General features: G+C 44.1%; 67 protein-coding genes and 1 pseudogene (1 of these 68 cut by a window edge). 15 read left to right on the top strand and 53 right to left on the bottom strand.

The features are described from left to right. Window positions 1-421: 421 nt before the first annotated feature. The 7 genes from AAFM34_RS05755 to dusA form a co-directional block, all read right to left on the bottom strand. On the bottom strand, window positions 422-1,195 hold the full coding sequence (locus tag AAFM34_RS05755; protein WP_341660908.1) for a phosphoadenylyl-sulfate reductase: 774 nt from the start codon (window positions 1,193-1,195) through the stop codon (window positions 422-424). Next, complete coding sequence (cysI, locus tag AAFM34_RS05760; protein ID WP_341660910.1) at window positions 1,188-2,924, bottom strand: assimilatory sulfite reductase (NADPH) hemoprotein subunit; 1,737 nt, start codon at window positions 2,922-2,924, stop codon at window positions 1,188-1,190. The genes AAFM34_RS05755 and cysI overlap by 8 nt, the downstream gene beginning before the upstream one ends. After that, window positions 2,924-4,777: an assimilatory sulfite reductase (NADPH) flavoprotein subunit gene (locus tag AAFM34_RS05765; protein WP_341660913.1), complete on the bottom strand. Its 1,854-nt coding sequence runs from the start codon at window positions 4,775-4,777 to the stop codon at window positions 2,924-2,926. Before AAFM34_RS05765 ends, cysI begins: the two co-directional genes overlap by 1 nt. 126 nt (window positions 4,778-4,903) lie before the next feature. After that, a complete protein-coding gene (locus AAFM34_RS05770; RefSeq protein ID WP_341660915.1) occupies window positions 4,904-5,134 on the bottom strand; it encodes a hypothetical protein in 231 nt (76 codons plus the stop codon). 147 nt (window positions 5,135-5,281) lie between these two features. Then, on the bottom strand, window positions 5,282-5,962 hold the full coding sequence (locus AAFM34_RS05775; RefSeq protein ID WP_341660917.1) for a TIGR04219 family outer membrane beta-barrel protein: 681 nt from the start codon (window positions 5,960-5,962) through the stop codon (window positions 5,282-5,284). A gap of 89 nt (window positions 5,963-6,051) precedes the next feature. Then, the gene (gene pspG / locus AAFM34_RS05780; RefSeq protein ID WP_341660918.1) at window positions 6,052-6,261 is read right to left on the bottom strand and encodes an envelope stress response protein PspG; all 210 of its coding nucleotides are present in this window, start codon (window positions 6,259-6,261) and stop codon (window positions 6,052-6,054) included. A 166-nt stretch (window positions 6,262-6,427) separates the two neighbouring features. Beyond that, entirely contained in the window at window positions 6,428-7,429 is a 1,002-nt protein-coding gene (gene dusA, locus AAFM34_RS05785) for a tRNA dihydrouridine(20/20a) synthase DusA (RefSeq protein ID WP_341660920.1), read from the bottom strand. Between the two features lie 273 nt (window positions 7,430-7,702). Between dusA and AAFM34_RS05790 the strand changes: the two genes are divergently transcribed. Together AAFM34_RS05790 and AAFM34_RS05795 are read left to right on the top strand one after the other, a co-directional pair. After that, window positions 7,703-8,065 (top strand): hypothetical protein, encoded by a 363-nt coding sequence (locus AAFM34_RS05790; protein ID WP_341660922.1) that lies wholly within the window; start codon window positions 7,703-7,705, stop codon window positions 8,063-8,065. Continuing rightward, complete coding sequence (locus AAFM34_RS05795; protein ID WP_341660924.1) at window positions 8,049-8,363, top strand: hypothetical protein; 315 nt, start codon at window positions 8,049-8,051, stop codon at window positions 8,361-8,363. The genes AAFM34_RS05790 and AAFM34_RS05795 overlap by 17 nt, the downstream gene beginning before the upstream one ends. A gap of 223 nt (window positions 8,364-8,586) precedes the next feature. Here the strand turns inward: AAFM34_RS05795 and AAFM34_RS05800 are convergent, their stop codons facing one another. Beyond that, window positions 8,587-10,362, bottom strand: coding sequence for an AIPR family protein (locus AAFM34_RS05800; RefSeq protein ID WP_341660926.1), 1,776 nt, complete (start codon window positions 10,360-10,362; stop codon window positions 8,587-8,589). A 223-nt stretch (window positions 10,363-10,585) separates the two neighbouring features. After that, window positions 10,586-10,779: pseudogene (locus AAFM34_RS05805) on the bottom strand (hypothetical protein). Here AAFM34_RS05805 and AAFM34_RS05810 point away from each other — a divergent pair. Beyond that, complete coding sequence (locus AAFM34_RS05810; RefSeq protein ID WP_341661002.1) at window positions 10,748-10,882, top strand: hypothetical protein; 135 nt, start codon at window positions 10,748-10,750, stop codon at window positions 10,880-10,882. The pseudogene AAFM34_RS05805 and the gene AAFM34_RS05810 sit on opposite strands and share 32 nt — an antisense overlap. Window positions 10,883-10,907: 25 nt before the next feature. Here the strand turns inward: AAFM34_RS05810 and AAFM34_RS05815 are convergent, their stop codons facing one another. Further along, a complete protein-coding gene (locus tag AAFM34_RS05815; RefSeq protein WP_341660928.1) occupies window positions 10,908-13,691 on the bottom strand; it encodes a hypothetical protein in 2,784 nt (927 codons plus the stop codon). Between the two features lie 1,613 nt (window positions 13,692-15,304). Here AAFM34_RS05815 and zur point away from each other — a divergent pair. Then, window positions 15,305-15,763 carry a zinc uptake transcriptional repressor Zur gene (gene zur, locus AAFM34_RS05820; RefSeq protein WP_152431361.1) on the top strand — a complete coding sequence of 153 codons (459 nt, stop codon included), beginning with the start codon at window positions 15,305-15,307 and terminating at the stop codon, window positions 15,761-15,763. 15 nt (window positions 15,764-15,778) lie between these two features. After that, window positions 15,779-16,240 (top strand): chemotaxis protein CheX, encoded by a 462-nt coding sequence (locus AAFM34_RS05825; RefSeq protein ID WP_114787432.1) that lies wholly within the window; start codon window positions 15,779-15,781, stop codon window positions 16,238-16,240. A gap of 46 nt (window positions 16,241-16,286) precedes the next feature. Here AAFM34_RS05825 and cysC read toward each other — a convergent pair whose 3' ends face one another. The 5 genes from cysC to cobA are packed head-to-tail and all read right to left on the bottom strand — an operon-like array spanning window position 16,287 to window position 21,918. Then, a complete protein-coding gene (gene cysC, locus AAFM34_RS05830) occupies window positions 16,287-16,904 on the bottom strand; it encodes an adenylyl-sulfate kinase (RefSeq protein ID WP_341660932.1) in 618 nt (205 codons plus the stop codon). 11 nt (window positions 16,905-16,915) lie between these two features. Beyond that, entirely contained in the window at window positions 16,916-18,640 is a 1,725-nt protein-coding gene (locus AAFM34_RS05835; protein ID WP_341660934.1) for an SLC13 family permease, read from the bottom strand. Between the two features lie 19 nt (window positions 18,641-18,659). Continuing rightward, the gene (gene cysN, locus AAFM34_RS05840) at window positions 18,660-20,072 is read right to left on the bottom strand and encodes a sulfate adenylyltransferase subunit CysN (RefSeq protein WP_341660936.1); all 1,413 of its coding nucleotides are present in this window, start codon (window positions 20,070-20,072) and stop codon (window positions 18,660-18,662) included. A gap of 18 nt (window positions 20,073-20,090) precedes the next feature. After that, entirely contained in the window at window positions 20,091-20,999 is a 909-nt protein-coding gene (gene cysD, locus AAFM34_RS05845) for a sulfate adenylyltransferase subunit CysD (protein WP_341660938.1), read from the bottom strand. A 52-nt stretch (window positions 21,000-21,051) separates the two neighbouring features. Next, entirely contained in the window at window positions 21,052-21,918 is an 867-nt protein-coding gene (gene cobA / locus AAFM34_RS05850) for a uroporphyrinogen-III C-methyltransferase (protein WP_341661001.1), read from the bottom strand. Between the two features lie 263 nt (window positions 21,919-22,181). On the opposite strand from cobA, the gene cpdB reads away from it, so the two are divergent. From cpdB to AAFM34_RS05870, 4 genes are all read left to right on the top strand, one after another. Then, a complete protein-coding gene (gene cpdB, locus AAFM34_RS05855; protein ID WP_341660940.1) occupies window positions 22,182-24,143 on the top strand; it encodes a 2',3'-cyclic-nucleotide 2'-phosphodiesterase in 1,962 nt (653 codons plus the stop codon). A 115-nt stretch (window positions 24,144-24,258) separates the two neighbouring features. Further along, entirely contained in the window at window positions 24,259-24,837 is a 579-nt protein-coding gene (locus tag AAFM34_RS05860) for a Crp/Fnr family transcriptional regulator (RefSeq protein ID WP_341660942.1), read from the top strand. Window positions 24,838-24,898: 61 nt separating this feature from the next. Then, entirely contained in the window at window positions 24,899-25,351 is a 453-nt protein-coding gene (locus AAFM34_RS05865) for a GNAT family N-acetyltransferase (RefSeq protein WP_341660944.1), read from the top strand. A gap of 2 nt (window positions 25,352-25,353) precedes the next feature. Next, complete coding sequence (locus AAFM34_RS05870) at window positions 25,354-26,217, top strand: DMT family transporter (RefSeq protein ID WP_341660945.1); 864 nt, start codon at window positions 25,354-25,356, stop codon at window positions 26,215-26,217. Between the two features lie 22 nt (window positions 26,218-26,239). Here AAFM34_RS05870 and AAFM34_RS05875 read toward each other — a convergent pair whose 3' ends face one another. Further along, a complete protein-coding gene (locus AAFM34_RS05875) occupies window positions 26,240-26,815 on the bottom strand; it encodes a LysM-like peptidoglycan-binding domain-containing protein (protein WP_341660947.1) in 576 nt (191 codons plus the stop codon). A gap of 235 nt (window positions 26,816-27,050) precedes the next feature. Between AAFM34_RS05875 and AAFM34_RS05880 the strand changes: the two genes are divergently transcribed. Continuing rightward, window positions 27,051-27,671 carry an FKBP-type peptidyl-prolyl cis-trans isomerase gene (locus AAFM34_RS05880; protein ID WP_341660949.1) on the top strand — a complete coding sequence of 207 codons (621 nt, stop codon included), beginning with the start codon at window positions 27,051-27,053 and terminating at the stop codon, window positions 27,669-27,671. A gap of 115 nt (window positions 27,672-27,786) precedes the next feature. Here AAFM34_RS05880 and rplQ read toward each other — a convergent pair whose 3' ends face one another. The 37 genes from rplQ to kefG form a co-directional block, all read right to left on the bottom strand. Beyond that, window positions 27,787-28,167, bottom strand: coding sequence for a 50S ribosomal protein L17 (rplQ, locus tag AAFM34_RS05885; RefSeq protein WP_005383141.1), 381 nt, complete (start codon window positions 28,165-28,167; stop codon window positions 27,787-27,789). A 26-nt stretch (window positions 28,168-28,193) separates the two neighbouring features. Beyond that, the gene (gene rpoA, locus AAFM34_RS05890; protein WP_114787347.1) at window positions 28,194-29,186 is read right to left on the bottom strand and encodes a DNA-directed RNA polymerase subunit alpha; all 993 of its coding nucleotides are present in this window, start codon (window positions 29,184-29,186) and stop codon (window positions 28,194-28,196) included. A gap of 24 nt (window positions 29,187-29,210) precedes the next feature. Next, window positions 29,211-29,831: a 30S ribosomal protein S4 gene (gene rpsD / locus AAFM34_RS05895; protein WP_114787348.1), complete on the bottom strand. Its 621-nt coding sequence runs from the start codon at window positions 29,829-29,831 to the stop codon at window positions 29,211-29,213. Window positions 29,832-29,858: 27 nt separating this feature from the next. After that, on the bottom strand, window positions 29,859-30,248 hold the full coding sequence (rpsK, locus tag AAFM34_RS05900; protein WP_001118870.1) for a 30S ribosomal protein S11: 390 nt from the start codon (window positions 30,246-30,248) through the stop codon (window positions 29,859-29,861). Window positions 30,249-30,266: 18 nt separating this feature from the next. Next, the gene (gene rpsM, locus AAFM34_RS05905) at window positions 30,267-30,623 is read right to left on the bottom strand and encodes a 30S ribosomal protein S13 (RefSeq protein ID WP_341660952.1); all 357 of its coding nucleotides are present in this window, start codon (window positions 30,621-30,623) and stop codon (window positions 30,267-30,269) included. A gap of 149 nt (window positions 30,624-30,772) precedes the next feature. Further along, window positions 30,773-30,886 (bottom strand): 50S ribosomal protein L36, encoded by a 114-nt coding sequence (gene rpmJ, locus AAFM34_RS05910; protein ID WP_000868186.1) that lies wholly within the window; start codon window positions 30,884-30,886, stop codon window positions 30,773-30,775. A gap of 27 nt (window positions 30,887-30,913) precedes the next feature. Continuing rightward, complete coding sequence (secY, locus tag AAFM34_RS05915) at window positions 30,914-32,248, bottom strand: preprotein translocase subunit SecY (RefSeq protein WP_341660954.1); 1,335 nt, start codon at window positions 32,246-32,248, stop codon at window positions 30,914-30,916. A 20-nt stretch (window positions 32,249-32,268) separates the two neighbouring features. Next, the gene (gene rplO / locus AAFM34_RS05920; RefSeq protein WP_006963206.1) at window positions 32,269-32,703 is read right to left on the bottom strand and encodes a 50S ribosomal protein L15; all 435 of its coding nucleotides are present in this window, start codon (window positions 32,701-32,703) and stop codon (window positions 32,269-32,271) included. A 5-nt stretch (window positions 32,704-32,708) separates the two neighbouring features. Beyond that, window positions 32,709-32,885, bottom strand: coding sequence for a 50S ribosomal protein L30 (gene rpmD / locus AAFM34_RS05925; RefSeq protein ID WP_114787350.1), 177 nt, complete (start codon window positions 32,883-32,885; stop codon window positions 32,709-32,711). Window positions 32,886-32,892: 7 nt separating this feature from the next. Further along, complete coding sequence (rpsE, locus tag AAFM34_RS05930) at window positions 32,893-33,396, bottom strand: 30S ribosomal protein S5 (protein WP_114787351.1); 504 nt, start codon at window positions 33,394-33,396, stop codon at window positions 32,893-32,895. Window positions 33,397-33,410: 14 nt separating this feature from the next. Further along, a complete protein-coding gene (gene rplR / locus AAFM34_RS05935; protein WP_114787352.1) occupies window positions 33,411-33,764 on the bottom strand; it encodes a 50S ribosomal protein L18 in 354 nt (117 codons plus the stop codon). Window positions 33,765-33,773: 9 nt separating this feature from the next. Further along, entirely contained in the window at window positions 33,774-34,307 is a 534-nt protein-coding gene (gene rplF, locus AAFM34_RS05940; RefSeq protein WP_160932167.1) for a 50S ribosomal protein L6, read from the bottom strand. A gap of 12 nt (window positions 34,308-34,319) precedes the next feature. Continuing rightward, window positions 34,320-34,712 carry a 30S ribosomal protein S8 gene (rpsH, locus tag AAFM34_RS05945; RefSeq protein WP_152431375.1) on the bottom strand — a complete coding sequence of 131 codons (393 nt, stop codon included), beginning with the start codon at window positions 34,710-34,712 and terminating at the stop codon, window positions 34,320-34,322. Window positions 34,713-34,741: 29 nt separating this feature from the next. After that, window positions 34,742-35,047, bottom strand: coding sequence for a 30S ribosomal protein S14 (gene rpsN / locus AAFM34_RS05950; protein WP_114787355.1), 306 nt, complete (start codon window positions 35,045-35,047; stop codon window positions 34,742-34,744). A gap of 17 nt (window positions 35,048-35,064) precedes the next feature. After that, window positions 35,065-35,604, bottom strand: coding sequence for a 50S ribosomal protein L5 (gene rplE, locus AAFM34_RS05955; RefSeq protein WP_114787356.1), 540 nt, complete (start codon window positions 35,602-35,604; stop codon window positions 35,065-35,067). 22 nt (window positions 35,605-35,626) lie between these two features. After that, window positions 35,627-35,944 carry a 50S ribosomal protein L24 gene (rplX, locus tag AAFM34_RS05960; RefSeq protein WP_114787357.1) on the bottom strand — a complete coding sequence of 106 codons (318 nt, stop codon included), beginning with the start codon at window positions 35,942-35,944 and terminating at the stop codon, window positions 35,627-35,629. A 13-nt stretch (window positions 35,945-35,957) separates the two neighbouring features. Next, the gene (rplN, locus tag AAFM34_RS05965; protein ID WP_004410450.1) at window positions 35,958-36,329 is read right to left on the bottom strand and encodes a 50S ribosomal protein L14; all 372 of its coding nucleotides are present in this window, start codon (window positions 36,327-36,329) and stop codon (window positions 35,958-35,960) included. Between the two features lie 162 nt (window positions 36,330-36,491). Continuing rightward, a complete protein-coding gene (gene rpsQ / locus AAFM34_RS05970; protein WP_152431376.1) occupies window positions 36,492-36,746 on the bottom strand; it encodes a 30S ribosomal protein S17 in 255 nt (84 codons plus the stop codon). Then, window positions 36,746-36,937 (bottom strand): 50S ribosomal protein L29, encoded by a 192-nt coding sequence (gene rpmC / locus AAFM34_RS05975; RefSeq protein WP_114787359.1) that lies wholly within the window; start codon window positions 36,935-36,937, stop codon window positions 36,746-36,748. The genes rpsQ and rpmC overlap by 1 nt, the downstream gene beginning before the upstream one ends. Continuing rightward, a complete protein-coding gene (gene rplP, locus AAFM34_RS05980; RefSeq protein ID WP_008072330.1) occupies window positions 36,937-37,347 on the bottom strand; it encodes a 50S ribosomal protein L16 in 411 nt (136 codons plus the stop codon). The genes rpmC and rplP overlap by 1 nt, the downstream gene beginning before the upstream one ends. Before the next feature lie 11 nt (window positions 37,348-37,358). Further along, on the bottom strand, window positions 37,359-38,057 hold the full coding sequence (gene rpsC / locus AAFM34_RS05985) for a 30S ribosomal protein S3 (protein WP_341660965.1): 699 nt from the start codon (window positions 38,055-38,057) through the stop codon (window positions 37,359-37,361). Window positions 38,058-38,074: 17 nt separating this feature from the next. Further along, entirely contained in the window at window positions 38,075-38,407 is a 333-nt protein-coding gene (gene rplV / locus AAFM34_RS05990; RefSeq protein WP_114787362.1) for a 50S ribosomal protein L22, read from the bottom strand. Window positions 38,408-38,417: 10 nt separating this feature from the next. Further along, window positions 38,418-38,696 carry a 30S ribosomal protein S19 gene (gene rpsS, locus AAFM34_RS05995; protein ID WP_042485188.1) on the bottom strand — a complete coding sequence of 93 codons (279 nt, stop codon included), beginning with the start codon at window positions 38,694-38,696 and terminating at the stop codon, window positions 38,418-38,420. Between the two features lie 21 nt (window positions 38,697-38,717). Next, window positions 38,718-39,542, bottom strand: coding sequence for a 50S ribosomal protein L2 (rplB, locus tag AAFM34_RS06000; protein ID WP_160932163.1), 825 nt, complete (start codon window positions 39,540-39,542; stop codon window positions 38,718-38,720). Window positions 39,543-39,558: 16 nt separating this feature from the next. Continuing rightward, entirely contained in the window at window positions 39,559-39,861 is a 303-nt protein-coding gene (gene rplW, locus AAFM34_RS06005) for a 50S ribosomal protein L23 (protein WP_004398471.1), read from the bottom strand. After that, complete coding sequence (gene rplD / locus AAFM34_RS06010) at window positions 39,858-40,460, bottom strand: 50S ribosomal protein L4 (RefSeq protein WP_152431377.1); 603 nt, start codon at window positions 40,458-40,460, stop codon at window positions 39,858-39,860. Before rplD ends, rplW begins: the two co-directional genes overlap by 4 nt. A 17-nt stretch (window positions 40,461-40,477) precedes the next feature. Beyond that, window positions 40,478-41,107 carry a 50S ribosomal protein L3 gene (rplC, locus tag AAFM34_RS06015; protein WP_152431378.1) on the bottom strand — a complete coding sequence of 210 codons (630 nt, stop codon included), beginning with the start codon at window positions 41,105-41,107 and terminating at the stop codon, window positions 40,478-40,480. Between the two features lie 14 nt (window positions 41,108-41,121). Beyond that, complete coding sequence (gene rpsJ, locus AAFM34_RS06020) at window positions 41,122-41,433, bottom strand: 30S ribosomal protein S10 (RefSeq protein WP_341660971.1); 312 nt, start codon at window positions 41,431-41,433, stop codon at window positions 41,122-41,124. A gap of 450 nt (window positions 41,434-41,883) precedes the next feature. Further along, window positions 41,884-42,624: a 23S rRNA (guanosine(2251)-2'-O)-methyltransferase RlmB gene (rlmB, locus tag AAFM34_RS06025; RefSeq protein WP_341660973.1), complete on the bottom strand. Its 741-nt coding sequence runs from the start codon at window positions 42,622-42,624 to the stop codon at window positions 41,884-41,886. A 12-nt stretch (window positions 42,625-42,636) separates the two neighbouring features. Next, complete coding sequence (gene rnr, locus AAFM34_RS06030; RefSeq protein WP_341660975.1) at window positions 42,637-45,102, bottom strand: ribonuclease R; 2,466 nt, start codon at window positions 45,100-45,102, stop codon at window positions 42,637-42,639. Between the two features lie 246 nt (window positions 45,103-45,348). After that, window positions 45,349-45,987: a tetratricopeptide repeat protein gene (locus tag AAFM34_RS06035; RefSeq protein WP_341660976.1), complete on the bottom strand. Its 639-nt coding sequence runs from the start codon at window positions 45,985-45,987 to the stop codon at window positions 45,349-45,351. 261 nt (window positions 45,988-46,248) lie between these two features. Beyond that, window positions 46,249-47,565: an adenylosuccinate synthase gene (locus AAFM34_RS06040; protein ID WP_341660978.1), complete on the bottom strand. Its 1,317-nt coding sequence runs from the start codon at window positions 47,563-47,565 to the stop codon at window positions 46,249-46,251. A 133-nt stretch (window positions 47,566-47,698) separates the two neighbouring features. Further along, window positions 47,699-48,640, bottom strand: a complete 942-nt coding sequence (locus AAFM34_RS06045) for an isoaspartyl peptidase/L-asparaginase (RefSeq protein ID WP_341660980.1) — start codon at window positions 48,638-48,640, stop codon at window positions 47,699-47,701. A 108-nt stretch (window positions 48,641-48,748) separates the two neighbouring features. Next, window positions 48,749-49,291, bottom strand: a complete 543-nt coding sequence (gene slyD, locus AAFM34_RS06050) for a peptidylprolyl isomerase (protein WP_341660982.1) — start codon at window positions 49,289-49,291, stop codon at window positions 48,749-48,751. A gap of 94 nt (window positions 49,292-49,385) precedes the next feature. After that, window positions 49,386-49,580, bottom strand: a complete 195-nt coding sequence (locus AAFM34_RS06055) for a YheV family putative zinc ribbon protein (protein ID WP_114787377.1) — start codon at window positions 49,578-49,580, stop codon at window positions 49,386-49,388. A gap of 76 nt (window positions 49,581-49,656) precedes the next feature. Then, a complete protein-coding gene (gene kefB, locus AAFM34_RS06060; protein WP_341660985.1) occupies window positions 49,657-51,453 on the bottom strand; it encodes a glutathione-regulated potassium-efflux system protein KefB in 1,797 nt (598 codons plus the stop codon). Continuing rightward, entirely contained in the window at window positions 51,443-52,051 is a 609-nt protein-coding gene (kefG, locus tag AAFM34_RS06065) for a glutathione-regulated potassium-efflux system ancillary protein KefG (protein WP_341660987.1), read from the bottom strand. The genes kefB and kefG overlap by 11 nt, the downstream gene beginning before the upstream one ends. A 169-nt stretch (window positions 52,052-52,220) precedes the next feature. Between kefG and AAFM34_RS06070 the strand changes: the two genes are divergently transcribed. The 5 genes from AAFM34_RS06070 to AAFM34_RS06090 form a co-directional block, all read left to right on the top strand. Beyond that, entirely contained in the window at window positions 52,221-54,143 is a 1,923-nt protein-coding gene (locus tag AAFM34_RS06070) for an ABC transporter ATP-binding protein (RefSeq protein WP_341660989.1), read from the top strand. Then, a complete protein-coding gene (locus tag AAFM34_RS06075) occupies window positions 54,140-54,619 on the top strand; it encodes a TIGR02444 family protein (RefSeq protein ID WP_341660991.1) in 480 nt (159 codons plus the stop codon). The genes AAFM34_RS06070 and AAFM34_RS06075 overlap by 4 nt, the downstream gene beginning before the upstream one ends. Window positions 54,620-54,627: 8 nt before the next feature. Next, window positions 54,628-55,605, top strand: coding sequence for a hydrolase (locus AAFM34_RS06080; protein WP_341660993.1), 978 nt, complete (start codon window positions 54,628-54,630; stop codon window positions 55,603-55,605). A gap of 39 nt (window positions 55,606-55,644) precedes the next feature. Then, window positions 55,645-55,863 (top strand): YheU family protein, encoded by a 219-nt coding sequence (locus tag AAFM34_RS06085; protein ID WP_341660995.1) that lies wholly within the window; start codon window positions 55,645-55,647, stop codon window positions 55,861-55,863. Between the two features lie 82 nt (window positions 55,864-55,945). Continuing rightward, window positions 55,946-55,981, top strand: the beginning of a protein-coding gene (locus AAFM34_RS06090; protein ID WP_114787384.1) for a phosphoribulokinase. Its footprint extends 834 nt past the window's final position; the window shows 36 of its 870 coding nt (coding positions 1-36); the start codon lies at window positions 55,946-55,948; the stop codon falls past the right edge of the window.

Genomic DNA, 55,981 nt, shown 5'->3' on the forward strand with positions numbered 1-55,981 from the left:
GGATTATCATCAACGAGTGCCCACACAGATTGATAGGTTTAGTTTGTTAAAGAGCGTTCTTCTTTAGTGTTATTTACTCTCTGAAGAAGAGTCGGCCATTCTAGCGATATAAAATAAAGAGTCAAACACTTTTTACTAATTATTTTATTTTCTTACTTGGCCTGTCGTCATTGCTGTTTGAGCTTTAAGCCCTTGCCCTGTCGACGAGGAGGCATTATAGAGATCCTTATCACGTTGGCAAGCAGAAATTAAAAAAAAACATAAAAATACAGCTTAAACGCCCAATATTCACTCAAGCCTTTGTTTATTCAAGTTTACCCATAGTATTTAAAGAAAATATTAACAGAGTTATCCACAAACTGTATTTTACGACATAAATCAAAGGCCGCTCTCACGACCTTTCATTGAAGAAAAATACTCACTAGATACCTGAACCGTCTTGCTCTTCATCATCATGAAGACCGCACTCTCGCTTTAAACCGAAGAAACGCGTTTGCTCCTCACTCATACCTGGCTGCCATTTCTGAGTTGTATGTGTGTCTCCAATAGATAAGTATCCTTGATCACGCAGTGGATGATATCTTAAACCATGCCTTTCCAAGTAGTAGTGAACATCTTTGTTAGTCCAATCAATAATAGGAAGGAACTTAAACACGCCGTTTTGGATAGATAATATGGGTAAATTCGCGCGTGAACTAGATTGCTCCCGGCGCAGGCCAGAAAACCAAACTTTGCTATTCAGCTCTTTCAATGCTCGGCGCATAGGTTCAACTTTATTAAGACGGTTATAGGTTTCAATACCATCAAGTCCCTGCTCCCACAATTTACCATAGCGAGATTCTTGCCACGCGCTACTTAGCTCTGAGCGATATACTTTGAGATTGAGATTCAATGTCTCGGTTAATTCATCAATAAATAGATAAGTCTCAGGGAATAAATAACCCGTATCTGTCAGTATGACAGGAATACTTGGTTGTGCTTGAGTAATAAGATGTAGCATCACTGCGGCTTGAACACCAAAGCTTGATGAAACGACATGCTCCCTTTCAAGATTTTCTACCGCCCAAACCACTCGCTCTTGAGCCGTTTTTTTCTCTAACTCAGCATTGATTTGCGCAAGTCTCAAGGTTTGCTCGGTTTTTGTCGCATTGAGAAGATCCGCTAGATTCGGTTTTTCAATCACAATATCATGCATAAAAGTCCCTCTTTGACACCACCACTTCATCAATAATACCGGTACGAATAGTAAAGTCGCCGAAGTACTCCCCCTCAAGACGCTCTTTAGACCAGCGCTCAACAAGATGATCTATCTCTTGTAAAATCTGTTTGTCGGTAATGTTCTCTTTATACATCTTAGGGACACGAGTACCGCCACGATTCCCACCCAAATGCAGGTTGTAGCGACCTGGCGCTTTACCCACTAGACCAATCTCTGCCAACATAGCGCGACCACACCCGTTTGGACAGCCCGTCACACGTAATATGATGTTGTCTTGCTCAGGCAAGTCATGCTTGCGCAGTATCTTTTCTACATCAGTGACAAATTGAGGTAAAAAGCGTTCAGCTTCTGCCATTGCTAATGGACAGGTTGGAAAAGCCACACAAGCCATCGAATTCTTTCGTTGCTCACTGACAGTTTCGTCCATCAAACCATGCTCAACAGCAATACGTTCAATTTGCGCTTTTTCTTCGCTCGGCACACCAGCCACAATAAGGTTTTGGTTAGCTGTCATGCGAAAATCACCTTGGTGGATCCTAGCTATCTTAGCGACACCTGATTTAAGCGGTTTATCAGGATAATCAAGTAAACGTCCATTTTCGATAAAGAGCGTCAAATGATGTTTGCCATCAATACCCTCTGCCCAGCCAATTCGGTCTCCGCGCTCGGTAAACTCATAAGGACGACTCTTTTCAAACACCACACCAGCCCGCTTTTCTACTTCCGCCTTAAATACATCACTGCCGACACGATCTAATGTGTACTTAGTTTTGGCATTTTTACGATTTGAGCGATTCCCCCAATCACGCTGAGTGGTGACAACAGCAGCTGCAACATCAAGTGTTTTATCTAATGGTATGTAGCCAAAGTCATCCGCACGTCTTGGATAGGTAGAGGTGTCTCCATGTGTCATCGCCAAACCACCACCAACGAGGACGTTAAAGCCCACCAGCTTGCCTTGCTCTGCAATGGCAACAAAATTAAGGTCATTGGCATGAACATCAACGTCGTTTTGCGGCGGTATGACTACCGTCGTCTTAAACTTACGCGGTAAATAATGATTGCCTAAAATTGGCTCATCTTCTTCGGTGGTCTCTACCTTTTCCCCATCAAGCCAAATTTCAGCATAAGCTTTGGTTTTAGGTAGCAGATGTTCACTGATCTTTTTCGCCCATTGATAGGCTTGTTGATGAAGTTCAGACTCAACCGGATTGGTGGTACAAAGTACATTACGATTGACATCACCCGCCGTCGCTATCGAATCTATACCAATACTATTGAGGGTCTGGTGCATCAGCTTAATATTCGGTTTTAACACACCATGAAATTGAAAAGTCTGACGCGTGGTTAATCGAATACTGCCATACAAAGAATGCTCAGTAGCAAACTTATCAATCGCTAGCCACTGCTGTGGTGAAATAATACCGCCTGGCATGCGCGCTCTGAGCATCACATTATGTAAAGGTTCGAGCTTTTGTTTCACCCTTTCATTACGTATATCACGATCGTCTTGCTGATACATTCCATGAAAGCGAATCAGTTGGAAGTTATCAGCGGTAAATCCCCCCGTGATAGGATCTTGCAGATCTTGCTCGATCGTGCCGCGCAGAAAGTTGCTCTCTCTTTTTAGACGTTCATTATCTGCCAATGGGCCAAGCTCTTCGCCCAATACGGACTGAGTATGAGTGGTCGTTGAAGTGCTCATTAATATACATCCCTTTGATAACGTTTCTCTTTACGCAAGTGATTGATAAACTCTTCTGCATCATCACGTGATTGCTTGCCATGTTGCTCGACCACATGGATCAGAGCTTGGTGAACATCTTTTGCCATTCGCGTCGCATCTCCGCAGACATAGATATAAGCGCCTTGCTCAAGCCAGCGCCACACTTCATCACCTTTTTCCAAAATTCGATGTTGGACGTAGACTTTTTCCCCTTGATCGCGACTAAAGGCCACATCGAGGCGATTGAGCTTGCCGGATTTTAAGTATTTCTGCCATTCGGCTTGATAGAGGAAGTCTTGAGTAAAGGTGCGATCACCAAAAAACAACCAGTTCTTGCCCGATGCTTCACGAGCATCACGCTCTTGAATAAAACTACGAAACGGCGCAATTCCTGTACCTGGGCCAATCATAATGATCGGTGTATTATCATCGGCTGGAAGTTTGAAGCTGTTGTTGTGCTCAACAAACACCTTGACCTGCGAGCCTTCATCAAGGCGGCGGTTAAGAAAACTTGAGGCGCCGCCAAAGCGCTGCTCATCGCCTTGCTGATACTCAAGAAGACCAACCGTTAGGTGGACTTCTTGTTCCACTTCACTTTGACTTGATGCAATCGAGTACAAACGCGGTGTAAGTCGGCGCAGTAAACTGGCTAACTCTGACGCGGACATTTGGGTTTTCTTCTCGTTAAGTACATCGAGAATTTGAGTTTGATTAGCGTATTCACGCAGCTTGTCTTTGTCTTCTATTAGCTTGAGTAGTTTTTGACTTGCCGAAGCTTGAGCAAATTTGGTGACAAACTGGGGGTTAGCAGCGGTAATTTCGAAATGGCTGACTAGCGCGCTATGAATAGAGAGGCTTTCTCCGTCAAGTTCTATGCTTTCAACGCCAGAAAGTCCAACCTTGGTCAAGATGGCACTCGCAAGTTCCGAACTGTTTTCATACCAGACACCAAGTGCATCACCTGGCTGATAACTTAGCCCTGATCCTTCCAAATCAATCTCAATATGACGCACATCTTTACCAGAATCGCGACCTGTAATTTTTTGATTGGTCAGCAAGGTGGCTGCGAAGGGGTGACTCTTATTATAAGGCGATGGCGATGCAGTTTGACCCAATGGTAATTGCACCACTTCGGCTTCACTATTGGTCGTTGCTAAGTCTTGTTTTACTTTATCAAGCGCTTGTTTGCGCCAGCTCGCCGCGTCCGCTTCATAGTCCACATCACAATCAACGCGCTCTATAAATGCTGTAGCGCCTAGCTTAGAGAGATAAGTGTCAAAATCTTTACCTGTCTGACAGAAAAACTCGTAGCTCGAGTCACCCAAAGCTATCACACCATATTGTAAGTTCGGTAACTTGGGCGCTTTCTTAGATTGAAGAAATTCATGCAGCTCAATAGCGTTATCTGGCGCCTCACCTTCACCATTGGTCGAAGCAACAATAATGACATGGGTTTCTTTTGCTAGCTGTTTCCCCTTGTAATCACTGGCATCGAAAAGATCGACAGCAATACCTTGAGCCTTTGCTTCTTGCTCTAGAGTTTCTGCTACTCCCTTAGCATTGCCGGTTTGAGAGGCAAAAATAATACTTAGTTTACCCGCAGGTTTTGCAGCCAATGCCATTTGCGTACTCGGCGCCCCTTGAGTTAAAGCTGGCGATTGAGCTTGAGATAATCCCCAAAAATAACCACTGACCCAGGCCAATTGCTGCGGTGACAGCTCTGAGGTCGTTTGCTGAAGGCTGTTCAACTGCTGATCATTTAAGGGGGACGCGATTGATGGTAGTGCTGCTGGTATCTGTCCCGAAGGTGATACCTTGTTATTTGAAGACATGGTCTCGACATCCCTATTCATTGCATGATGTTAGATTAACTACTCACCGTAATAACAAGAAAGAATAGAAATGAATGTTTTATAACTTTTTGAATTAAAGAAAGGCTATTTTTTAATCAAAAACGATTAGTCGACCTCGACACGGACCTGAGAAAACCCCACTGCCATCGCCGATTTGGACGCCATATCCAAGTCAGGATAGTGACATTCTTCGCCATGAACATCGGTGAGCAAAACAAATCCACCACGAGTATGACGAAATTCAACTATCCAAGTACCTTCCTCAGCAGAGGGTTCAATAATCGCCTCAATCAGCTGATTTTCTCGGTAAAGACTTCTGAGCTCATTTATCGTCATAACAATCCTTTACACCAATAATGACAATTATCATTGTTAAGCATGGCCCACAGGACAGAAAACTGCTAAAAAAACCGCCTTTGTATAACTTATAAGCATAAAAAAACGCCGCGATATTACGCAGCGCTTTATAAACCTTGGGCAATACTAGAAACTGTATTCAGCCCCTACAAAGAAACCATCAGCCATAATAAAAGGTTTACCCAATATGGTACTCGTGGTGGTTGCTTTAAAATCGTCAGATTCAAGGTCTATCGCACGATAGCCGCCACGGAAGGTAATGGTCGACTCTTTAAACGGCATACGATACTGCACACCTGCAGTAAGATCCGTACTTTTAATACCACTGCTATCGCCAAAGTTCATTTCACCAATAATATCAAAGTTAGTGTCTGGAACCGTGATTTCTGCATAGCCATAAAACGCCCAAATAAACCCATCAAAGTCTTTAATTTGGCCGTTATCGGCATTTTTATATTTGGTATTGCTAAGATCGCTCAAAGTCACACCAGCATCAAAATGCAATAAATCATGATCCATCAGCGAGTAATACAGGGTCAAATCCAGCTTATCAAAGGCCATGTAATCATTTTCAACACCCGTGGTCTTTAGCCTAGCGTTTGGAACATATTTGAGATCGTGCTCGATGGACAAATAAACCGATGGCGTGACTTCTTTATCACGATCAATTTCATTCACTTCCGTTTCTATCCACCAGGCATCAGCCCCCACTTTTACGACAACCGAATCTGAATCCTCTGCCATCGCTGCAGAACTTGCCATTGACATTGCAACTGCAGTCATCGCTGCCAGTGCGGAATTGTTCATCGCTTGAACTCCTGAGCCTATCTACCATGAAACCTTGCAGCGATAGTAACACAATCTAAAGCAGGGGAATTGTCAATTTCCTGCTCGGATTAACGATGGTTGTACACGTAATTTTTGAAAAACCAAATACCGACTGCAATTACAATAAGATAAGGAATCAGCTTAAAGGCTGCGCCAATCATTCCAAATAACGCCATCACCAATAAAGCGAAACCGGTCGCGGCAAAGACCGTCATCATAGTCAAGCCAGTGACGAACAAGGTCGCGATAAAAACCAGTATAAAGATGAGTTCTAGCATAGTTTCTCCTTTGTTAATTCTTACATAGCAGAAACCACGCCAAGTTTTAAATAACCATAAGCCTCTGATTTTTAGTTAATAAAAAAGCCCACCTTATAGGGTGAGCTAATTACATGTAGTAACAACTGGCGAAATTTACCAAGTAATGAACGGAACTTGGTAATATTTACACATTGAGCTCTTGAGGAATTTTGCTTAGCGCAGTTTCAACCACTTCTACCCCAGAGCCTGGTTTGTGTGCATTTTCACTAATATAACGACGCCACTGGCGTGCACCAGGCATATTTTGAAATAGACCTAACATATGACGAGTGATGTGACCAAGGTAAGCACCATTTGTAAGCTGTTGCTCAATGTAAGGATACATCTCTTCTACCACTTGGGTACGCTTTTTGACAGGCTTATCCAAGCCAAATATATCTTGGTCAACTTTAGCAAGCAGATATGGATTTTGATAGGCTTCACGCCCAACCATAACACCATCTAAATGTACTAGGTGCTCTTTACTCTCTTCGAGACTCTTTACACCACCATTAATGGCAATATTGAGATGAGCAAAATCTTGCTTAAGTTGATAAGCACGCGGATAGTCGAGCGGCGGGATCTCTCGGTTTTGTTTTGGACTCAGTCCAGATAGCCAAGCTTTGCGCGCATGAATGGTAAACTGCTCACAGCCACCTTTTTCTGACACAGTGGAGACAAAATCTGTCAAAAACTCATACGAGTCTTGCTCATCAATACCAATACGCGTTTTCACTGTGACAGGAATATCCACCACTTCACGCATTGCCGCAATACAATCGGCCACCAGCTGAGGCTCAGCCATTAAGCATGCGCCAAAGCGGCCATTTTGCACTCTATCTGACGGGCAACCAACATTAAGGTTTACCTCATCATAGCTTCTTTGCTGCGCGAGCTTGGCACATGTCGCCAAATCCTTCGGGTTTGAACCACCAAGTTGCAGCGCCACCGGATGCTCTTCTTGGTTATAAGCCAAAAAGTCACCTTTACCGTGAATAATCGCCCCAGTCGTGACCATCTCGGTATAGAGCAAAGACTCACTGGTCAGCAAACGATGGAAGTAGCGACAATGGCGATCCGTCCAATCGAGCATGGGCGCAATGGAAAATCGGTTAGCGGCGTATTTACTGATATTGTCAGGCTTCATAAGGCATTACTCAAAAATCTCGCTATTGTATAGCAGTGCAGAAATTGGCTACAAAAACATATAAACCGGCTACGCAAAGTTTATTTTAAATATCGTAGTTAAAAATAATCGGCAGATTATACACACATAATCGGATACATTCAGGAAAAAGAATCTACAAGAGATGGATTGACTATGTGTGATTAGCATTCACAAAACACAGATTCAATATGCAATAAACCACGCATTTCAAGTTAAACTAAACTTTCTTTAAAAACCAAGGAGATATGTCTTTTGACATCAAAAATAAAATATCTCATTCCACTATTACTACTTATGCTTGGATCTGCATATATGAATGCCTATAACACGGTTGGTGATAGTGTTGAACTCTTTATAGCATTTATAAATCCACTTTTAGCATATATAGCTATCGCTGCTTTAATTGCGAAGTTTCAAGGATTAAATTTATTTAGCTCAAAATTTATCAAATACTTTTCTATTGCACTGATAGTCACAACTATTGCAGACACTGCTTACCCTGCTTTTATTTACCGTGATCAAACATATCCGACAGACCTATGGACAGTGTTTTCTATTCAACTTCTTCTTAATATATACATCGTGAGTATTATCCGTAATGACAAATCTGATTAAAGAATTAAGCCCAGCAGGTCCCCTTGTGACACTGCTACTAAAGATGAAGGAACAAATTGACTCTAAATATAGTGCTAATCAAGCCTATAAGGACGTGTACCCTGCATTAGAGGAACTTCTCGCAAAAGGCTATAGTTTTGAATCGCAAGAGATACAAGGAATAGTTTCATTATTAGAAAAAATGCCTGCTTGGGGAACAAGAAGAGAAAAATTTAAGAAATTCTATTTAAAGGATGAGTATGGACTAAGGAAGCTTCCTCGTGACCCTAGCTTTATCCCAAGTGGAATGTGGCACTAGAAATACGCCTAGATGATTACTAACCCTAGCTCTCCACGCAAAAGATAAGTATAGGAAAGGAGTTCCCCCTTTCCTACTTCTAAAGACTATGTTGACTGGTGATTAAGTTTCTTATCAACAATTTCTGCAATCCGATATTCGTAATCATGATATACCCAACTATTTGCCCACTTGCTACACAGTAAAGAGGAGGAGCCAACTTATCTCCTCGTCATCACAGTCATCAAACCACTTCTGCAGCTTGTTTATTTTTCTTTGCTTCAAAATGCTTTTTGGCTTGCTCACGCAGGTCTGCAGTGAACTTAGAACGCTTGATTTGATCTGATGTAGGTGCTGGTGTTACAGAGTCAATAATTTCAAAACACTCGACAAATGCATCTGTGTATTTTTTATCAGAAGAGTTAAGCGCTTTGACTACTTTATCCGCATACTTTTGAGCCTTGGATGAGTTAGCTTGTATATCAGCAATTTTTCCATGAACAACCCACATAAAAAGTTGAATAATATGCCATTTGTATTTCGTGTATAAATTGGCATTTTCTTTGCTGCCATTTGAAAGCATATTGAATTTATAAAGTGTTAATGCGCACATATAATACAATGCTTCAGAATCCGTATCTTTGAAAAACTGCTCTCCAACTGTTTTAAACAAATTCTTAGGATAACGAGAGGCGTTGTGCGCATCATTTAATATCCCAGCAGCAAATGCTCGACCTAATTCTCTAACATCAAAAATCTGAGTAGCGTAATATGAGTGTTCTCGATATTCATTCTCTCTGCGTTCAAAATATATTTGATTATGTCGGACTCCAGTATGCTTGGAGTTTTCCATATCAAAATAGTGCTGAACCAGCTTCGCCTTTTCTTTTAAGCCTTGAAAACGCTCCTGACCAATTCCTGTTTGACTATTCGTTGCTGAAATAATGTCGGCTGAAATCTCATAATTAGGTGATTCTATAAACCTAACAACAATGTTAACAGAATCATCTAGGTGTGCCAGCTGTTGAAACAAGGTGTTGCTCGTCTGGCAGCCATTAATAACTTGATAGTTCACCAAGTCCATTTCTTTTGAATTTGCAGTCAAGGTAAGTTGTGGAGCTACAACAGTAATACCATTATTCAATACAGAAAAAAGATGGCGTTTATCATCAGACTGAAGTGTATTAGCTATGTTGGAATTGACAGTGTTATCATCTCCTAGAAAGGAACGTACATTTTCTTCAAAAACACTATGCTTTAGGTTTTTTTCACTATCCAGCAGCAGAGACTCAACAAAAACCCTACCATTCACAATGCCAATATAAGATTGAGGGATATCTTTGTTTTTTGGAATGCCACAGTATTCCTCAAGTTTAACCTTAGCTTCATTTTTTTCATTGATACTCTTCCATGTGGAAATTAGCTCTTTCCTTCCAAATGGGTGAACCACTACTTCATGGAATAAATCACTATCTTCGACTGTACTTTTTAGTATTCTGAGTGTTGCGTCAACCTCCCTCTCGGCAGCATAATTACCGCTAGTACAATAATAAACAGCACAATTAGGTCTATTATTGCTAACCTTTTTCAAATTTCCGATAACAACTTTGAAAATATTTAAGACTTCTTGGTTGTACTCACCATTTGGTAGCTTTGGAGTCAATGAAAGGAAGTCTTGTAAACCTAATGCAAAGCTGGATATTTCCGACTTATCGAATTTATCGCCAGATTTTACTTGAGTCACAATCAAATCAACTTCCAAGTTTCTCTTATGTGTATCAAACGCAGCCTCTGCGTCACCCTCTGTAAGAATCAACTCCCCATCAATACAAACGGCCAAACCATCTATCGAAGCATCGTCTTCCTCGGTTGTTACATCAAGAGGGTTAAAGCGACCGAGATACGTTTTGGATAAAACGCAATAGTTACAAAATGCTTCGAAAAGCTTGGGGCCATCTAATCCCGAAAACTGAAACTCTTCCGTGAGATTATTTACGTAAGTATTTAAAATAGGGTGCATATTTATTACCAGTTAACTGTCCTAATCGAAATATGCACACACTCACAATGCAAATCAATGCAATCAAGTCAATTTTATATTCAACTACACATAAACAAAGATCAAAATACTTTTGTTTCAAGTCGTATTAGGCGGTTGTTATGCTTCCAGAAGATAGCGATAATAACCATCATAAATGATGGAAAACCCATCGAGTTGAGGTATTGTAGTAGTTCGACCATAGTTACTTAAACTCATTCCTCAATGTTTCCCATACCCCCATCTCAACAGTAATAGCTGTACCGATAAGGCCACCGTATTGCACGCCTTCGGCCGTGATACTCGCGGTGATCAGTTCTGGGTGACCAACCGCCAGAGCCGCACCCAGTAAGGCGATCTTTTTTTCGTGGAAGGTTGGTCTAAGTTGATGTTTAACATGTTTTTAATCCATGCCCCCTTCTCGCGCCATATTGATGCCGCAGTCGTTACCGACTTCTTTGCGTTAGATAAAAATAACCCACCTAACCTCTCTCAAGGCTAGGTGGGTTTTACTTTATGCGCCTAGATTACTGAAGGCTTTCGATTTGATCGGCGAGTTTGATTTGCTCAGATGCGCCGTGAACGATTGGGCGCAGCACATTATCACGCAGAGTTTGCTTGCCTATCTTACGCATCGACTCCTCAAACACATGACGGTTATCCTTACCGACCCAGTTTTTGACTTCGCTGGTCATTTGTGGGGTAAAGATGGCGCGGCATATCTCATCAAGATGAGCACTGTTATCACTTGGATTGGCTAAGTCTGCTAAAAACTTATCGCGATTAAACACGTAAACCGAGGTGTCTTTATGGCCCCAGTTACCCGGAATCGTCAGCGCTGAAGACATATACTCTCGACCAACCATTGGCTTAATCAGCTGTTTGGCCAAGCGATATAAATTTACCGCAGGAGCAACAGGGTTAGGGATCTGCCAAGGTTTTTTCGACTTGTTGGCTTCAATCACACTGATGTAATCGCTTGAGTCGAGCTTGTTTTCTCTATTGCCAAGGTAACCATTTCGACTGGTCAATCGTTTGACAATACGGCGCTCAAAGTCGTTGGCAAAGCCCTGCTCTTCGGCAAACTTAAACAAAGAATCAATTTGATCAAACCGCTCGTTTTTATTTTGCGGCTCGAGATCAATGTTTTGCTGCTTGGCAATATGCTGCGCTACAAAGGCAGAAAAACCCGTGTAGTTATCTTGCTTATTAAGCGCTTTTTGTGCTTTGCCTATCACATCTAGCGTGGAACTATCGGCCTTAATCTTATCAAAGGCTTCACGATACAGCTTTCGGTAATGCCCGGAGTGCTCTTGACCATATTTAAGTAGCGGTTTGCCTGCTGCTTGTAAAATCTCACTGGCGCTTTTGTCTGGATTCTTAACTGCTGTTTGGAAGATGTTTAACCACACTTTTGGCATTGCTTGATCTTGGCTCAGTTCATAGAGCTTTTTGATCCTGCGTTGAATGACCTCAAATGGCGTTTTTCCAGGCTCTGACCAGCGACTAATTTCCTTCTCTTTGTCTGACATCTCATCCGACACCTCAAATACTTTGTTGGAGTACTGAGCCGCAATTTGACTTAATCCAACACCACCAATTGTTGCGCCAACACCAGCATAAAGCACAGGAGCAATGCCTGTTCCAAGTGGTCCACCGAGTATCATGCCAAGCTGTCCAGCCGTAAGTACGCTATTGCCAATGGTTTCAGCAATCACAACATTGCGCTGGTGACGGTTAAATTGGCTAAGAATACCTTTAACTTCGGTAAGATCTTTATCTGAACTGTCTAACACTTTTGAGTCGCGGATCTGTTGTAGCCACTCATTCAACGAGCGTGCTTCTTGAATGCCAAGACCCGTTTTGGTTAGACCTGCGACCACCATTTGCGCCTGTCCAACCACATTGAACGCATCCCCCACTTGAGATAGTACACTCGTCAGGCTTTGTGCGGATGTTCCTGCCAAGGCTTCTGCTGTTGCTCTGGCTTCAAAGGAAATCATGCCCCAATACATGCCACTTAAACCAGATTCCGTAAATGCTGCTGCCACATAGGCATCGGCAAACTTGGCTACCTTGTCATCTTGGTTGGCTTGGAATTTCGCAATTTGTTGGAGAAGGTCATGGCACTTGGCAGAGGATGGATCAAATACCTCACTTTGGTTATCGGCAGTTAACAGTTTTTGCACATGCTCGGGAAGAACACTGACATCAAGGTCGGCTTTGGTACTCATCAGCTGATTATGGTCAGAGACCTCTTCTTTAAGCTGCTTGAGCTTAGCGATATTATCAGTAAGTGTTTTAAGCTCACCGTCAGCTTGCTTACCTGATTGTAAGATGGGTTTGACCGACTCCAGAACATTGGCCTTAAATTTGAGCTGCTCAAGCAGTGCACTTTGAAGATTTTGAATTTGCGCATCATCGGTTGCATTAATCAATTGCTCTTTTAGTACCAATTCATCACTGAGCGCTTTCATGACTACGCCGCCAATATCTTCTCTTAGCGATTTTTGCTCAGCTTTTAGCTCAGAAAAGGCTTCACGTGTCTCGTCAGATTCCTCTTTGGCGCCTTTCCAACCTGTAAATACCACACCAGCAAATGCAGGGTAAAGTAAGGTACTTTGCGCAGCTAAAACTAAAGAGCGCGGAAGACCTGAGTTCTCCAAACTTACCGCAAGATCATCACCGCCATCTATGACAAGCACGGGCCCCGACTGGTTTGGTGTAAAAGAAGTGACATTATTGACATCACGGCCTCTTATCATCCTTTCCATCGCCACCATGTGTTTAGCTCTGTGTTTTAAAAAACCACCTTGCAAAGCTTGCTTCATTTTTTCTAGTGATGGGAAACGAAAACTCTGCTCTAATGCGCCGCCACTCACCTTCCATGGGTGCTTTTTATTAGATGAAGGGGCAATGTCTACTTCCCATGTTTTCTCTATATCTGCTGCCAAGGCTTTATCACTAGAATAATTATCCTGTAAGTAACTTTTCAGTGATTTGAGAGAATCAAATATCCTTGGCTTGCTATATAACTCACTCGATAGCTCCCAAGAAGAAAACCCGCGCCGCGAGATTTGCACATCAAACTCTTCACGTAAGGATGCTAACTCATCGTTCAGGGAAGCTTGACCATCTAAACGTATGATCTGGCCATTATCATTGGGCTTACCTCGATTAAAAGAGCTACTGTGAAGACGCTCTTGGCTGGTATTTTTCACCTTGGCAATAGAAATGATATTACTGGCATATTTTTTAGGTGCTGACGTTTCAAGTGGTGTTTCTTGGGAGGGTTTTACAGCTGATAACATTGTTTAACCTTTATATTGATTGTTTTTATTTTATAAGCACTAAGCTTACACCTCCCCAATGAATGGGGATGCACAATATAAATGATAATAAATCCTATTACTATTTGAGTTTAACTATTAATTACAATAGGTTGCATAACATATCGTGATAAATACCCTGATTATCTATAGGTTTAAATTTCCTATGTCTGGCGTATTTCTAATCTAGGTAGAGCTGTTAGTAGGGGATAATTAATTTGGGTGGCATAAGCTAGTTTAGTTTGAGTGAAATGATAAATTTCAGGTAAAAAAAAGCTGGCACGGAGAAGCCAGCTAAAGTCTCATTAACAACCCATTACATACTAATTACCTTGAGGCCTTATGAGCATAGCCAATATTGGTAAGTGCATAACAATGTGTCGCTTATTTCTGACTTTGCATTAGACTTTTGCGGATCACTTCCCGCCTTAGAGTAAATGCTTAAAGCGAAGCGACAGCTTTATGTGATTGGTATCGATTATTAGGCTTTAGGTAAAATATCAGGTAGTAAGAATAGAAATAAAAAAGCTGGTAGCTATCAAAACTACCAGCAAAGTTGTACATAGTTAAAAAGACAAACATGAATGCATATAGTGCATATATCCCGATTAAGGATTGGCAAAACATACGACAAAACCAATGTGCATTCAAGTTCATATTGATTGGATTTGTCTATGATCTTTGCTATTTGCTAGTTTCTTAATCCGCCGCACAAAGAGCGTCAATATAAATTATTGATTTATAATATTTATTATTACTTCACCATCAGGTTACAAATAAAATATTGTGGTTTCTAAGACGGTAGCGATTGGGAGTGACATTTAGATCACAATGATGATTATTCAGTCATCCAATGTCGCTGGGCAAGAGTGGCTGAAACTAATGGGCGATATTTTAGTGTCTTTCGAGTTAATCAAGCAGACTTGCAAGCTTTGGCATTCGTTGTCCTTTCGAGTATCAACCTCATTCTGGCAGATACTGACGCATCTCACTGAGAACGCCTTGAAGTATCACGAGTAGACGGCTCACACTAGATTATCAATCTCTCACCCTACATACTTGGGATGTTCAACGATAGAAGCTAATTTTCAATTATGTGTATAGATTTAAGCCAATCACTACCTGAAGGTAAACCTGTATAAAATGGAAAACAGCAGACAAAAAAAATGCTGACCCAAAAGTGTGAGTTGGGAGTCAGCATAGTTCCATGAAGCAAATAAGAGTGTTCAAAAATTACCCATAGGAGCCATTATCCTAAATGACAAAATACAAAACTCAATGCATATTTTACCAACTAAAAGTGTGAATAACGTCATGAGTTGCGACTGGTAACTAGGAGGCATTAGTAAGTAAAGAACATCTAAACAGACACTTTAATCCCATAACATGACATCTAACTCAATTGAATCCACAAAGTTAGGCCCCCCTTCCGCTTCTAGCAGTATCGTTTTACTTGCGAATAAGGTAACGTATAGCCTTAGAGGCAGTTATAGGGATCAAAAACTTGAACAATTCACTGACTGCTCTATCAGAAATACTGTTTGATAAACGATATTCATCTAGAAATGGTATATTATTACTATGTCCAATGGTGATTGGTGAAAAATTTGGACCACAAGTTAATAGAACAAATTGAAGAAATGTGTGCAGTGCGAGGAGTGAGACTGACTCCTCAGCGAAAAAGGGTTTTCGAGTTAATCTGTGCTAGCCCCAAAGCATCAAGTGCATATGAGTTACTGGAACAGCTAAAGACGAGTGAGCCACAAGCGAAACCACCCACTGTATATCGCGCACTCGACTTTCTTCTAGAACAAGGATTCATCCATCGTGTTGAATCGACAAATAGCTTTATCCAGTGCAATTCATGTAACGCACACAAACACTACTCACATTTGTTAATATGCGATAAATGCAGCAATGTTATTGAACTTCAAGAGGACAGTTTGATAACTTTACTGACAAATAATGCTAAAAAACATGGATTTAAGATCACAAATCACGTGATAGAGTCCCATGGAATTTGTCAGTCATGTACAACCGGACAGACGGAATAATATTACACCATGATAATGCGCGCCGAATTTATAAACCCGTTTTTAGCCTCCTTGATGAATGTGCTTAAAACGATGGCTTCTCTAGAATTGAAGCCGCAGAAGCCTCGAGTCAAGAAAGATGAGATTGCTCGCGGTGATGTGTCCGGCTTAATTGGTATGGTTGGGCAACCGACTCGTGGTTCAATGTCGATTACCTTTGATGAAACACTTGCACTGGAAATCATGCAAAACATGCTGGGCGAACGACCAAATGGATTGAATGACGAAGTCACCGACATGGTTGGTGAAATCACCAATATGGTGGCAGGTGGCGCTAAACGAATACTCTCTGAAAGCGGCTTTGATTTCGATATGGCAACTCCGATAGTCGTTTCTGGCAAGGGACACACTATCCGCCATAAATGCGAGGGCGCCATCATCATCATGCCCTTCACCTCAGAATGGGGTAACGCCTTTATCGAAATTTGTTTCGAATAACTTGGCTCCGACAAAAAAGCTTCCACAAGATGGAAGCTTTTTTGTTTTAAGCAATAATATGGTGACTTCTCAGTGTTTGTAAGCACTCTTCCACCAATCTACTAATCGGCTTTTCTCCTGCCTGTAAATCTAAATCGGGCGCAAGAGGTGGCTGATAATCAGAGTCAATACCGGTAAAGTTGGCAATCTGGCCTGCACGCGCTTTTTTATACAGCCCCTTGGGATCTCGCTGCTCACACACTTGTAAGGAAGTATTAACATACACTTCTATAAACTCCCCTTCAGGGAGCAAGTCTTTAACCAGTTGGCGCTCTTCCCGATACGGCGAGATAAAAGCTGAGAGAACGATTAAGCCAGCATCAGCCATCAGTTTGGCTAATTCTCCAATACGGCGAATGTTTTCACGTCTATCTTGCTCCGAAAAACCAAGATCGCTACACAAACCGTGTCGAACGTTATCACCGTCTAAAAGGTAAGTATGGTAGCCAAGTTCAGCCAAGGCATTTTCTAGAGCACCAGCAATGGTTGACTTTCCTGCCCCAGATAAGCCTGTAAACCACAGTACAACTGGCTTTTGCCGTTTTACCTGAGCTCGAAAAGCTTTATCAATATTGTGCTGATGCCAAGTAATGTGACTGTCTTGGACTTGTACCTGAGATGTCATAGGCGCATCCTTTAAAATGGAAAAAATCTTGGAATAAGAGCCAGCACCAGTAACGAATATACCAAAGAGACAGGAAGCCCAACTCTCACGTAATCCGTTAATTTATACTGGCCTAAGCTGTATACGAGTAGATTAGTCTGATAACCATAGGGAGAAACAAAGCTTGCACTGGCGCCAAACAACACCGCCATAATAAATGGCATGGGGTCGACGCCGTAACCTAAAGCCATGCTATAACCCAATGGAAAGGCAAGTGCTGCCGCCGCATTGTTGGTAACAAGCTCTGTTAATATCAGAGTAAAAAAATAGGTGGCGACCAGAGCTCCAAAAGCCCCCCAGCCATTAAATGTTTCAATAAACACATTGCCTAATGAGGCTGAAAGACCAGAAGAGAGCATCAACTGTGCAATGGAAAGGGCCGATCCCACAATAACCACAATATCGACAGGAAACCGTCGTCTAAGCTCTCCTAGCTGAACCACGCCACTAAACAGTGAGGCGAGTAAAAATAAAGACAAGCCTTTAATAAGCGAAAGCTCACCAAGCAAAGCAGCCACAATGACACTAATAAACCCTATCAAGACTATGCGAGACTTCCGGCTATCAAGACGAGCGCTAGAGTCGAGAGCGTTAACCAATACAAACTCTTTACTCTGGGTTTGCCTTTCCTGTTCGAACCGTTTACCCGGCACAAGAACTAGAGTGTCACCCGCATTAAGTTCGATATTACCCAGACCACCACGAAGCCGTTCATGACCACGGCGAATCGCCACTACAACCGCGTCAAATCGCTCTCTAAACTCGCTTGATTTCAATGTTTTGCTGCATAAACTGGCCGAAGAGCTGACTACCACTTCTACTAAGCTTTGACCATTTAGATGGTGCTGACCGAACAATCTTAACCCTTGGATCTCCTGTAAGGTGGTAACACTTTCGATATCACCGCAAAACAATAACCTGTCGTTTGCCTGCAACACAAAGTCCGGCTCAACAGATGGCATAACTTCACCATCTCTTATCACTTCTGCAAGAAACAATTTACGCAAATCACGCAGCTTGTTGTCGCTAATGCTATTCCCCACCAAATGCGAATTAGGCTCCACAATGGCCTCAAGGAAATAAGGCAATGCTTCTTCTTGCTGCTGGTCATTGGATGGCAAAAAATAGCTAAGTGGGATAAGAATCAAAAGCCCTGCAACCAATACCACCAGCCCAATGACGGTCGGGGTAAAAAAGCCAAGACTAGGAAGTCCTGCATCTTCAACAAAGCTGTTAATAATAAGATTGGTTGAGGTACCGATCAAAGTCAGTGTACCACCAAGAATCGCTGCATAAGATAAAGGGATCAGTAACTTGGAAGGCGCATGGGTTTGGTTACGTTTTATCGCGCCAATTAAGGCCACCACCACAGCGGTATTATTGGTAAAGGAAGAGAGTAACGCGGTTGATAGTCCTAACTTGGCAATCACGGTCGCCAACCTCCCAGAGGACAAAGAGCGACTAACCCAACTCACCAGACGCGTCTTTTCCAATGCACTTGATGCAAGGATCAGCAAGACTAAAGTCAGTAAAGAAGAGTTAGTAAAATTTGTTGCTACATCACCTAGCTCTATCCTGCCAGCGAGAAAGGCAACAAATGCAGCCCCAGCAAAAATAAAGCTTGGCTTAACGCGTGTGGCAATAAGGCTAATAACAATACCTAATAATACCGCTAGCACAAATCCTTGTTGCCACATCGTGCACACCCTCAATTAGTTAGATTTTGGCGTCCCACTCGGGAAAATGTTTGAGGATCAGGGCTTTCAGCTCATTTTCAAATGCCCCCATTCGCTCGCTTGGTGACGGTGTCCGCTCACTTAGTGCTTGACGAACTAGTCCAGCCCCCACTGTCACGTTAGTTAAACGATCGATAATAATAAAACCGCCGCTATCTTGAACCTGATCATAACTGTCGAGGGCTATAGATTCATTCAAAGTCCAGTCACAAAGACCAATACCGTTTAAAGGCAGCTCCTTAGCATCATGCTTGGATAAATTGTTAATGTCGTATTGATGCTGAATAGATGCCACACGTCCTATGGTCTTCTTGCCAGCGATTTTGATGTCATACTCTCGTCCAGCGACCAAAGGCTGCTCAGTCATCCACACAACATCCGCTGATAAATGCGAGCTACGAGCAACATCATCTCCCTGATGAACAATCAAATCACCACGACTAATGTCTATCTCATTTTCCAATGTCAGGGTGACGGCTAACCCAGCCTGAGCCTGTGACAAGTTCCCATCGAAAGTAACGATACTGGCTACGCGAGATGTTTTTCCTGATGGTAACGCCTTAATGACATCACCAACCTTAATCGAGCCAGAGGCGATGGTGCCAGAGAAGCCTCGAAAATCGAGATTAGGCCGATTCACATATTGAACAGGGAAACGAAACTCACCATTTTCTTTGGCTTTAGTGACATCAACGCTCTGTAAAAGGTCTAATAAAGCTGGGCCATCAAACCATTTAAGGTTATCACTGGCCTCAACCACATTGTCTCCTTCAAGCGCGGAAAGTGGAACGATATGGATATCGGTTTGACCTTGCAGCTTATTAGCAAAAGCCAAGTAATCGTCACGGATCTCTTCAAAACGCTGCTGTGAGTAATCAACCAAGTCCATTTTATTGACTGCGACAATAAAGTGTTTCAAGCCAAGTAGATTCGCGATAAAGGAGTGACGACGAGTTTGATCCAATACACCTTTGCGCGCATCAATTAATATAACCGCCAGATCGCAAGTAGAGGCGCCAGTGGCCATATTTCGCGTGTACTGCTCGTGTCCAGGTGTATCGGCGATGATAAATTTACGCTTTTGGGTAGAGAAATAGCGATAAGCGACATCAATGGTGATACCTTGCTCGCGTTCAGCCTGCAATCCATCAACCAACAAAGCTAAGTCAGGACGCTCACCCGTAGTACCAACCCTTTGGCTATCGGCGTGAACAGCAGCTAACTGATCTTCATAGATTTGCTTGGAATCATGAAGCAATCGTCCAATCAGAGTACTTTTACCATCATCGACCGAGCCACAAGTTAGAAATCGAAGTAATGATTTGTGTTGATGCTGAGTTAGGTAGCCTTCTATACCCAACTCTGCTAATTGAGTTTCCACTGCCGTGTTCATAATGCTTCCTCGATCCTGTTAGAAATAGCCTTGGCGCTTTTTAAGTTCCATCGATCCTGATTGATCGTGGTCGATCGCACGACCTTGCCTCTCACTAGAGGTGGCAACTAGCATCTCTTCTATGATGCCAGTCAATGTGTTTGCTTGAGATTCAATCGCCCCAGTAAGCGGATAGCAGCCTAGGGTGCGAAAGCGAACCTTTTTCTCTTCAACGACTTCACCAGAGCCAAGCTTCATTCGTTCATCATCGACCATGATCAACATGCCATCACGCTCAACAACAGGCCGTTTTTCCGCAAAGTACAAAGGGACAATGTCGATGTTTTCTAAATAGATGTATTGCCAGATATCTAATTCAGTCCAATTTGAAAGTGGAAAAACGCGTATACTTTCCCCTTTATTTATTTGGCCATTATAGGTATGCCACAGCTCTGGGCGCTGATTTTTAGGGTCCCAAGTATGGTTCTTATCACGGAAGGAATAGACTCGTTCTTTTGCTCGTGACTTCTCCTCATCCCGCCTTGCCCCACCAAAGGCTGCATCAAAACCATATTGATTTAGTGCCTGCTTGAGACCTTGAGTTTTCATAATATCTGTGTGCTTAGAGGAGCCATGCTCAAAAGGGTTGACCCCCATAGCCAGACCTTCTGGATTCTTATGAACCAAAAGCTCAAAGCCATATTTCTCTGCTGTTTTATCCCGAAATTCAATCATTTCCTTAAACTTCCAGTCAGTGTCGACATGCAGCAGTGGAAAAGGAATTTTGCCCGGATAAAACGCCTTGCGAGCAAGATGTAGCATCACGGATGAGTCTTTACCTATCGAGTACATCATCACCGGATTATCAAACTCAGCCGCCACTTCTCTTATTATGTGGATACTCTCAGCTTCGAGCTGCTGTAGATGGGTTAAACCTTGTTGATCCATGTTAATGCTTCCTATGCGCTCACAATGAGCAGCTTATTGAGGTTAATAGACGTTAGGCGAATTGCTGCTGGGGTAAGGCGCTCTGGGGTTCTCCAAACCAAGCAAGTTTGCTTGATAACGCGACCACTTCTCCAACCACGATCAAAGATGGTGACTTAGCATCCTGAGCCAGTGTCGCTAACTCAGACAATTGACCAGTAAATACTTTCTGACAAGCTTGGGTACCACGTTCAATAATGGCTATCGGTGTGTCAGATGCGCGTCCATGTAGTATCAGCTGTTCTTGGATATAATCTGACTTGAGCAACCCCATATAGATAACCAAGGTTTGATTACCTCTTGCCAAGGTAGACCAATCCATACCATCCCTATCAGCTTTAAGATGACCGGTAATAAACATCGCGCTTTGTGCATAATCACGGTGGGTAAGAGGGATTCCCGCATACGCTGTGGCACCAGAGGCGGCGGTAATTCCGGGCACGACTTGAAACTTAATCCCTGCGTCAGCCAATACTTCTAACTCTTCCCCTCCACGACCAAAAACAAAAGGATCGCCCCCTTTTATGCGCGCAACGCGGTGGCCTTGTAGAGCAAAATCAACCAATAACTGATTAGTTTTTTCCTGAGGAACACTGTGATGGCCTGCGCGCTTTCCGACACACACCAAGATGGTATCGCTTGGGATCAAAGCTAGGATGTCATCGGAAACCAAATAGTCATACAAAACCACATCAGCCTGCTGGATAAAACGTAGCGCTTTAAGTGTCAGAAGTTCAGAGTCTCCGGGGCCTGCACCGATCAGGGCAACTTCTCCAGCATGCAAAACACTTTGCCCAGCGCTATTTAGAGCCGAAACGGATGGATTCAACGTTCTTATGTTGTTTTTGGGAAATTGAGAAATCGTATCCTTGTTCGTCATCATGCTGTTCCTTGCCTGTCTTTGAACGCATTATGGCGCCACATACATATTACTTGAAATTCTAAAATTTTATTTTTTATACCTTTTAGTGATATACAATGACTAGCTTTATCCTAGCCACATAATCTAGATGCGATCTCGCAGACAGAACCGAGTAAAAACCCTGACTCCAAATCACATTTCATTAGTGAGTGAAATATTCATTGCACAAGCTTTTGCTAAATTATGCTTGGTTTAAAATCAACGCTACTGGAGCTAATACCATGAAAGTCGCAGTCACCCCTCTTGCGGTAGCCGTCTTAAGCGGCATGCTGACGATTGCAGGACCGGCCATGGCCGAAACTATCAAGTTACGTATTGTCGAGACCACCGACATTCACACCAACTTGATGGACTACGATTACTACAAAGACAAACCGAGCCAAAAAATTGGTCTGACTCGCGCTGCGACTATAGTGAAACAAGCTCAGGCTGAAGTTGAAAACAGTGTTCTGGTTGATAATGGCGACCTAATTCAAGGCAGTCCTATGGGTGACTATATGGCTGCGAAAGGAATAAAACCGGGTGAAGTTCATCCTGTTTATAAAGCAATGAATCTGCTTAGCTATGATGTGGGTAATATAGGTAACCATGAGTTTAACTATGGCCTAGCGTTTCTAAAAGAAACCATCAATGACGCCAACTTTCCCTATATCAATGCGAATGTATTTGATAAAGAAACAGGCCAACATTACTTCAAGCCCTACATCATAAAGCCACATACGTTTAAAGACGTGAATGGTCAAGAACATCAAATCAAGGTTGGTTATATTGGTTTTGTTCCACCACAAATCATGGTTTGGGATAAGAAAAATTTAGAAGGGAAAGTGTTCGCTAAAGACATTAAACAAACTGCCCAAACTCTCATCCCAGAAATGAAGAAGCAAGGTGCTGATGTCATTGTCGCTATCCCTCACTCTGGTGTTTCCTCAGATCCATACAAAATAGGCTCAGAGAACTCAACCTACTACCTAGCAGAAGTTGAAGGGATTGATGCTATCGCTTTTGGTCATTCTCACGCTGTTTTCCCGGGCAAAGGCTTTGATAACATTCCTGGCGTAGACAATAAAAAAGGCACAATTAATGGTGTGGCCTCTGTGATGCCTGGCCGTTGGGGTAGCCATGTAGGAGTCATCGACCTTGAGCTCAAACAAGACAAGGGCGAGTGGAAAGTTGTCAAAGGAGAGGCTCAAGCTCGACCGATTTTTGATCAAAACAATAAAAAATCTCTTGCTCAAGCAGACCCTGATATGGTCAAAGCACTGACATTCGATCACAAAGGCACGCGCGATTTTGTCAATCAGCCAATTGGTAAAGCCAGCGGTGTGATGTACAGCTATTTAGCCTTAGTCCAAGACGATCCCACCATACAAATTGTCAACTTGGCTCAAAAAGATTATGTCGAGCGCTTCATTCAAGGAGACCCTGACTTAGCCGATATTCCAGTCCTTTCTGCCGCTGCTCCATTTAAAGCGGGCGGGCGTAAAAATGATCCGGCTAACTTCACCGAAGTTGAAGCTGGACAACTGACTTTCCGCAACGCAGCCGACCTTTACCTCTATCCAAACACCTTAGTAGCAATGAAAGTTAAGGGTCAGCAAGTAAAAGACTGGCTTGAATGTAGCGCGGGGCAGTTTAATCAAATTGATCCAAGCAGTACCAAGCCTCAGCAGTTGATTAACTGGGATGAGTTCCGTACCTATAACTTTGATGTGATTGATGGTGTTGAGTACCAAATTGACGTTACTCAACCTGCCAAATACGACGGAGAGTGTAAACTCATCAACCCTGATTCTCAGCGTATTACAAGTCTAACCTTCCAAGGTAAGCCTCTGGACATGAAACAAGACTTCCTAATCGCAACCAATAACTACCGCGCATACAGCAATAAATTCCCAGGTACAGGCAGCGAGTTTATCGCCTTTGACTCGCCAGATGAAAACCGTTCCATTATTGCCAACTACATTACCCGCGTGAGTAAAGAGCAAGGTGAATTTAAACCAAATGCGGACAATAACTGGCGATTTGCGGCGATTAACTCCGATAAAGCGCTCGATATCCGCTTTGAAACTTCACCCAGTGACAAAGCGGCAAACTTTATCAAAAGTAATGGCCAATACCCGATGAAAAAAGTAGCAACCGATGATGTTGGTTTTGCCGTTTACCAAATAGATATGCCAAACTAAATGCCATCTTTCCAACGCCGCGACTTTAATCGCGGCGTTTTTAATCCCCAAGATCCACAATAAATCTTTCTTATTGGAGTAAAATTCTAGAAAACACATCTAGTCAGTCAGCAATATGGATCCAATCACACATTTTAAACAACAACTTGCCAATGCTGGTTTTGACCAGCAAGACATAAACCAGCTTGTCGATTGCGCTAGGTTGGTGGAGCTACCCACACGGCATATATTACTCAATCAAGGACAAGTCGCTGAAGAGATCTTTTTCCTGATTGAAGGCGTTTGCCACTCCGCATACTTAACCGATAAAGGAAAAGAGTTCAGCAAAGAGTTTTACTGGGAAGACGATTGGATTATTGGCTTTGAAAGCTTAATCAAGCAACAAGCCTCACCTTACCTACTCGAGTCCCTGACCGCCTGCGTTCTGTTTTCTCTACCAATTACCACCCTTCGCAACTGGCGGGATAAGAAACATCCGATTTATATAAAGCTGTTGGAAACTCAACTTATGTACAAGGAGAACAAAGAACGCTTTATGTTGCTCTATACACCTGAAGAGCGCTATGAGTTGTTTTGCCAACATTATCCTCACCTATGCCAAAGGCTGACTGACTACCATATAGCGGCCTATCTGGGTATTACCCCAATTAGCTTAAGTCGTATCAAGAAACGTCAGAAAATTAACAATGGTTAATGCGGTAGGTAATCGATTCCTTTAAGCTCCGTATCTAAACACATATTCAATAAGGCAGATTATGATCACATGGCAACTCCTCACTTTCAAACAATTAACCACTAACCAGTTGTATCAAATGCTGAAATTAAGAGTAGATGTGTTCGTTGTTGAGCAAGCTTGCCCTTATCCTGAGCTAGATGGAAAAGACAGTATTTATGGTGTTTATCACCTACTGGGTTATAAAAATGATGAGCTGATCGCCTATTCACGATTACTGCCTAAGAATATTAGCTACCCTAGTGTGAGCATTGGCAGAGTAGCGACTGCACACTCTCACCGAGGAGGGGGATTGGGTCATAAACTAATAGAACGAGCACTGATAGAATGTGAAAAACTTTGGCCGACAGAAGATATTGAAATAGGCGCTCAGGCACATTTAGAAAGCTTTTACCGTCAGCATGGATTTATACCTACCTCATCACCCTACCTTGAGGATGATATTGCTCATATTGACATGAAATTCAGCCGTTAACCGTGAGCAAACTTTCTTTACAGACCCTAGCCTTATGGCTGTTAATCGCAGGTAACTTAAGTGCATCGCTGTCAGATGTAATGGTGAAATTACTTGATGGCAGCATCCATCCAAACCAATATATTTTCATCCGGCAGCTAATATCTGTGATTGTAATATATCCATTTTGGAGAAAGGAGTGCGTGGAGTCCCGACAACTTCACGCGCCATGGTTAAACTTGTTTCGTGCCCATTTAGTCATTATTGGCAGTGGATGTATGGTGGTTGCCATCACACACCTGACATTAGCCAGTGCTAATGCAGTATTTTACGCCGCCCCATTACTTATGTTGCCAATATCAGTCTTGATGTTGAAAGAAACGCCCCCTCGAAGCAAAATATTAGCAACGATACTCGGCTTTATCGGCGTTCTGATCGTGCTTAGACCTTCTCAGTTTCACTGGGCAGCTCTATTTGCCCTTTCCACGGCTACAACACTTGCATTATTTAATGTTTCTGCCCGTAAACTACCACACAAACAAACCATGATAAGCACGCTATTCTGGACCTCGGTACTCTCAGTGCCTGTCTCCGCCGCGCTAGCTGTGATTTACTGGCAACCAATAAGCTATAGTCAGCTCAGCCTTATTGCTGCTAGTGCTGTTTTTGTCTTGCTATACAACGGCCTCGCTGTTTTAGCCTATCGAAAAGCACCTGCAGGCGAAATTGGCGTCGCAGAATATTCTGGTTTAGTGTTTGTCACTTTATTCGGGGTATGGTGGTTTGACGAAATCCCTGATTGGCTGACTGCGATAGGGATCCTCTGCATCATAGTCCCTTTACTACCAATAAAGCACGGCTCTAGGCGTAGCTCCAGGCAGCAATGATCGATACACAAGCAAAACTATCTTATTTGCTGCGACCAAAGGCACCATCAGATAAGCGGAAGAACATGACAGATTTTGAGCTTTTCTCTAGTTGAAGAATATCAAGTTTACCATCTTCAGCGAGTTTAAAGCGCACTAACTGCCCTGCTTTTATCCGGCTTAAAGGCCTATCACTTCCTTCAACTCTAACGAGAGCATTGAGATCAGACATGGCCAAATCATTATTGCGAAAAACTTGAGCAAGGGTGTCGCCCTTTTCTACGGTATATTCCTGCCATACCTCAGACTTTAAGCTTTGCTGCTCGTCAGAACGCTGCTGGCTCAACCCTGTAGTATTAATGTTAACCGAAACACGCTGCTTTGATTCAGAGGGAGCACTATTTTGCTCTGAATCTGGGGTGGCTTGTGGCGCAGGGAGCACAAGTAACAGGAGAAAAAGCGGGACGAGTATGATTAACACTCGTCGATGAAGTTTTGGCAGTATCCACCACAGATCTTTGATATAGCGAACCATAGCTTTCCAATCAATTTGCGCGATCTTTTGTTGAATTAGCTCTATATAATCGACCTGTTTAGGCTTTTTCTTTCTACGGTTCATTAAGCGTGCTCTCCCTAAGGTCCACGTCTATAAGTATAAAAACGAAGCGCACTCTAGTATAGGGATTTTGAATCTGTTAGGTAATGTAGAGGTCAAAATTGCTATTTGAGGCAAAAAAATCAGACTTAACTCCCACATTAAGTGCATTATTGTCCTCAAACTCTAGCACCATTTCATCCGACTCTCATTACTGGTATCCTGTGCGCCTTAAATACACTAAACATAGAGAGACATCATGTCTGAAGTTAAATTTGAAACAGTAGAGCAAAAAGCCAGTTACGGTATTGGTCTGCAAATGGGCCAGCAACTCGCAGGCTCTGGTCTGGAAGGTCTTAGCGTTGACGCTATCGCAGCGGGTATCGCTACTGCACTGGTTGGTGATATGCCAACGATTGAAATTGACGACATTAACTCTGCACTTCAAGACATGCATCAGCGCGCTGAGTCTGCTCGCCAAGAAGCTGCTAAAGCTGCCGCTGCTGATGGTGAAGCTTTCCTAAAAGACAATGCTCTTCGTCCAGAAATCACAGTTCTTGAGTCAGGTCTACAATACGAAATCCTAACTGAAGGTACAGGTGAAATCCCAACTTCAGACAAGCAAGTTCGTGTTCACTACCATGGGGAGTTAACTGACGGTACTGTATTTGACAGCTCTGTTTCTCGCGGTCAACCAGCCGAGTTCCCAGTAACTGGTGTAATCAAAGGCTGGGTTGAAGCTCTTCAACTAATGCCTGTTGGCTCAAAGTGGAAACTCTACATCCCTCAAGATCTTGCTTATGGTGAGCGTGGTGCTGGCGCATCTATCCCTCCGTTTGCAGCACTAGTCTTTGAAGTTGAGCTACTGGATATTTTGTAATAGCCAATATGACTCAATAAAGAAGGCGGCTTTATAGCCGCCTTCTTTATGCCTAAATTATTCCAGATACAAAAAAGCCGAGCATTTGCTCGGCTTTTTCGTTACTACGAACTGATTACTCAGCAGCTTCTTCAGCAGCTGGGCGATCTACAAGCTCAATGTAAGCCATTGGAGCTTTATCACCAGCACGGAAACCAGCTTTTAGGATACGAGTGTAACCGCCCTGACGAGCAGCAAAACGTGGACCTAGTTCGTTAAATAGTTTTGCAACTACTTCGTTGTCACGAGTACGTGCAAATGCTAGACGACGGTTAGCAACGCTGTCAGTCTTAGCTAGTGTAATCAAAGGCTCAACGACGCGACGTAGCTCTTTTGCTTTTGGCAAAGTAGTCTTGATAACTTCATGACGTACTAGAGAGCTAGCCATGTTGCTGAACATCGCTTTGCGATGTGAGCTGTTGCGGTTGAGTTGACGACCACTCTTACGATGGCGCATGACCTAATCCTTCTAACTAGTATCGATTAATCTTCAGCGATAGACGCTGGTGGCCAGTTTTCTAGGCGCATACCTAGAGACAGACCACGTGATGCAAGTACGTCTTTGATCTCTGTAAGAGATTTTTTACCAAGGTTAGGCGTTTTAAGTAGCTCAACCTCAGTGCGCTGTACAAGATCACCGATGTAGTGAATCGCTTCTGCTTTCAGACAGTTAGCAGAGCGAACTGTTAGTTCAAGATCGTCTACAGGACGCAGTAGGATCGGATCGAATTCTGGCTTCTCTTCTTTCTCCTCAGGAACTCGTACATCACGTAGATCTACGAAGGCATCCAATTGCTCAGCTAGAATAGTAGCTGCACGACGGATTGCTTCCTCTGGGTCTAGAGTACCGTTCGTTTCCATATCGATGACAAGCTTGTCTAAGTCTGTACGCTGCTCTACACGAGCTGCTTCTACAGAATAAGCAATTTTGTCTACTGGGCTGTACGTAGCGTCAACCAGTAGGCGACCAATTGGACGCTCATCTTCTTCAGTATGGATACGAGCTGAAGCTGGAACGTAACCACGACCACGTTCTACCTTGATACGCATTGCGATCTCGGCATTAGCATCTGTCAAATGACAGATAACGTGTTCTGGGTTAGTGATCTCTACATCACCATCATGGGTGATGTCACCTGCAACCACAGGGCCCGAGCCTGATTTGTTCAGCGTAATAAACACTTCATCTTTGCCTTCGGCAACGCGCACAGCCAAACCTTTTAGGTTTAGAAGAATTTCAAGAATATCTTCCTGAACACCTTCTTTAGTGCTGTATTCGTGTAGAACGCCTTCAATCTCTACTTCTGTCACAGCACAACCTGGCATAGAAGATAGAAGAATACGGCGAAGTGCATTACCTAGAGTGTGACCAAAGCCACGCTCCAATGGCTCAAGAGTTACTTTTGCGTGTGTCGTGCTAACTTGTTCGATGTCAACAAGACGTGGCTTAAGAAATTCTGTTACAGAACCCTGCATTGTGTCCTCTCTTTAGTTTAAACCTTACTTAGAGTAAAGCTCGACGATCAGTTGTTCGTTGATGTCAGCAGATAGATCTGAACGTTCAGGCAGACGCTTAAACGTACCTTCCATCTTACCACCATCTACTTCAATCCAAGTTGGTTTTTCGCGTTGTTCAGCAACTTCTAGAGCTGCTTTGATGCGAGACTGCTGTTTTGCTTTCTCACGGATAGTAACAACGTCATTAGCCGCAACTTTGAAAGAAGGAACGTTTACAACTTTACCGTTAACTAGGATAGCTTTATGGCTAACTAGCTGACGTGCTTCTGCGCGAGTTGCGCCAAAGCCCATGCGGTAAACTACGTTATCAAGACGACCTTCAAGAAGCTGAAGTAGGTTTTCACCAGTGTTGCCTTTAAGGCGCGCTGCTTCTTTGTAGTAGTTACGGAATTGTTTTTCTAGAACGCCGTACATACGACGTACTTTTTGCTTCTCACGAAGCTGAACGCCATACTCAGATAGACGACCGCGACGAGCGCCGTGTACACCTGGTGCGTTATCAATTTTACACTTGGTATCGATCGCGCGAACACCAGACTTAAGGAATAAGTCAGTGCCTTCACGACGGCTAAGCTTCAGCTTAGGACCCAAATATCTTGCCATGATCTTTCTCCAGTAATCTAAAAAACGTTATACACGACGTTTCTTAGGTGGACGACAACCGTTATGAGGGATTGGTGTAGCATCAACGATGTTTGTGATGCGGAAACCAGCAGCGTTCAGTGCGCGAACAGTAGATTCACGACCTGGACCTGGACCCTTAACCATAACTTCCAAGTTCTTTAGTCCGTATTCTTTCGCCATTTCAGCACAACGCTCAGCAGCTACCTGTGCCGCGAACGGAGTAGATTTACGAGAACCACGGAAACCTGAACCACCTGCAGTAGCCCATGCTAGAGCATTACCTTGACGGTCAGTAATAGTTACGATTGTGTTGTTGAAAGACGCATGGATGTGCGCAACGCCATCTGCAACTTGCTTGCGTACGCGCTTACGAGCGCGAGTTGGTTGTTTAGCCATTGTACTCTACCTTCCCGATTATTTCTTGATCGGCTTACGCGGACCCTTACGGGTGCGAGCGTTGGTTTTAGTACGCTGTCCACGTAGTGGTAGACTGCGACGATGACGAAGACCACGGTAACAGCCAAGGTCCATTAGACGCTTGATGTTCATGGATACTTCACGACGTAGATCACCTTCTACAGTGTACTTAGCTACACCATCACGCAGTTGATCGATCTGCTCTTCAGTTAGTTCACTGATCTTAACATGCTCAGAAATACCCACCTCAGCTAGAATAGCTTGAGAACGAGTTTTACCGATACCGTAGATCGCTGTTAGTGCGATTACAGCATGCTTTTGATCAGGAATGTTAATGCCTGCTATACGGGCCATTATTCACTCCTAAGTGTTTCTATAAAAGAATTAGCCGCAGCAAAGCCCGTTATGGATACGCTGCGGGATACTACTTCTTTTGCACGCAAAAGGTAGGCCGAGCAATATACTCAACGCTACCTTATATTTCAAGTAAAAATTTCTGCTTATTAGCCTTGGCGCTGTTTGTGCTTTGGCTCACTGCAAATCACGCGAACGACACCGTTACGCTTGATAACTTTACAGTTACGGCAGATTTTTTTAACGGAAGCACGAACTTTCATTGCTAAACTCCGCAATTAAAACCCGATTTATCGGCCGTAGCCTTTCAGGTTTGCCTTTTTCAACACAGAATCATACTGTTGAGACATCAGATGAGTCTGTACCTGTGCCATAAAGTCCATAATAACCACTACTACAATCAGTAGTGATGTTCCGCCGAAGTAGAAACGTACGTTCCACGCGACCATCATGAACTCTGGAATCAGACAGATAAAGGTAATGTATAACGCACCCGCTAGGGTTAAACGCGTCATCACTTTATCTATATATTTAGCTGTCTGCTCACCTGGGCGGATGCCGGGTACGAATGCACCAGACTTCTTCAGGTTATCTGCTGTTTCTCTAGGGTTGAATACCAACGCCGTGTAGAAGAAACAGAAGAAAATAATCGCCGCTGCATATAGCATTACATATAAAGGCTGACCTGGGCTAAGAGCCAAAGACACGTCAGTTAACCAACCAAGCGTGCTGCTCTCACCATTTTGACCAAACCACTGCGCCAGTGTTCCTGGAAACAGTATAATACTAGATGCAAAGATTGCTGGAATAACACCTGCCATATTAATTTTAAGTGGCAAGTGTGTGCTTTGTGCAGCAAAGACCTTACGACCTTGTTGACGTTTCGCATAGTTAACGACGATTCGACGTTGACCACGCTCCATGAAAACAACGAAGTAGATCACTGCAAAAGCAAGTACAACAATCAACAGCAGAAGAAGTACATGCAATTCACCTTGACGCGCTTGCTCGATTGTTTGACCGATTGCAGAAGGCAATCCAGCAACAATACCTGCAAATATAAGTAACGATATACCGTTACCGATTCCACGCTCTGTAATTTGTTCACCTAACCACATCAAGAACATGGTACCAGTTACTAAACTTACGGTAGCAATTAGCGTAAACATGGTTTGGTTGATAACAACCAGATTATCGACCATGTTTGGTAAGCCTGTTGCAATACCAATAGCTTGGAATGTTGCAAGTACAAGCGTGCCGTAGCGCGTATATTGCCTTATCTTACGACGGCCTGCTTCACCCTCTTTCTTGAGTTCAGCTAACGCAGGGTGAACTACGGTTAGCAGTTGGACAACAATCGATGCCGAAATATACGGCATGATGCCCAACGCTAATATAGATGCACGCTCAAGAGCACCACCGGAGAACATGTTAAACATTTCAACGATGGTACCTTTTTGCTGTTCGAACAAATCGGCAAGTACAGCAGCGTCAATACCAGGAATCGGCACAAAAGAGCCGGCTCGGAATACTAAAAGTGCACCAATTACGAATAACAAGCGCGACTTTAGTTCACTTAAGCCGCTCTGAGCACTACGAAAATCTTGTCCTGGTTTCTTAGCCATCTGTACCTCGTTCCTCGAGATTATTCCTCGATTTTACCGCCAGCAGCTTCGATAGCAGCTTTAGCGCCTTTAGTCACACGTAGACCTTTAACAGTCACTGCTTTGTTAATTTCACCAGAAAGAACAACTTTAACAAATTCGATGTTCTTAGTGATGACGTTAGCAGCTTTAAGGCTGTTTAGGTCAACGACGTCACCTGTTACTTTCGCTAGCTCAGCTAGACGAACTTCAGCAGACACTAAGCTCTTACGAGAAGTGAAGCCGAACTTAGGTAGACGTTGTTTCAAAGGCATTTGACCGCCTTCGAAGCCTGGACGAACACTGCCGCCAGAACGTGACTTTTGACCTTTGTGGCCACGACCACCGGTTTTACCAAGGCCAGAACCGATACCACGACCTACGCGCTTCGCAGAAGGCTTAGAACCCGCAGCCGGTGATAGAGTATTCAAACGCATTCTGATTACTCCTCAACTTTAACCATGTAGAAAACCTTGTTGATCATTCCGCGTACACACGGAGTATCTTCAAGTTCTACAGTATGGTTGATTTTACGAAGGCCTAGACCCTTTAAACACAATTTGTGCTTAGGTAGACGACCGATTGAGCTTTTAGTTTGAGTAACTTTAATAGTTGCCATGGTGTTCTTACTCCGAAATAGATTCAACAGTTAGACCACGTTTAGCAGCAACCATTTCTGGCGACTTCATGCTATCTAGTGCATCGATCGTAGCACGAACGATGTTGATAGGGTTCGTAGAACCGTATGCTTTAGATAGTACGTTATGTACACCTGCTACTTCTAGTACTGCACGCATCGCACCACCTGCGATTACACCCGTACCTTCTGCAGCTGGCTGCATGTAAACTTTAGAGCCCGAGTGGCGACCTTTTACCGGGTGGAAAAGTGTGCCTTCGTTAAGCGCGATAGTAGTCATATTACGACGCGCTTTTTCCATTGCTTTTTGAATCGCTGCAGGTACTTCACGAGCTTTGCCGTAACCGAAACCTACGCGACCGTTACCGTCACCAACTACAGTTAGTGCAGTAAAGCTCATGATTCGACCACCTTTAACCGTTTTTGATACACGGTTAACTGCGATTAGCTTTTCTTGCAAATCATTCGCTTGAACTTGTTGTTCTTTAGCCATCTTCCAACCCTACCTTAGAATTTCAGACCAGCTTCGCGAGCAGATTCTGCTAGCGCCGCTACTCGACCGTGGTATTGGAAACCAGAACGATCAAATGCAACTGACGCTACGCCTTTTTCTAGCGCGCGCTCAGCAACAGCTTTACCTACTGCTTTAGCTGCATCGATGTTACCAGTGTTCTTCACTTGCTCACGGATCGCTTTTTCTACAGTAGAAGCTGCTGCGATAACCTCAGAGCCGTTTGATGCGATAACCTGAGCGTACACGTGACGAGGAGTACGGTGTACTACTAGGCGAGTTGCACCCAGTTCTGCAATCTTACGACGTGCGCGTGTAGCACGACGGATGCGAGATGCTTTCTTATCCATAGTGTTACCTTACTTCTTCTTAGCTTCTTTAGTACGCACATTTTCATCTGCGTAACGAACACCTTTACCTTTATAAGGCTCAGGCTCACGGTAAGAACGAATGTCAGCCGCAACTTGACCTACTAGCTGCTTATCGCAACCAGAGATAACAATTTCAGTTTGGCTAGGACATTCAGCTTTAATACCCTCTGGCAACTCGTGCTCAACAGGGTGTGAGAAGCCTAGTGTTAGAGATACAGCTTTGCCTTTAATAGCAGCACGGTAACCAACACCTTTAAGAGTTAGCTTCTTAGTAAAGCCTTCAGTAACACCAACAACCATGTTGTTTACTAGAGCGCGAGCAGTACCTGCTTGAGCCCATGCATTAACAACACCTTCTTTAGGACCGAAAGTTAGGTTGTTTTCTTCCTGAGCAACTACAACTGCATCGTTAAGAACGCGTGATAGTTCGCCCTTTGCACTTTTTACAGTGATTTCTTGGCCGTTTAGTTTCACCTCTACGCCAGCTGGAATAGCGACAGGTGCCTTAGCAACACGAGACATATTCTACTCCTATTACGCTACGTAGCAGATGATTTCACCGCCAAGACCTGCTTTACGTGCAGCACGGTCTGACATCAGACCCTTGGAAGTTGAAACGATAGCAACACCAAGACCGCCCATTACAGAAGGAAGATCATCTTTCTTCTTGTAAACACGTAGACCTGGACGAGAAACACGCTTAAGTTGCTCGATTACTGGTTTAGCTTGGAAGTACTTAAGAGTAACTTCTAGCTCAGGTTTTACTTCGCCTTCAACAGCGAAATCAGTGATGTAACCTTCAGCTTTTAGTAGTGCAGCAATTGCAACTTTAAGCTTTGAAGAAGGCATTTTAACAGCAACTTTGTTTGCTGCCTGACCGTTACGAACGCGGGTCAGCATATCCGAAATCGGATCTTGCATGCTCATATGATTTACTCCAAATGATTAAGTGGCAATTACCAGCTAGCCTTACGAAGTCCAGGAATCTCGCCTTTCATGCAAGCTTCACGAACTTTGATACGGCTTAGACCGAACTTACGTAGGTAACCGTGTGGACGACCAGTTTGGTTACAACGGTTGCGCTGACGTGATGCACTTGAATCACGTGGAAGAGTTTGCAATTTAAGAACTGCGTTCCAACGATCTTCTTCAGATGCGTTTACATCGCTAATGATAGCTTTAAGCGCTGCACGCTTCTCAGCGTACTTAGCTACTAGCTTCGCACGTTTTACTTCACGTGCTTTCATTGAATTTTTAGCCATAACAGTAACCCTTCACCTTACTTACGGAATGGGAAGTTAAAGGCAGCCAGCAGAGCACGGCCTTCCTCATCAGTACCAGCAGACGTCGTAATAGTGATGTCTAGACCGCGTACTCGATCAACTTTATCAAAGTCGATTTCCGGGAAGATGATTTGCTCGCGAACGCCCATGCTGTAGTTACCGCGTCCGTCAAAAGACTTAGCGCTAACGCCACGGAAGTCACGTACACGTGGAAGAGCGATCGAAATAAGACGCTCAAGAAAATCCCACATACGTTCGCCACGCAAGGTTACTTTACAACCGATAGGGTAGCCTTCGCGGATTTTGAAACCTGCAACAGATTTGCGCGCTTTTGTGATAAGTGGCTTCTGACCAGAGATCGTTGCCATATCAGACGCTGCATTTTCTAGCAGTTTCTTATCGTTGATTGCTTCACCAACACCCATGTTTAGGGTGATTTTCTCGATTCTAGGGACTTGCATGACGCTTGTGTAGCTAAACTGTTTGGTCAGTTCAGCGACTACAGACGACTTGTAGTAATCATGCAGTTTCGCCATAGTAGAACTCCAAATTACTCTATTAGTTAGAAACGGTTTCGCCGTTAGACTTGAAGAAACGAACTTTCTTGCCGTCTTCAAAACGGAAACCGATACGGTCAGCTTTACCAGTAGCTGCGTTGAAAATAGCCACGTTAGATACATCGATAGCTGCTTCCTGCTCAACAATACCACCTTGGATATTCATTGCAGGTACAGGTTTCTGATGCTTCTTAACAAGGTTAATGCCTTCAACGAAAACTTTACCAGTTGCTAGAACCTTAGTTACTTTACCTTTCTTGCCTTTATCTTTTCCAGCAAGAACGATTACTTCGTCATTACGACGGATTTTAGCTGCCATTTCTACGTGCTCCTTACAGAACTTCTGGAGCCAGTGAAACGATCTTCATGAACTTATCGCCACGAAGTTCGCGTGTCACAGGACCAAAGATACGTGTACCGATTGGTTGCTCAGTGTTATCGTTTAACAATACGCAAGCATTTCGGTCGAAGCGAATGACAGAACCGTCAGGACGACGTACGCCTTTACGGGTGCGAACTACCACCGCCTTCAGAACGTCACCTTTTTTAACTTTACCGCGAGGAATTGCTTCCTTAACAGTAACTTTGATAACGTCACCGATGTGTGCATAACGGCGATGAGAGCCACCCAGAACCTTAATACACATTACGCTGCGTGCGCCTGAGTTATCAGCTGCGTCCAGCATACTTTGCATTTGGATCATGTTAGTGCTCCGCTAAATATAAAAAAAACTAGACCCTCACGGGTCGGGCTGCCTCTTTAAAAGGGACGCGAATTGTACCACCCTTTTATGTAATTGGGTAGTCAAAAAATAAACGGCCCCAAAATATTTTTTGGAGCCGCTTTTTTCATAGAATCAACGAAATTAAATCTTCGCTTTTTCTACGACTTTTACCAATGCCCAAGACTTAGTCTTAGACAGAGGACGACACTCTGCGATTTCAACTGTGTCGCCTAGGCCACACTCGTTGTTTTCGTCATGTGCGTGTACTTTAGTCGTGCGCTTTACGAACTTGCCGTAAATTGGGTGTTTAACCATGCGCTCGATAGCAACAGTGATAGACTTGTCCATCTTGTCGCTAACAACACGACCTTGTTGAGTACGTTTTACTTCGCTCATTATGCGCCTGCCTTCTCAGTCAAAACAGTTTTCACACGTGCGATATCACGGCGTACAGCTTTCAGAGTGTGAGTTTGCTGTAGCTGACCAGTTGCCGCCTGCATGCGCAGGTTGAACTGTTCGCGTAGCAACTCTAGTAACTCAGAGTTAAGCTCTTCAACGCTCTTTTCGCGTAGATCTTGTGCTTTCATCACATCACCTGCTTAGTTACAAATGTAGTCTTGAAAGGCAGTTTACGAGCCGCTAGGCGGAACGCTTCACGTGCCAATTCTTCAGGTACACCACCCATTTCGTACATTACCTTTCCAGGTTGGATTTGGGCTACCCAGTACTCAACGTTACCTTTACCCTTACCCTGACGAACTTCTAGTGGTTTTTCTGTGATAGGCTTGTCTGGGAACACACGGATCCAGATTTTACCTTGACGCTTAACGTGACGTGTCATTGCACGACGTGCCGCTTCGATCTGACGAGCAGTTAGACGACCACGGCCAGTTGCTTTAAGACCGAATTCGCCGAAGCTTACTTCAGTACCTTTAGCTAGACCACGGTTACGACCTGTCTGAACCTTACGGAACTTAGTACGTTTAGGTTGTAGCATCTGTCGACTCCTTACTTACGGCCTTTGCGCTGCTTCTTAGGCTTGCCGCCTTTAGGCTCTACAGCGTTAGCTGCTGGCATTCCGCCTAGGATCTCACCTTTGAAGATCCAAACTTTAATGCCGATCACACCGTATTGAGTGTGAGCCGAAGAAGTTGCGTAATCAATGTCAGCACGTAGAGTGTGTAGAGGTACACGACCTTCACGGTACCACTCTGAACGTGCAATTTCAGCGCCGCCTAGACGACCACTTACTTCTACTTTGATACCTTTAGCACCTAGACGCATAGCGTTTTGTACCGCACGCTTCATAGCGCGACGGAACATAACACGACGCTCTAGCTGAGACGCGATGCTGTCACCAACAAGTTGTGCATCTAGTTCAGGCTTACGTACTTCAGCGATGTTAATTTGCGCTGGTACACCTGCAATTTTAGCTACAGCTGCGCGTAGCTTCTCAACGTCTTCACCTTTCTTACCGATTACAACGCCTGGACGAGCAGTGTGAATAGTCACACGGATGCTCTTAGCAGGACGCTCGATAACGATGCGTGATAGAGACGCTTTTTTCAGTTCGTTTGAAAGGAACTGACGTACCTTGAAGTCGCCGTCTAGGTTGTCAGCGAATTCTTTGGTGTTAGCAAACCATGTAGCATTCCAAGGCTTAACGATGCCAAGACGAATACCATTTGGATGTACTTTCTGACCCATTGCTTACTCTCCTAGTCTCAAGCGTCTGCAACAACAACAGTGATGTGGCTTGAACGCTTCAAGATACGATCCGCACGACCTTTAGCACGAGGCATAATACGCTTCATGATAGGGCCTTCATCTACGAAGATCTTTGCGACACTTAGGTCGTCAATATCTGCACCTTCGTTGTGCTCCGCGTTCGCGATAGCTGACTCAAGAACTTTCTTTACTAAGTCAGCAGCTTTTTTGTTGCTGAAAGTTAAGATTTCTAGAGCTTGGTCAACTGATTTACCACGGATTTGATCCGCAACTAAGCGAGCTTTCTGAGGCGAAATGCGAGCAAAGTTATGTTTAGCTAGTGCTTCCATCATCTACTCCTTAACGCTTCTTAGCTTTCTTATCCACGACGTGGCCGCGGTAAGTACGAGTTGGTGCAAATTCGCCCAGCTTGTGACCGATCATTTCGTCGGTTACGAATACTGGTACGTGCTGACGACCATTATGGACAGCGATGGTCAAACCGATCATCGTAGGGATGATCATTGAACGACGGGACCAAGTCTTAATAGGCTTTTTGTCTCCGCTTTCCACCGCTTTCTCTACCTTCTTCAGCAAGTGTAGGTCGATAAATGGACCTTTCTTGAGAGAACGTGGCATGGCGATTCCTCTTTATATAGATTACTTGTTACGACGACGTACGATGTACTTGTCAGTGCGTTTGTTCTTACGAGTCTTGAAGCCTTTAGTTGGCTGACCCCATGGTGATACTGGATGACGACCACCAGAAGTACGGCCTTCACCACCACCGTGTGGGTGGTCTACTGGGTTCATCACAACACCACGAACGGTTGGACGAACACCGCGCCAGCGGTTAGCACCAGCTTTACCAAGTTCACGTAGCATGTGCTCAGAGTTACCAACTTCACCGATTGTTGCACGGCCTTCAGAAAGTACTTTGCGCATTTCGCCAGAACGTAGACGAAGAGTTACGTATGCACCGTCGCGAGCAACGATTTGAGCATATGCACCCGCCGAACGAGCTAGCTGACCACCTTTACCAGGCTTAAGTTCAACGTTATGAACCGTTGAACCTACTGGGATGTTACGCATTGGAAGTGCGTTACCAGCTTTGATTGGCGCGTCTGCACCAGACTGGATAGCATCACCAGCTTGAACACCTTTAGGTGCTAGGATGTAACGACGCTCACCGTCTGCGTACAGAACTAGAGCGATGTTAGCGCTACGGTTTGGATCGTATTCTAGACGCTCAACTTTCGCTGGGATACCGTCTTTAGTACGTTTAAAGTCAATTACACGGTAATGGTGTTTGTGACCACCGCCGATGTGACGTACTGTAATACGACCGTTGTTGTTACGACCACCATTCTTAGAGTTTTTCTCTAGAAGAGGTGCGTATGGCTTACCCTTGTGTAGGTCAGCGTTAACAACTTTAACAACGTGACGACGACCAGGGGAAGTCGGCTTACATTTAACAATAGCCATTTCTCAACTACTCCTGTTATTCCGCGCCGCCAACAAAGTCAAGATCTTGACCTTCTTTCAAAGTAACGTACGCTTTTTTAACGTCGCTGCGGCGACCTTGGCGTAGACCTTGACGTTTGGTCTTACCCTTAGTGATAAGAGTATTTACAGACTTAACTTCAACTTCAAATAGCTTTTCTACAGCTGCTTTGATCTCTTTTTTAGTTGCATCTTTAGCAACTTTGAAAACGATAGTGTTCGCTTTCTCAGCAGCCATAGTTGCTTTTTCAGAGATGTGTGGAGCACGTAGAACTTTTAGGATACGCTCTTCAGTGATCATGCTAGCATCTCCTCAACTTGCTTAACTGCTTCTGCAGTCATTACAACTTTGTCGAACGCGATTAGTGAAACTGGATCAATACCAGCTGCATCACGTGCATCAACTTTGTATAGGTTACGAGCAGCTAGGAATAGATTCTCATCTACTTCGCTAGTCACGATAAGCGCATCAGTTAGCTCAAGCTCTTTCAGCTTAGCGACAAGCTCTTTTGTCTTTGGCGCTTCTACTGAGAAGTTATCAACAACGATTAGACGCTCTTGACGAACAAGCTCAGAAAGAATGCTCTTCATAGCACCACGGTACATTTTCTTGTTAACTTTTTGGCTGTGATCTTGTGGTTTCGCAGCAAAAGTAACACCACCTGTACGCCAGATTGGGCTACGGATTGTACCAGCACGTGCACGGCCAGTACCTTTTTGACGCCATGGCTTAGCGCCACCGCCAGCAACTTCTGAACGTGTTTTTTGAGCACGAGTACCTTGACGAGCACCTGCTGCGTACGCAACAACTACTTGGTGTACAAGAGCTTCGTTAAACTCACGTCCGAAAGTAGTTTCGGAAACAGTTAGTGCATCAGCACCTTTAACCATTAGTTCCATTACTTACTCCTGAGACGTTATGCTTTAACAGCTGGTTTAACGATCACGTTACCGCCAGTTGCGCCAGGGACTGCACCTTTAATAAGAAGCAGGTTGCGCTCAGCGTCAACACGTACGATCTCTAGGTTTTGAGTCGTTACACGCTCAGCACCCATGTGACCTGCCATTTTCTTGCCTTTAAATACGCGACCTGGAGTCTGACATTGACCGATAGAACCAGGAGCACGGTGAGACAATGAGTTACCGTGAGTCATATCTTGAGTAGAGAAGTTCCAACGCTTAACAGCGCCTTGGAAGCCTTTACCTTTAGAAGTACCAGTAACGTCTACTTTCTTAGTTTCGTTGAATAGCTCAACCGTTAGTTCTGCACCAACTTCGAACTCTTCACCGTTTTCCAAACGGAATTCCCAAAGACCGCGACCAGCTTCAACACCTGCTTTAGCAAAGTGACCTGCTTCTGGCTTAGTAACACGGTTAGCTTTCTTAGCACCAGTCGTTACCTGAATTGCTGCGTAGCCGTCTGTTTCAAGTGTACGAACTTGAGAAACACGGTTAGCTTCAACTTCAACAACAGTTACTGGGATAGAAACGCCTTCTTCAGTAAATACGCGGGTCATGCCCACTTTACGACCGATTAGACCAATCATTCTTCTAATCTCCCTTAACCTAGGCTAATTTGTACGTCAACGCCCGCAGCAAGGTCTAGACGCATTAGAGCATCAACAGTTTTGTCTGTTGGCTCAACAATGTCGATTAGACGTTTGTGAGTACGGATTTCGTAGTGATCACGAGCATCTTTGTTAACGTGTGGAGAGATAAGAACTGTGAAACGCTCTTTACGAGTAGGTAGTGGGATTGGACCACGAACCTGTGCGCCAGTGCGCTTAGCTGTTTCAACGATTTCCGCTGTAGAAGCGTCGATTAGTTTGTAATCGAAAGCTTTTAGGCGGATACGGATACGTTGGTTCTGCATGAGACAGAGCTCCAAAATTAAAAATTACACAAACAATATCGCCACTCATACTCGAATAGCCGAGAGAATGCCGATTGATTTATGTGAAACCGTAGCATCCAAGATTAGGACGCATTGTCAGTTAATTTTCGATTAACTATCCCTACATGCCAGAGTCACCTCTGGGGATAGTTTTTCCGAAGAAAAGATAGCTAATTGTATTAACTGCGAACATAAGCTGAGTTTACATTACCTGAAAAATCTTATAGATAATTCAGCTCCTCGTTACTCATTGGTTCACAACTGGCTTAACCAGTGCGCTGCATTATACAGATCACGCTTTGACATGCAAGCACTGTTTGAAAAATAAACGCATTACCCAGCCATAAGTCATTCGCTTTAATCTACTAATAAAAACAAAGCGCAGACTGGCTAACCCGTCTGCGCTTAAGTCGTGTGACAAAGACTAGGTTATTGGGCTAGTCGTTGACGCACCGCTTCAAATAGACAAACCCCTGAAGCGACGGAAACATTCAAACTAGACACGCTACCTGCCATAGGAATTTTGATTAAATCATCGCAAGTTTCACGAGTTAAGCGGCGCATACCATCACCTTCAGCGCCCATTACAATGGCCAGTGGACCTGTCAACTTAGCTTGATAGATATCATGCTTGGCTTCGCCAGCAGTGCCCACAAACCAAATCCCCTGTTCTTGTAAGGTGCGCATAGTGCGCGCTAGATTGGTGACGCGAACAAGCGGCACAGTTTCCGCTGCGCCGCAGGCAACTTTACTCACGGTAGCGTTAATATTGGCCGACTTATCTTTTGGTACAATCACAGCAGCAACCCCTGCTGCATCAGCGTTACGTAGGCACGCACCAAGATTGTGTGGGTCCGTCACACCGTCCAAAACCAATAATAATGGCGCATCTTGTTTGGCAATAATGTCGTCCAAGTCATGCTCATTGAGCTGCTTGGCCGGCTTTACCTTAGCCATAATACCCTGATGATTCGCGCCACGCGCTTTGTCATCAAGTGTTTTACGCGCCATTTGCTGAATTGACACTCCGCACGTTTGCAATTGATTGATAATCGGCATCAGGCGGTCATCTTGACGGCCTTTTAGCACAAAGGCTTCAACAAAACGCTCTGGTTCTTTTTCCAATACTGCTTTTACCGCATGAATGCCGTAAATAAATTCATTACTCATTAACTTATCCGATTAGTGTTTCTTCGCCCGTGCCTTCTTGGCTTTTTTACGTGGCTTTTTCTTACCTGCCTGATTAGCAGGCTTCTTCGACGCTTTTTTGCCTTTACCTTGATGCTCACCGTCATCTGGTCGCTTAGTTGCTTCAACCAAAGGTTTGGCTTTTCCTACACTGCGTCTGCCGTTTGCCGCGGCATTTTTTTTCGCTTTGGCCTTTTGCTGCGCTTCTGCTGCACGCTTCTTCGCCGTTTTTCCTTTGCCGCGTAGCTTACGACTTGTTTCGACTAATTCAAAGTCTATTTGTCTATCATCTAGATTGACTGACAGTACTTTCACTTTAACCGCATCGCCAAGACGATAAATCGCACCAAAGCTCTCACCAATAAGCCTTTGACCTATTGGATCAAATTGGTAGTAATCATTGGCAAGCGTTGAAATATGCACCAAACCATCAATATGCAGCTCGGTCAAACGAACAAAGAAGCCAAATCCGGTGACATTAGCAATAACACCGTCTAACTCTTCACCCACATGATCTTGCATGTACTCACATTTGAGCCAATCCGCTACCTCTCGGGTTGCATCATCCGCGCGGCGCTCTGTCATTGAGCACTGCTCACCGTAAAAATCCATATCATCGAACGAATAATGATAACCACCAGTTGGCGTCCAGCGATCTTTCAGAGTGCCATTTTCTTTGGCTATAAGGTATTTGATCGCGCGATGCAACAAGAGATCGGGATAACGACGAATCGGCGAGGTAAAGTGCGCATAACGCTTAAGCGCTAAACCAAAGTGACCACAATTATCGGCATTGTAGACGGCTTGCTTCATCGAACGCAGCAACATGGTTTGAATAAGCTCTTTATCTTGACGCTCACCAATTTGGCGCACCAAATCTGCATAATCAGTTGGTGAAGGCTCAAGACCGCCTTTCAGATCCAGACCAAGTTCACTTAAAAAGTCACGAAATCCCATTAAACGCTCTTCTCCGGGCGATTCGTGGATCCGGTATAAGGCAGGCTCCTTGGCTTTTTCAACTAAAGATGCCGAGGCAATGTTGGCCAAAATCATACATTCTTCAATGATTTTATGCGCATCATTTCGCACTACAGGCTCGATACTGTCTATCTTGCGCTCAGCATTAAAGATAAATTTGGTTTCAACCGTTTCAAATTCGATTGCACCACGATGATCGCGCGCACGTTTAAGCACCTTATACATCTTGTGCAGCTCTTCAAGGTGAGGCACCAAAGGCTCATAGCGCTGGCGCAACTCTTCATCACCTTCAAGAATATGATGTACCTTATTATACGTCAGGCGCGCATGTGAATTCATCACAGCTTCATAATGCGTATAACCTGATAACTTACCCGATTCAGAGACTGTCATCTCACACACCATACACAGGCGATCCACCTGAGGGTTGAGCGAGCAAAGACCATTAGACAGCACTTCTGGCAACATGGGCACAACTTGAGAAGGGAAATACACTGAGTTACCACGATTAATGGCTTCTTTGTCTAGCGCAGAATCTGGACGCACGTAATAGCTGACATCAGCGATCGCGACCCAAAGACGCCAACCGCCACTTTTTTTCGCCTCACAGTAAACGGCATCATCAAAATCTCGTGCATCTTCACCATCGATTGTTACTAAAGGCAATTCGCGCAAATCAACCCGCCCTTGTTTGGCTTCTTCGGGCACCTCTTCACCTAAGCCCTCGATTTGAGCATCGACTTCTTCAGGCCATTCATGAGGGATTTGGTGAGTACGAATGGCAATTTGCGTTTCCATACCTGGCGCCATGTTCTCGCCCAACACTTCCACCACTTTGCCCATCATACCGCGCGTACGAGAATCGCGGTCGGTAATTTCAATCACCACCACATTACCCATTCTCGCTCCAGCGCGCAGATCATTAGGAATAAGAATATCTTGGCTTAGCCTTGAATCATCTGGCACAACATAAGAATATCCATACTCCATAAAGAAGCGACCAACGATTTGTCCTTGCCTTTCTTCCAGCATCCGCACCAAACGGCCTTCTTTTTTACCTTTTTTCGAGTTTTGTGTTGGTTGCACCAAAACAAAATCACCATGAAGCAGGTTTTTCATTTGATGATGAGGCAGTAACACATCCCCTTCTTTGCCTATACTGCCTTCGGGACGCACCCAGCCATGACCATCTTTGTGGCCAATGACATAACCTTTAATCATCTCCAGCTTTTCAGGTACGGCATAACACTGACGACGGGTAAACACTAGCTGACCATCTCTTTCCATCGCTCTTAATCTGCGACGTAAGCCTTCATACTGCTCCTCACCCTTTAAATGCAGGGCTTCAAACAAGTCATTGCGATTGAGCGGCACACCCGCTTGCTCAAGAAACTCAAGAATAAACTCACGACTGGGGACAGGATTGTCGTATTTCTCGGATTCGCGTTCAGCAAAAGGGTCGTTTGGGGTGTGTTCTGACATAGGCAGGCCTAATTCTACAAGGAAGGTATTTAAAGCTAGTATATCCGACTCAATTACTAAGCTACAGAAGTGTTAGGTCAAAATGCCAAATTGTTAGGCTATTTTCATTGTTTAAGGTGGGTAGGCCGAGCTTTTGGGCAAATTTACTATGGTAGATAGCAAAACCATTAATGAAAAAATCACCCGAACGGGTGATTTTTATCTGAGCCAAACCTGAGTGCAGTCAGGATGAGATATAACTGGACTTTACCAAGAGGTCTCGCGTTTCTTCGCTCTGGCAATAATATTTTGCGGCATGCGGCGTTCTAGCCCTTGGCGCAAAATCGAGATCCGTTTGTGGGTACGCTGATCAGCGGTGACAGATGCGTAGAGCCATCGATAAGCATCTTCGTAGTCTAGCGGACTGCCATAGTCTCGCAGCAACAATTCAGCTAGGTGAATTCTGGCTTTTAAGTTACCCATGGCAGCGGCTTCCCGCAGGTAAGGTATGGCGCGTTCTTTATCTTGTTGCACCAAGGTGCCCCGCGAGTAATAACGCCCAAGCTGTTCTAGCGCAGCAGGTAGACCTTGATGAGCGGCGTTTTCGATATAATAAAGACCAAGCTCAACGTCTTGCTCAACACAAACACCCCATGCCAGCATGTCACCATATAAGAACTCGTACGAGGGCAAACTGATCCGAGTCGCCCGAGCAACGATATCTTCAACAATCTGACAATTATCGGCCTTAACTTGCTCTAGATGCTTATTTTCATTAATTAGTTTTATTAGTTCAGCTTCGGTATAAATGGGTATTGGTTCACCAATATCGGTAAACTCATTGGCAACAGCCGCAGAAGCCCCAAACAGTAATACCATCGAAGCAGCTAACTTTCTTAGCTTCATCGTCTGCACTCTTTGACTTCGATAATGTGTTTATCTGCCTAATCAAGGCAGTGGCGTAATATCACGCCTTATGAACTCAAGATTGGCCTGCATTTCGCCATCTTGAATTCTTTATCGACCTCGGTAGCTAAGTCTTTAATCAAAATTGCCGATGACTGGCAAAAAGTTGCCACCTTTAATTTAAAGTATAGGCCTAACCAACAGACATAAAAAAACCAGCACTCTAGTGCTGGTTTTTCTCACTCTTCATACAAAGCAAACTTACGCTTGGTAAGGATGAACCTTGATGATGGTTTCGTTACGATCTGGACCAGTAGAAATGATATCTACGGGTACACCCGTTAGCTCTTCGATGCGTTTGATGTAATCCAAAGCGGCTTGTGGTAGCGCTTCTAGAGACTTAGCGCCAAAGGTAGTTTCAGACCAACCAGGCATGGTTTCGTAGATTGGCGTCGCTTCATCAAAAGATTCCGCCGCCATTGGTGATACTTCTAGAACAGTACCATCTTTCATCTTGTAACCAGTACAGATCTTGATCTCTTTTAGACCATCAAGAACATCTAACTTGGTTAAGCACATACCGGTTAACGAGTTGATTTGGATAGCGCGGCGCATAGCGACAGCATCAAACCAGCCAGTACGACGCAAACGACCTGTCGTAGCACCAAACTCATGACCAACATCGCCTAAGTGTTTACCTACAGGATCTTGTTTGTCTTGACCATCGTATAGCTCAGTTGGGAATGGACCTGAACCAACACGAGTACAGTAAGCTTTAGTGATACCTAGAATGTAACCAATATGGCGAGGGCCAAAACCAGAACCTGCAGCTACACCACCAGCAGTAGTGTTAGATGAGGTTACATATGGGTATGTACCGTGGTCGATATCTAAAAGCGTACCTTGAGCACCCTCGAACATGATCTTATCACCGCGCTTACGAGCTGCATCTAGCTCATCAGTCACGTCCATAACCATGGAAGTGAGAAGCTCAGCATAGCCCATGCACTGCTCAAGAACCGCTTCATAGCTAACCGTTTCTGCTTTGTAGAAATGCTCAAGCTGGAAGTTATGAAATTCCATGACTTCTTTAAGTTTCTCAGCAAAGACTTCTTTATCGAAAAGATCGCCAACACGTAAACCACGACGAGCGACTTTGTCTTCGTAAGCAGGACCGATACCACGACCCGTTGTACCAATTGCTTTTTTACCACGCGCAATTTCACGCGCGTTATCGATAGCAATATGGTAAGGAAGAATTAGAGGACAAGCTTCAGAAACGAAAAGACGTTCACGAACTGGAATGCCGCGCTCTTCAAGAGGTTTCATTTCTTTCAACAGTGCTTCTGGTGATAGTACAACACCATTACCGATAACACATTTGACGTTATCGCGAAGAATACCTGATGGAATTAAGTGAAGAACGGTTTTTTCACCGTCAATGACAAGAGTGTGGCCTGCGTTGTGACCGCCTTGGTAGCGAACCACGTATTTTGCATCTTCAGTTAAAAGGTCTACGATTTTACCTTTACCTTCGTCACCCCATTGGGTGCCCAGAACGACTACGTTATTTCCCATCTTTCCAAGTCTGATTGCTAGTTAAAAATGGATTCTAGCACCGAATTACATTTGTTGCAGTCATTTTTTAATCATGGGCAAGCCATCCGTGGCTAAGCGATTGTGTACTCTGAATTTAAACTCAGTTTAAGGCTTACTCGTCGGCGTAAATCTTAACCATCAAACGCCCATCCAGGCCAATACTGGCGCGATACATACCACTGCTATTCATAGAAAAATGTATTTCCCCATCGCCATCAATAGCGATGACGCCGCCTTCTCCACCCATGGCTTTTAATTCACCATGGATAACTGCTTCACAGGCTTGCTGAACGTTTTCTTTTAGATAGCGCATTCGCGCTGCAATGTCACTGGCCACTGTTTTGCGAATAAAATATTCACCCATGCCTGTGGCAGAGACAGCCAGATTACCATTTTGTGCATAAGTGCCTGCACCAATAATCGCCGAATCTCCTACGCGGCCATATTGCTTATTGGTGATCCCACCGGTACTGGTCGCTGCTGCAAGATTGCCTTGCTGATCGAAGGCAACAGCGCCAACCGTACCATGTTTACTATCATCAGGATATTTAGACTCTGATAGCGCAAATAATCCCTTCTCTTTCATTGATTGCAATTGGTCGTAGCGGCGATCTGTGACGAAATAATCCTGCTCTGTGAAGGTATGTTGATGCCCAAAAGCAAACTCTTCAGCCCCATCGCCAACCAGTAATACATGAGGACTATGCTGCATGACATCGCGAGCTAATGTCACAGGGTTTCGAATATGGCGCACACCTGCCACCGCGCCGACTTTAGCGTCTTTACCATGCATGACAGAGGCATCCATCTCTACCATTTCTTTATGAGTCAAAACAGAGCCGCGCCCTGCATTAAAATGCTCTGAATCTTCGAGTATTTTCACCGCTGCTACAACCGCATCCATGGCATCACCACCATGAGCTAGTATCTCATGGCCTGCCCGAACTGATTTTTCTAAATCACGGCGAATTTCTTCATTTAACGCCTTACTCATTTGTTCGCGCAAAATGGTGCCTGCACCACCATGAATGGCAATCGAAAATGGTTTACTCACGTCTTGCTCCTGCATGCTGATTGAGTTAATTCTCTAGACAAACAAAAAGCGCAAGTTAATCTCTTAAACTTGCGCTTTATTACAACCTTAATGGGCAGCTTTGCTCAATTAGTGCGAGCTGCAGCTACCACTGCCACAACAGTCATCGTGATCATCGCCGTGATCGTGACTACCACAGCTACCATCTGCTTGGTGAACATGACCATGCTCGATTTCTTCCGCAGTTGCTTCACGTACAGACACCACTTCCACATCAAACGTAAGAGTTTGGCCAGCAAGCATATGATTACCATCCACCACAACTTCATCACCATCAACTTCTGTTACTTCTACTGGAATCGGACCTTGGTCAGTATCAGCTAGAAAGCGCATCCCTACTTCAATTTGCTCTACACCTTGGAACACATTGGCAGGCACACGTTGTACAAGCGCATCATTATGCTCACCGTACGCTTCTTCAGGCGAGACAGTCACTGAAAACTGAGCGCCAGCTTCCTTACCTTCTAGAGCCGTTTCAAGACCTGTGATCAGGTTGTTGTTGCCGTGCAAGTAATCAAGTGGCGCTTCTGTTGTCGATTGATCAACAACCACACCATCCTCTAGCTTGACTTGGTAAGCTAGGCTGACAACTACATTTTTTTCAATATTCATAATGACTCCAAGGAGATAAAGAAACGGAGCAAACTATTGCTCCGATTTACTGTTTTCTATGTCGCTATTATGGGGATCAATTACAGAAACTCAATTAATCAGGCTTAAAAATCCCGATCATCTCTTGTTTCGCATGTTCCGTTTTTTCCACAGTTTGAGGCTTACGTTGTTCTTGATATTCGCACTCAACACACTCAACCAGCTCAATATTATTTTCTATCCACCAACGCAAAGTGTCTTGCTGAGAACATTTAGGACAGCTAGCACCTGCGATAAATCTTTTTTTCATTGTGTTCATTCCAATACATCACCCATGGATCCCTCTGACGATACTTTTACGCATAGAAGGTAAACAGGGTTTGGAGTTAATCCCAAAAGTTCTTTGATTGTTGATCTTTTTCCATTTCTCGGCCAAAGATTTCTTCCAGCTCTTTGCGGGCTTCTTTGGCTCTCATCGCCAATTGTTTGTCTTCATGATGTTGAGGGAGCAGCTCTTTCAACATACCGTGATCAAGCTTTTTAAAATGCGCTTCCGCTCGTTTAGCTTGATAAGGGTGCATTCCAAGTTCAACCAATGCTTGGCGGCCAAGATCTAACGCGCCCAAGAAGGTTTCACGAGAATAATTTTCTACTCCGTGACTCATAAGCTGATACGCTTCGACACGGCTTCGTGCACGGGCAAACAGCTTAAGATGCGGAAAGTGATACTTACATAACTCGACAATTTTCATGATCTCTTCTGGCGAGTCGGTACATATCACCATGGCTTCAGCTTTACTGGCTCCCGCAGCCCTTAATAAATCAAGCTGGGTAGCATCGCCATAAAACACTTTATACCCGTATTTTCTCAATAAGTGAATCTGGCTAGCATCACTCTCTAATACAGTGACTCGGATTTTGTTGGCATACATTAAACGGCCAATGATCTGACCAAAACGGCCAAAACCTGCAATAATTACCCGCGGCTGACGATTAACAACATCACTACGCTTTAATCCTGACTCGTCAAAGTTTAACCCTCGTGCATACCACTTACTTTGCGCCATCAAGAGAAGCGGTGTCGTCACCATAGATAGACTCACTACCACCAGCAAAAAGGCATTTTGTTCGGGGGCGATGAGTCCTTCTTTACTCGCTGCGGTGAAGATAACAAACGCAAACTCACCACCTTGGCTTAAAATCGCCGCCATTTTACTGCGTACTTTTGGCCGGCCTCCCGATAATCTCGCCAAGGAGTAAAGTATTAAGCCCTTAATAACAACTAAACCAATGACGGCTGCCAAGACATTGAATGGCTCAAGGGCAAGCAAGCCCAAATTTACCGCCATTCCGACAGCAATAAAAAACAGACCAAGTAGTAATCCTTTAAATGGTTCAATGGCAATTTCTAACTCGTGGCGATACTCACTTTCAGCCAGAAGGACACCAGCGAGGAAAGTGCCCAAAGCCATAGACAAGCCGAGATGCTTCATCAACAAGGCAATACCAATCACTAGCAACAATGCAGCGACCGTAAATAGCTCACGTACACCACTTAGAACCACATAACGAAACAGGGGACGAAGGAGGAAGTGGCCTCCGACAAGCAAACCTATAACACCGCACAACATCCAGATAGCATCAGACCAATTGCCAGCCGTGTTGCCTGCCAGAATCGGTAAAATCGCCAACATAGGGATAACGGCAATATCTTGAAACAGAAGCACAGCGAAACCAGATTGCCCCGTCTCACTGCCAGCAAGCCCTTGCTCTTCAATCACTTTTAAAGCGATTGCAGTAGAGGACAGCGCAAGCCCCATTCCTATCACTAAGCTTGTTTGCCAACTAAGCTCAAAAAAGTAAGCCACAATGCCGATGGCAGCGGTTGAAATCACAACTTGTGCTCCGCCTAGACCTAAAATCGGCCCCTTCATCTGCAATAGCTTTTTGGGGTTAAGTTCCAAGCCAATCAAAAACAGCAGCAGTACCACACCAAACTCAGCAAAATGCAAAATGGCTTCAACATCACTGATTAAGCTCAGCCCCCAAGGACCAATAACCACTCCCGCCAGCAAGTAACCAAGCACAGAGCCAAGCCCTAACCGCTGAGCAAGTGGTACCGCGATGACAGCCGCAGTTAAAAAAATCACACTGCTTTGTAAGAAATCACTTTCAAGAGCCAAGCAAATCTCCTTTAATATCAATGCTAGTAGCCAAGTCAGTTGTCACTTTTCGTAACCAACGACGATAATTTTCTGCATGTTGATAGCGATCTACTTCGGGCACATTCCTTGCCCAGTAAAGAACTAGAGGCTCAATCCAATGCATCTGACACAAGGCTGCGGTCAATTCAAAAGGTTGGAGTATTTCCGACAGAGGGTATCGGTTATAACCTTCACTACAGAAGGCCTCTTGGTTACCTCCTGTGGTTATAATGCTGCGCCAGTATTTACCTTTGAGCTCCTCTCCTTTGCCATAAGCAAACCCTTTTGCCAAGACTCTATCCATCCACTCCTTAAGCAGGGCTGGGCAAGAATACATATAAAGTGGATGCTGGAATACAATCACATCATGATCCAGCAGAAGCTGTTGCTCGGCATCAACATCAATAAAAAAGTCGGGATAATAAGCGTAAAGATCACGCACAGTAACATGCTCAAGAGACGCGATCTTTTTGATCATTACTTGGTTAGCAACCGAACTTTGTGATTCTGGATGAGCATAAATCACCAGTACTTTTGCGGTTTTAGGAAAGTCTGTGTTTAAATCATTTACCGCCATGTTTTAAGCAGTCATCCTTCTGTTTTCAAGACATAAGAGCGTTTTTATCTGTATGAGTTTGTTATACGTTGTTGTTAAGCATAACGCAATGATCGACATTTTATCTCATTCCTCCTACTATTCGACGCGATAAGACAAATATTAAATAATAAACAATAAAGCATAAACTATGATTACCTTTTCTGACATCCAGCTCCTGCGTGGCGGTAAGGCCCTACTGGATAACACCTCAGCAACCATACACCCGGGCGATAAAGTCGGCTTAGTGGGTAAAAATGGCTGCGGCAAATCCACCCTGTTTGCCTTGATCAAAAATGAACTGTCCATAGACGCGGGTAACTTCAACTGCCCTTCGTATTGGGAGATGGCGTGGGTCGCACAGGAAACCCCAGCATTAGAGCGCCAAGCACTGGACTATGTTATTGATGGTGATCGTGAGTATCGCCGCCTTGAAGCTGAACTAACCGCTGCAGAACAAGAAGACAATGGCACCTTGGTTGCTGAGCTGCATGGGAAAATCGAAACCATAGGTGGTTACAGTATAAAAGCTCGCGCCGCTGAACTGCTTGATGGTCTTGGCTTTTCCCAGCAGCAGATGAACTGGAACCTCACTCAGTTCTCTGGTGGTTGGCGGATGCGCTTAAACCTCGCTCAAGCGCTACTTTGTCGCTCCGACTTATTACTCCTGGATGAGCCAACCAACCACTTAGACTTAGATGCAGTGATGTGGCTAGAGCGTTGGCTACAAAACTATCCCGGCACTCTAATCTTAATCTCTCACGACCGTGATTTCCTCGATCCCGTGGTTGGCCGCATCATACATGTTGAAAATCAGCAGATGAACGAGTACACGGGGAACTACTCATCATTTGAAGACCAGCGCGCACAGAAGTTACTTCTCCAACAAGCTCAGTATCAGAAACAGCAAAAACAAATGGCGCACATGCAAAGCTATATCGACCGATTCCGATATAAAGCCTCAAAAGCTCGCCAAGCACAAAGCCGAATTAAAGCTCTAGAGCGAATGGAAAAAGTATTACCTGCGCAGTTTGATAATCCCTTTAGCTTCGAGTTTCGCCAACCCGATGCTCTGCCAAATCCGATTATTATGATGGATCAAGTATCGGCAGGTTATGGTGACAATCTAATTTTAGAGAAAATTCGCCTCAACCTTGTACCTGGCAGTCGTATTGGTTTACTCGGACGAAATGGTGCAGGTAAATCAACTCTGATTAAATTACTCTCTGGCGAGCTAAAAAGTCAGGCGGGTGAGTTGACCTACTCCCAAGGCGTTAAAATTGGTTATTTCGCACAGCACCAGCTGGAAACTCTACATCCAGAAGAAACACCGCTTCAGCATATGATGCAAATTGCACCAGATAAAAATGAACTGGAGCTAAGAAACTATCTCGGCAGCTTTGGTTTTCAAGGTGAAAAAGCACTAGAGAAAGTGGCGCCCTTTTCTGGCGGAGAAAAAGCACGCCTTGTTCTAGCACTGATCGTCTGGCAAAAACCAAACCTATTGCTAGTCGATGAGCCGACTAACCACCTAGACCTTGATATGAGACAAGCGCTAACACTTGCCCTGCAAACCTTTGAAGGTGCTATGGTTATCGTTTCGCATGACCGCTACCTACTGCGAGCCACCACTGATGATCTCTACTTGGTCCACAACAAGCAAGTCGCGCCTTTTGATGGCGACCTTGATCAGTACTATAAATGGCTCACTGATCAACAAAAAGCAGAGCGCCGTGAAGCCCAACCTACATCAACTGAAAAAAGCGCCACAAACAGTGCCGCTGCCAAAAAAGAGCAAAAACGCCGTGAAGCTGAGTTACGCAAACAGACAGCGCCGATTCGCAAAGCAATAACCAAACTGGAAGCTAAGATGGATAGTCTAAACTCTGCACTTAGCCAAGCAGAATTGCAATTGTCTGATAACTCACTGTATGAGTCAGAAAATAAAGCTAAACTTAACCAAGTGTTAGCAACACAAACCCAAGCAAAAATCGAGCTTGAAGAAGTAGAGTTAGAATGGATGACACAACAAGAAGAACTCGAACAAATGGAACAGGAGTTTAATCACCAATGAACTCAAAGCACGTATCAGTGTCCCTCACCTTAGAACGCCTGTGGCAATTTAGCTTGCAATATTATAGCGTCCGAGAAGTCAAAGATGCGTGCCTTAATTTACAAAATCAGTTCAAAGGTAACGTTAACCTTTTGCTGCTCTTGAAGTGGCTGGACGAGCAGCAAGCAGCTTTTCTCGATGAAGACTGGCATAGAGTAGAAGAATGCCTGGGACGCTCTGAAACCTTACTCCACAGCTACCGAGATTTACGCCGTAAGCTCAAATCACACATTCCAGAAACCTTATATCGAGAGTCACTTCAATTCGAACTCCAACTTGAAAAACAACAACAGTCTGACCTAGTTGATTGCATCAACAGTATCACTTTATTGCACAATCAAAGTGAACCACTGACCCTAAGATACTGCCGTCAGCTTGGAGGAGAGCACTTACACCAAGCTTTTGCTCAACCAATCGAAGAAGCGGTGCCCAAATAGGAAGCATTATGACCCATTTTACTGCTGCTACAGGTTTATCTAATCCGCACCTGCAAACATTGGCGCCGCGTTTTATCCGTAAAAAAGCCTTATTTGAGCCGATATGGCAAAGACTAAAAACCCAAGATAACGACTTTCTCGATCTGGCATGGAGTGAAGACTGGCGAGCAGAACAAGCGCAGAAAAAGCCAATTTTTATTCTGTTTCACGGCCTAGAGGGCTGTTTCTATAGCCCATACGCCAATGGTTTAATGCACGCTTTTGCCCAGCATGGCTGGCTTACGGTAATGATGCATTTTCGTGGCTGCAGCGGCGAGCCTAACCACAATGCTCGCAGTTATCACTCCGGTGAAATAGAAGATGCGCGCTTTTTCTTGGAACATATTGACCACCAGTTTCCCAATCAGACAAAGATTGCTGTTGGCATATCGCTTGGTGGTAACATGCTGGCGAACTATCTCGCACAATATAATCAGGATCCACTGCTTGACGCAGCCACGATCGTTTCAGCACCACTGGATCTCTCAGCATGCTCCGCACGCATTGAACAAGGCTTTTCTAAAATCTACAAAACCTACTTGCTTTCCTCTTTAAAAAAGAATGCGTTGCGAAAGCACCACTTAATCAAGGGAGAGTTAGATGTTTCCTATCAAAGTATCAAACGCGTGACCAAGCTATACCAATTTGATGACTTAATTACAGCACCTTTGCATGGATTTAAAGGTGCTGATGACTATTATCAGCGCTGCTCTGCCATTCACAAACTGAAAGATATTCGTCTTCCTTTGCAAATCATACACGCGAAAGACGACCCCTTTATGACAGAGGCGGTTATCCCTAAGTACGCTCTGCCAAGCAATATAGACTATCGACTCTATGAGCAAGGTGGTCACGTTGGCTTTGTAACAGGAAGTGCCATAAAGCCGAGATTTTGGCTTGAAGAGACATTGCCCGCCTACTATCAAAGCTTGGTATCATCTAGCTAGCACTTTTCCTATTGCCGAACATAAAAGAAAGAGGTATTTATGATCGTTCCTTGGCAAGACATTGCCCCAGAAACCTTAGACAATTTAATCAAAGAATTTGTCCTTCGAGAAGGCACAGATTACGGCGCTGTAGAAGCCTCATTACAAAACAAGGTTGATCAAATAAAACAACAACTTAAATCTGGTGACGCTGTGGTAGTTTTCTCTGAACTACATGAAAGTGTAGATATTCAACTTAAGCATAAATTTTCCTTTTAAAGCACTACATACCGTACTGTCTTTGCAAAGCATGTTATAGTGAAGTGCAACAGTGGACAGTTATTCATAGACAAGGGTTGTCATGTCAGCAAAACATCCAGTTATCGCCGTTACTGGC

It is taken from the genome of Vibrio sp. (assembly GCF_038138445.1).
Classification (GTDB): Bacteria; Pseudomonadota; Gammaproteobacteria; order Enterobacterales; family Vibrionaceae; genus Vibrio.

What these genes read in the sequence shown, in the direction of transcription:
- AAFM34_RS05755 (WP_341660908.1), bottom strand. Translation starts at nt 1,195, where the DNA reads ATGCATGATATTGTGATTGAAAAACCGAATCTAGCGGATCTTCTCAAT.
- cysI (WP_341660910.1), bottom strand. Translation starts at nt 2,924, where the DNA reads ATGAGCACTTCAACGACCACTCATACTCAGTCCGTATTGGGCGAAGAG.
- AAFM34_RS05765 (WP_341660913.1), bottom strand. Translation starts at nt 4,777, where the DNA reads ATGTCTTCAAATAACAAGGTATCACCTTCGGGACAGATACCAGCAGCA.
- AAFM34_RS05770 (WP_341660915.1), bottom strand. Translation starts at nt 5,134, where the DNA reads ATGACGATAAATGAGCTCAGAAGTCTTTACCGAGAAAATCAGCTGATT.
- AAFM34_RS05775 (WP_341660917.1), bottom strand. Translation starts at nt 5,962, where the DNA reads ATGAACAATTCCGCACTGGCAGCGATGACTGCAGTTGCAATGTCAATG.
- pspG (WP_341660918.1), bottom strand. Translation starts at nt 6,261, where the DNA reads ATGCTAGAACTCATCTTTATACTGGTTTTTATCGCGACCTTGTTCGTC.
- dusA (WP_341660920.1), bottom strand. Translation starts at nt 7,429, where the DNA reads ATGAAGCCTGACAATATCAGTAAATACGCCGCTAACCGATTTTCCATT.
- AAFM34_RS05795 (WP_341660924.1), top strand. Translation starts at nt 8,049, where the DNA reads ATGACAAATCTGATTAAAGAATTAAGCCCAGCAGGTCCCCTTGTGACA.
- AAFM34_RS05800 (WP_341660926.1), bottom strand. Translation starts at nt 10,362, where the DNA reads ATGCACCCTATTTTAAATACTTACGTAAATAATCTCACGGAAGAGTTT.
- AAFM34_RS05815 (WP_341660928.1), bottom strand. Translation starts at nt 13,691, where the DNA reads ATGTTATCAGCTGTAAAACCCTCCCAAGAAACACCACTTGAAACGTCA.
- AAFM34_RS05825 (WP_114787432.1), top strand. Translation starts at nt 15,779, where the DNA reads ATGCGCGCCGAATTTATAAACCCGTTTTTAGCCTCCTTGATGAATGTG.
- cysC (WP_341660932.1), bottom strand. Translation starts at nt 16,904, where the DNA reads ATGACATCTCAGGTACAAGTCCAAGACAGTCACATTACTTGGCATCAG.
- AAFM34_RS05835 (WP_341660934.1), bottom strand. Translation starts at nt 18,640, where the DNA reads ATGTGGCAACAAGGATTTGTGCTAGCGGTATTATTAGGTATTGTTATT.
- cysN (WP_341660936.1), bottom strand. Translation starts at nt 20,072, where the DNA reads ATGAACACGGCAGTGGAAACTCAATTAGCAGAGTTGGGTATAGAAGGC.
- cysD (WP_341660938.1), bottom strand. Translation starts at nt 20,999, where the DNA reads ATGGATCAACAAGGTTTAACCCATCTACAGCAGCTCGAAGCTGAGAGT.
- cobA (WP_341661001.1), bottom strand. Translation starts at nt 21,918, where the DNA reads ATGACGAACAAGGATACGATTTCTCAATTTCCCAAAAACAACATAAGA.
- cpdB (WP_341660940.1), top strand. Translation starts at nt 22,182, where the DNA reads ATGAAAGTCGCAGTCACCCCTCTTGCGGTAGCCGTCTTAAGCGGCATG.
- AAFM34_RS05860 (WP_341660942.1), top strand. Translation starts at nt 24,259, where the DNA reads ATGGATCCAATCACACATTTTAAACAACAACTTGCCAATGCTGGTTTT.
- AAFM34_RS05865 (WP_341660944.1), top strand. Translation starts at nt 24,899, where the DNA reads ATGATCACATGGCAACTCCTCACTTTCAAACAATTAACCACTAACCAG.
- AAFM34_RS05875 (WP_341660947.1), bottom strand. Translation starts at nt 26,815, where the DNA reads ATGAACCGTAGAAAGAAAAAGCCTAAACAGGTCGATTATATAGAGCTA.
- AAFM34_RS05880 (WP_341660949.1), top strand. Translation starts at nt 27,051, where the DNA reads ATGTCTGAAGTTAAATTTGAAACAGTAGAGCAAAAAGCCAGTTACGGT.
- rplQ (WP_005383141.1), bottom strand. Translation starts at nt 28,167, where the DNA reads ATGCGCCATCGTAAGAGTGGTCGTCAACTCAACCGCAACAGCTCACAT.
- rpoA (WP_114787347.1), bottom strand. Translation starts at nt 29,186, where the DNA reads ATGCAGGGTTCTGTAACAGAATTTCTTAAGCCACGTCTTGTTGACATC.
- rpsD (WP_114787348.1), bottom strand. Translation starts at nt 29,831, where the DNA reads ATGGCAAGATATTTGGGTCCTAAGCTGAAGCTTAGCCGTCGTGAAGGC.
- rpsK (WP_001118870.1), bottom strand. Translation starts at nt 30,248, where the DNA reads ATGGCTAAACAACCAACTCGCGCTCGTAAGCGCGTACGCAAGCAAGTT.
- rpsM (WP_341660952.1), bottom strand. Translation starts at nt 30,623, where the DNA reads ATGGCCCGTATAGCAGGCATTAACATTCCTGATCAAAAGCATGCTGTA.
- rpmJ (WP_000868186.1), bottom strand. Translation starts at nt 30,886, where the DNA reads ATGAAAGTTCGTGCTTCCGTTAAAAAAATCTGCCGTAACTGTAAAGTT.
- secY (WP_341660954.1), bottom strand. Translation starts at nt 32,248, where the DNA reads ATGGCTAAGAAACCAGGACAAGATTTTCGTAGTGCTCAGAGCGGCTTA.
- rplO (WP_006963206.1), bottom strand. Translation starts at nt 32,703, where the DNA reads ATGCGTTTGAATACTCTATCACCGGCTGCGGGTTCTAAGCCTTCTGCG.
- rpmD (WP_114787350.1), bottom strand. Translation starts at nt 32,885, where the DNA reads ATGGCAACTATTAAAGTTACTCAAACTAAAAGCTCAATCGGTCGTCTA.
- rpsE (WP_114787351.1), bottom strand. Translation starts at nt 33,396, where the DNA reads ATGGCTAAAGAACAACAAGTTCAAGCGAATGATTTGCAAGAAAAGCTA.
- rplR (WP_114787352.1), bottom strand. Translation starts at nt 33,764, where the DNA reads ATGGATAAGAAAGCATCTCGCATCCGTCGTGCTACACGCGCACGTCGT.
- rplF (WP_160932167.1), bottom strand. Translation starts at nt 34,307, where the DNA reads ATGTCTCGTGTTGCTAAGGCACCTGTCGCTATTCCAGCTGGCGTAGAG.
- rpsH (WP_152431375.1), bottom strand. Translation starts at nt 34,712, where the DNA reads ATGAGCATGCAAGATCCGATTTCGGATATGCTGACCCGCGTTCGTAAC.
- rpsN (WP_114787355.1), bottom strand. Translation starts at nt 35,047, where the DNA reads ATGGCTAAAAATTCAATGAAAGCACGTGAAGTAAAACGTGCGAAGCTA.
- rplE (WP_114787356.1), bottom strand. Translation starts at nt 35,604, where the DNA reads ATGGCGAAACTGCATGATTACTACAAGTCGTCTGTAGTCGCTGAACTG.
- rplX (WP_114787357.1), bottom strand. Translation starts at nt 35,944, where the DNA reads ATGGCAGCTAAAATCCGTCGTAATGACGAAGTAATCGTTCTTGCTGGA.
- rplN (WP_004410450.1), bottom strand. Translation starts at nt 36,329, where the DNA reads ATGATCCAAATGCAAAGTATGCTGGACGCAGCTGATAACTCAGGCGCA.
- rpsQ (WP_152431376.1), bottom strand. Translation starts at nt 36,746, where the DNA reads ATGAGCGAAGTAAAACGTACTCAACAAGGTCGTGTTGTTAGCGACAAG.
- rpmC (WP_114787359.1), bottom strand. Translation starts at nt 36,937, where the DNA reads ATGAAAGCACAAGATCTACGCGAAAAGAGCGTTGAAGAGCTTAACTCT.
- rplP (WP_008072330.1), bottom strand. Translation starts at nt 37,347, where the DNA reads ATGCTACAACCTAAACGTACTAAGTTCCGTAAGGTTCAGACAGGTCGT.
- rpsC (WP_341660965.1), bottom strand. Translation starts at nt 38,057, where the DNA reads ATGGGTCAGAAAGTACATCCAAATGGTATTCGTCTTGGCATCGTTAAG.
- rplV (WP_114787362.1), bottom strand. Translation starts at nt 38,407, where the DNA reads ATGGAAGCACTAGCTAAACATAACTTTGCTCGCATTTCGCCTCAGAAA.
- rpsS (WP_042485188.1), bottom strand. Translation starts at nt 38,696, where the DNA reads ATGCCACGTTCTCTCAAGAAAGGTCCATTTATCGACCTACACTTGCTG.
- rplB (WP_160932163.1), bottom strand. Translation starts at nt 39,542, where the DNA reads ATGGCTATTGTTAAATGTAAGCCGACTTCCCCTGGTCGTCGTCACGTT.
- rplW (WP_004398471.1), bottom strand. Translation starts at nt 39,861, where the DNA reads ATGATCACTGAAGAGCGTATCCTAAAAGTTCTACGTGCTCCACACATC.
- rplD (WP_152431377.1), bottom strand. Translation starts at nt 40,460, where the DNA reads ATGGAACTAATGGTTAAAGGTGCTGATGCACTAACTGTTTCCGAAACT.
- rplC (WP_152431378.1), bottom strand. Translation starts at nt 41,107, where the DNA reads ATGATTGGTCTAATCGGTCGTAAAGTGGGCATGACCCGCGTATTTACT.
- rpsJ (WP_341660971.1), bottom strand. Translation starts at nt 41,433, where the DNA reads ATGCAGAACCAACGTATCCGTATCCGCCTAAAAGCTTTCGATTACAAA.
- rlmB (WP_341660973.1), bottom strand. Translation starts at nt 42,624, where the DNA reads ATGAGTAATGAATTTATTTACGGCATTCATGCGGTAAAAGCAGTATTG.
- rnr (WP_341660975.1), bottom strand. Translation starts at nt 45,102, where the DNA reads ATGTCAGAACACACCCCAAACGACCCTTTTGCTGAACGCGAATCCGAG.
- AAFM34_RS06035 (WP_341660976.1), bottom strand. Translation starts at nt 45,987, where the DNA reads ATGAAGCTAAGAAAGTTAGCTGCTTCGATGGTATTACTGTTTGGGGCT.
- AAFM34_RS06040 (WP_341660978.1), bottom strand. Translation starts at nt 47,565, where the DNA reads ATGGGAAATAACGTAGTCGTTCTGGGCACCCAATGGGGTGACGAAGGT.
- slyD (WP_341660982.1), bottom strand. Translation starts at nt 49,291, where the DNA reads ATGAATATTGAAAAAAATGTAGTTGTCAGCCTAGCTTACCAAGTCAAG.
- AAFM34_RS06055 (WP_114787377.1), bottom strand. Translation starts at nt 49,580, where the DNA reads ATGAAAAAAAGATTTATCGCAGGTGCTAGCTGTCCTAAATGTTCTCAG.
- kefG (WP_341660987.1), bottom strand. Translation starts at nt 52,051, where the DNA reads ATGGCGGTAAATGATTTAAACACAGACTTTCCTAAAACCGCAAAAGTA.
- AAFM34_RS06070 (WP_341660989.1), top strand. Translation starts at nt 52,221, where the DNA reads ATGATTACCTTTTCTGACATCCAGCTCCTGCGTGGCGGTAAGGCCCTA.
- AAFM34_RS06075 (WP_341660991.1), top strand. Translation starts at nt 54,140, where the DNA reads ATGAACTCAAAGCACGTATCAGTGTCCCTCACCTTAGAACGCCTGTGG.
- AAFM34_RS06080 (WP_341660993.1), top strand. Translation starts at nt 54,628, where the DNA reads ATGACCCATTTTACTGCTGCTACAGGTTTATCTAATCCGCACCTGCAA.
- AAFM34_RS06085 (WP_341660995.1), top strand. Translation starts at nt 55,645, where the DNA reads ATGATCGTTCCTTGGCAAGACATTGCCCCAGAAACCTTAGACAATTTA.